This window comes from Aureibaculum koreense, from assembly GCF_034296135.1.
GTDB lineage: Bacteria > Bacteroidota > Bacteroidia > Flavobacteriales > Flavobacteriaceae > Aureibaculum.
Window position 1 is genome coordinate 1 of the sequence record NZ_JAXKVV010000020.1, and the last position, 57671, is coordinate 57671.

Here is a 57671-nt window from a genome sequence, read left to right on the forward strand (position 1 = left end):
TTTATCGGTTTGGTTGTTATTTACAATTATTGAGGGTTCTCCCGTATAGAAGCTAACTCATCGAAATAGGGTTAACTAATGATATAAAAAACCTCTATGTAAATGACTTTGCGAATCTAAGGGAGAAGCAAGTTGAAAAGATAAGCAAAAGGCGGAAGTCTTGGTCAATCTATTGAATGCCCACTTTGAAGCTGAACTCAAGAACAGCAAAAAAAATATTGAACTGTGCCATTCATATAGGGTAATCCCAGAAGCTAAACCCAACACTAATGAAGAGGTGGTAGACATTGAACCGTCCTTATTGCAGAAGATTAAGGAATTGAGCGAGGAAGGTTTTGAATTATTAAGACCTATAGACGGTGTCATAAAAGGCTATTATCTGAAATACGTGTTTGTATACGACTATTTCAATTTTTTCCGTACGTTGAAATCTACAATGGACGTATGTATTCTCCCTTTAAAGGGAAGAATAGATATGACCTTAGATTTTAGGAACAAAGAATCTAATGTAATCAATGTTTTGGAATTTGCTAAAGACCTAATCCCATCAGAGGAAGCCACTTATTTAGATGAAATGCGAAAACTTATGTCGACCAAAAAAAAGGGTTCAATCTGCAATGAATAGAAGGATAATCTCTTATAACAATACAATAAAAATAATGATGAAATCAATATATAAGTTTTTAGGGAAAACATCCGATAAAAAAAAGGGCGTTTTCTCAAATAATTTATGCCTTTTTTATATCTTTAACACGTCATTATATTTCATAAAATACAGGTAAATTTTATGATTTTTTTGTTCAAAAAAAATTAATTGTCGCTAAATTTAACAAACTCCAATATGTTTTTCTTTTTAATATTCTTGTTAAAGTTGTAATTTTTAATTGTCATGAAAAATTCAATAAAAGATAAATCCTCTAAAAATTCGCATAGGCTATTAATAGTTGAGGATAATCTATTTTTAGCAGATGCTATTAAAATGATTATCAAAATACTATCTCAAAAAGAGTCATCTCTAAGATTTATTGTTGAACAAGCTTCGGATTATGAAAGTGCCGTTACTAAAATCAAAGAAGCCAGAGATATTGACGTCTTTGATCTCATCATTTTAGACATTAATCTTGGAAAATCAGGAGGTGGTGAACGAAAGTCTGGAGAAGAAGTAGGTGTCTTAATAAGAAATTACAATTCAAAAGCCAAAATTATTGTGTTTACATCTTATAGCGATGGTCTTAGAATAGATTCTATAATTAAAAATATTAATCCTGAAGGGTTTTTGATAAAAGATGGCACGACTGATCATAATATGTTCCAAGAAGTAATACTAAAAATTATTAAAGGAGAAACTTACTATTGTAATACTGTTGCAGAAATACTTAGAAAAACAAGAAAAATAACGCACAAACTTGATGCTATTGATATAAAATTATTGTATCAATTGTCCATTGCTACTAGAATGAAAGATATTCCTAAATATATCCCGTTAAAACTTAGTGGTGTTGAAAAAAGACGACGGCGTTTAAAAGAAACTTTTAATGTTGAAAGTGACAGGGATTTAGTCCTTAAGGCAAAGGAAATAGGATTCTTGTGATTAACATTAATAATGTCCAAAAAGTAAGGGAAAACCGTACTGTTTGGGTGGGAAAATCTTCATGTTTTTAATTTATTCTACATAATTTTATAATCGATCTTAATATAAAAAATTGTCAATTTTATAAAACTAAAAGGTTCAAATATTATTTATAATTTATTTGCAATTGTTCTAATAAAATGGGCGATTTCTAAAAATTCCTAAGATTTTATAATTGACTTGAATTATTAAGTAAGAATTATTGAATGAGAATTAGTTAGTTCAAATAGATGAGAAAATAGATTAAACTTTTATCTCACTTAAAAATAGACTTTCTTAGGTTTTCATTCAATCTCTAAGAATAATTAATTATAATCTAAAACATTGCAACATGAAAGCCAAAATTACACTTCTAGTTAGTTTTTTAGCATTTACAAGTATTTTTTCTCAGGTAAAAGAAAAAGAAATCTTTTCTAGAGATAAAAATGGAAAACCAAACTTTGTTAAATTAAATGAAACAACTATTTCAGATGAAGTTCAAACCGTTGAATCATTTTTAAAAACCGTATATGAAGCGGACAATAGTATTGATTTTAAATACATTGAAAATTCGACAATCAATGATTCTGGATTGAAAAGTGAAAAATTACAACAATTCTATAAAGGATTAAAAGTACAGTTTGGTATTATAAACACCGTCTTTAATAACGGTAGGTTGAAAGTATTTAACGGTCAATATCTTCCGATTAAAGATCTAAATGTTAATCCTAAAATTTCAGAAAAATCAGCTCTCAATTTTGCTTTAAACCATGTTGGTGCTGATAAATATATTTGGGAAGACCCTGCCTACGAAGAAATGATAAAAATGAAGGAAAAAAATTCGGATGCTACTAATTACCCAAAAGGTGAATTGGTAGTCATAGATAAGGACTATTCTTTCGAAGAATCTAACCCAACACTTGCTTACAAATTCGATATTTATGCAATAAATCCAATTAGTAGAAATCACTATTATGTAGATGCTTCTTCAGGTGAAATTATTCTCGTTGACGCGTTGTTAAAACATGTTGGAGGTCCTGCGGACACAAGGTATAGTGGACAAAGAACAATCGAAACAGAACAAGTAGGCTCTGAATATATATTAAATGATGTAACACGAGGAAATGGAATTCATACGCTCGATATGAATAATGGAAGTAACTATACTAACGCCTCAGATTTATCCGATAATAATAATAATTGGACAAATTCTGAATATAACAATACAAATAACAAAAATGCACTACTAGATGCACATTGGGGAGCGATAAAAACATATGATTATTTTTATAATAAGCATAATAGAAATAGTATTAATAATAATGGGTATGAATTAGAAAATTATGTTAACGCTGATTTAACGGGCTTAGGATATATTAATAGCGATAATGCATTTTGGGATGGAAGTAAAATGACTTATGGAATTGGAACAACACTTAACCCACTAGTATCAATAGATATAATAGGTCATGAAATAGGTCATGGCCTAGATCAATTCACATCTAATTTGACGTATAACAGAGAGTCTGGGGCTATTGATGAGGGACTTAGCGATGTTTGGGGAGCAATGGTGGAATTTTACGCAGAACCCAGTAAGTCAACTTATTCACTAGGAGAGGATATAGGTTTTACTATTAGATCCATGTCTAACCCAAAATCTCATAGTCAACCTGATACATATGGAGGAACTTATTGGAGTAACCCGAATTGTGGAACCCCAAGCAATGCTAATGATTATTGTGGTGTTCATACAAATAGTGGCGTTTTTAATCATTGGTTTTATCTCTTAGCAGAAGGAAGCTCTTCGACAGACGAAATTAATGATAATAATGATACTTTTAGTATTCAAGGAATTGGAAAAGAAAAAGCAGCCAAAATTGTTTATAGGGTACAAACTACCTATTTTACTTCTTCAACTAATTTTCAACAAGCGAGAGCCTTTACAATCCAAGCAGCTGAAGATTTATATGGAGCGAATTCAACTGAATCCGTCACGGTTTGTGGATCTTGGTATGCAGTTGGGGTAGGTAATAACAATTGTCAAACTAATGCAGAAATATCTGGAGATGATACCATATGTTACAACGTATCAAAAACTTACAATTTATCAAATGCTAATGCTGTTTCTTGGCAAACATCATGGAACCTCCAACTTATATCGTCTACTAGTTCTAGTATTACTGTAAAACCATTCAATGATCCTGCTATTAGCGGAGCTGGTTATGTTGAGGCCAATTTGGGGGTTGGAAGTATAAGAAAAGATATTTGGGTGGGTAAGCCATCTGTTGATTATATTGATTTTGCAAATGGAATTGGAGGTTCATATTTTTGGTGTTCTAGCCATACCGGAAATACTTATGAAATTTCTCCCAAACTATCTGGATCAACGTATCAAATGAGATTACGTAAATATCCAAGTTTACAAATTGTTTACAGCCCATCAACAAACTATTCGGGAAATACGGGAACATTCAATTACACGCCTACTCCTGGATGGTATGTTTTTGAAGTTAGAAGAACTAATTCTTGTGGTACTTCAGATTGGTTCGGTTTTGAAGTTGAATTTGTTGATTGTACAACTGGCGGTGGTGGCGAAGGTGAATATTTTGTTTCACCAAACCCAACTTCGAATATTCTAAATATAAAAAAATTAAATAAAAATAGTAATGCTGAAAAACAAAATATTAATAACCAAAACTCTTTTTACAAGCTATATAGTTTTAATTCAAATCTTGTGCTTGAAGGAAAAATAGATGATAAATCTATAAATATTGATATTTCCTCATTCAAAAAAGGAAGATATATATTGAGAATAATTTCTGGCGAAAAATCGGAAGTACATCATCTAATTTTTGAATAAGAGTAAAGAACTTTAACATAGGAATTCTTAATTTCTATGTTAAAGTTTTAAATAAATTCTTAATTAATGTAATTTTATGCAACCTTTCGCTCAAAAATGAATCATAAATAAAACTAATTAATACTATGAAAATAATCAAACTGTATCTTTTTTTATTAGCTCTTATTTGTAGCTGTTCAAGTGATGACTCTAATAGTAGTGAGAAATGGATTGAAGTTAATAGTAATACGTTCAACGATCTGGTAGATGTTGAATTTTTGAATGAAAATTTTGGTGTTATTGGTGGGGGTATAGGAACTCTTTTGAAAACTGAAGATGGTGGAAAAAATTGGCAACCATTGAATGTTGGATTAAATGATTCATTTTTTAAAGTTTTTATTCTAAGCGAAAATGATTTTTTTACCTCAAGAATTGGAATTTATAGAACTAAGGATGGTGGTGAAACCTTTGTTGAATTAGGCAATTCGAGTGGTTTTGGAAGTTCCATTTTTGACATTCATTTTTTTGACTCAAGTAATGGTATTATTTGTAAATCAGGCACATTGTATAAAACAAGTGATGGTGGAAATTCTTGGAATAACGTTTATAATGAGTTTGGATTTGCTAATAAGTTAATGTTTCCATCCAATAAAGTAGGTTATTTGGGTGGTGGAAACAATTTTGATAATGTTAATTTTGGAGAATTACATAAAACTATCGATGGAGGAGAAAACTGGAGTGAAATTACATTACCATCAGAAATGGAAAATTCAAATATTACATCAATATATTTCTTGACTGAAAATATAGGATATTTATCAAATGTAAACAATAATTTATATACAACAAAAAATGGTGGATTACATTGGAATAAAATATCAAGCAATCATAATTTTAGGGATATGGTATTTATCGATGAACTTACAGGATATGCGATTGGGGGGAGTTCAATTTTTAAAACAGAAAATGGAGGTTTAGATTGGGCGAAAGATTACAATGATAATCAGATTATATTATCATCAATTACAAAAACGCCAAATAATAGAATTTTTGCAGTAGGTAATAATGGTAAAATTTTATCAATGAAATAGAAAGTTATCTACGAAGGAATACAAAGTTAAACATAACGAAAGTTGTAATAAAAGTATAAATTCCATTGGACTAAACTTTGGACAAAACGTAGCATTCCTAAGATGATGTATTACAGTCATTTAAATCAGAACTGAGCTAACATAAATTATTGAATCTAGTAGAGCAATATTATTAAAAGCCGTTAGAATACTTCCACGCACTATGAGCTTTTTGAAACGAAAAAGCAACAATCTCCAACCCAAACCCAAAAAACATTTTTTTAGCCAAAAATAGGATTCCCTTTCAATGTGCTTCTCACAGAATATCGGAAGCATATTGAAAGGGAATTTTAGTGTTAAATATCTCTATCAAAATAGAGTAAGGTAATTATCTTGGAAGCTTAGTGTCACAAAATATTTCTTTAAATATTTCGCAAGGATCCGTATCAATAGCCAAAGAAATCAAATATAATTCCTCTGCTCTCAATTTTGTCTTTTTGTTAGAGCTTAATTGACTAATTCTAGATTTACTGATTCCCGTTCTCCTTGAAACTTCTGCTTTATTAATTGATTTCTTAGCTAAGTACAGCCCTAATTCTGTCATTTGAATGTTTGCGTTTTATATACATAAATATAGATATTATAAACAAACGTTTGTTAAAATTATCTATTTGTATAGAAAATAGATATATTTTTTATACATTAGTATCGAATTTCTAAACAATTGTATGTAAATATTAAACAAAATAATTACAGATGGAAGCAAAAATCATCAATTTAAACAGGATAGAATCCCCAGAAACGATTAAAGAGGTCGTTTCAAAAATAGTTAATAGCGTTAATGTAAACCATGTTTACTTAACTATAAAAGAAAATAAATCTCCAATCAACTACTATTTTACCATTATCATCGAAGAAATGGCAAAACGGTTTAAAGAACGTATCAAAGGTGTGTTAGATGACTGTGTTAAAATGTATCCGGACTGTTATCTAAGGTTCTTTACGCTACATAATATCCAAAATGAAACGAATAATGGAAATACATTCTTTTTAAACCATTGTACAGAAGATAGGCTTATCTATTGTTATACTATTTATAATAGCAATTGGTTATTTAAAAAAATAGATTTTTCTCTGTTAATAAAAACAGCCAATGAAAATTACATAAAACGTAGGGAGAAGATATTGGCCTTTAAAAAAGGAGCGGACTTGTTTTTAAAAGAACAGGATTATGGACAAGCAGCTTTTATGTTACATCAGACTATAGAGCAGAGTTTTATAACGGCAGAGTATTTTTTAATGGGGACAAACTTTACAGGACATTTGATAAGCGACCATCAGACATTTATGGGAAACGTAAATACAACATTTGGAAATATATTCCCTCGTAAAACCAAAAAACAGACAAAGCTATTGAACAAATTAAATCAAGCGTATGTCAAACCTAGATATGCCCTGAATTACAACATAAACAAGAAACAAGTTGAAAAGATAAGCAAAAAGGCAGAAGTCTTGATAAAGCTGTTGGATACCCACTTTGAAGCAGAACTCAAGACCTGCAAAAAAAATATTGAACTTTACCATTCAATTACAGTAATCCCAGAAGCTAAGCCTGATATTAAGGAGGAAACGGCAAGTGGTGAACAGTCCTTATTGCAAAAAGTTAAGGAATTGAGCGAAGATGGTTTTGAATTGTTAAAACCCATAGGTGGTGTTAGAAAAGGTTACTATCTGAAATACGCATATGTCTATGACTATTTCAACTTGTTCCGCACGTTGAAATCTACAATAAACGTATGTATTCTCGCTTTAGAGGGACGAATAGATATGACCCTTGATATTAGGAACAAAGAATCCGATGTAATAAGTGTTTTGGAATTTGCTAAAAACCTAATTCCAATGGAAGAAGCTACTTATTTAGATGAAATGAGAAAACTTATGGCCGAGGTTAAGAAAAATAATGATAAGGTATAAAAGTCATAGAGCTGGTCATCCAACTCCTACCCTATTATCGTAAGTACAAATTAGACTACATTAATGAAATTTTACAAAATAACTTACAAAGATGAAAAACAAAAAAAAGAATAAACAATCGAATAAGGAAAAACTGGAAGCTATCAAAGGGCTTTTAAATCCAAGAAAGCGGAAGACATATTATAAAAACAATCGTAAACCTTCGCAGGAAGTAACTTTTATGGTCAATAACAATAGTGAACTTCGCTTTGTAATTTCCTGTCTTTTAAGGGCAAGTATAGCGGCATTGGAGACGGAAGGAACGTCAAACTCGCCCAGATTGCCTTACTATACAAACGAAATGGCTGTTGTGACCTTACTTGAATTAATTGACAATATTCTGCCCGACGACCAATTGGAAGCTTATGATTCAATAGAAAAGTTATTGCTATCGGAAGAAAAGGGTTAAAAATTCTAAGCACAGAAGCCGTGAAATTGATGAAATTTTCAATAAAAAATAAGAACCTAGTGTAATAAGGTAAAATCATTTTAGCGATTTGGCTTTTGGGAAGGCGTAAGTGCAAGATGTGCTTTTGTTGCCACAAAAACAACCTTGTCTGCTCGCGATGGTCGCAGGGCTAAAAAGTCTTTTAAGCCGGAAAAAATAAACGTTTTTAAACTTGTGGATTTAGAGGCTGGTTTATGCGGATGAGAATCCACCAGTTTAAAAATGAACCAAATCCGCCCAAGTGGATACGGTAGTTTTTACTCATTCCAAATTGATACAAAAAGCAATAAATTTAATGAATTGTTACAGTTTTGCTGTAAATAATTGCCTGTTTATAAGGCTTTCAGAGTTTTTTACAGTAAATACTTTATTTGAACTCGACTTTAAAATGATTGCAACTCTTTAATTTACAAGGGTTTGCGAAGCAAAATATACTAGTAGCGCTGCTTTAGCACGCTACCCTCTTGCTTCTCCCCGTTTGCAAAAGCAAACCGCAAATGAAAGCAAATAGCAAACTATTTGCCTTAAATATTTCCTGCAAAAAATAAAAAATCCACTAGATTTGTAATATTTAATAATAGATTTATCTAATATGATACGTTTACTCATCATTTAAAAAAATTTAGCGAAATATGAAAATTAAAGAAGGAGAAGAAATTATTAAGGAATATTATTTCAGCAAAACAAAAGACGATTTCCATAAAGGAATTCTAACAAATTATCGCTTAATTTTTACAACAAAAAGTAGTGAAGAAAATTATCCTTTATCCAAACTAACTTCTGTAAGAACGGAAAAAGAGAAAAGTGGGTTTCGTTCTAAAGTGCTAGGATTTTCAGTTCTTGCGATGCTTACCCTTCTAATTGTTACTGGAATTATGATTTTTGGAGAAAGTAATCCAAATTGGGAGGAAATAAGTTATTTAATCCCAATTTATTTAATTTTGATTTGGCTTATCAGGTTTGGTCTAAAACCAGACAAGATAACGACTAATCTTGTCATTACTCAAATGGGAGGTACCAAAAGATATACAGGTATAAATAACAGAAATTTACAAGATTTTATCGACAAAATAAATGAACAGCTTATTTAAACACAATAGAATATTATTAAATGCTTCTACCAATTAATTCACTAATTAGAAATCCACCAATGCTACTTGAACCTAATCAAGTAGTTACCTTTAATGGACTTAGATATTGTGTTGATATTTGTGATATATCTAGTCAACGTCTTTATGAAAATCTATCTGATTTAACCGACAGAAATGAAATTGAACCGCTGGATTTTCCAAGAATTTTTCTTGATGTGTGGTCAATAGTTAATAATTCCCAAATGTTTGCCAAACTAATTTGCAAAGAATTCCCAATTGATAAAAACGAACCAAAATTGCAAGAATTCCACAAAGCAAAAAACCTAAGGGATTCAAATCAACATATGGAAGAAAGAATTTCTAATGATCGTTCCCTATCTGAATTGCCCGTATTTGGCTTCCTTAGTTGGCGAAAGGTTTATTCGGATTCTGAAAAATTTACACTATCGACAATATATTCTGGTTCATTCACGAATAAAACGGGAGTAAGTATGCCAATTTCAAATAAAAAAGAATTTGAATTAAACGAAAAAATTCAAAAAATTGAATTTACCAATGTCATTCGAGAAAAAGATGAGAATGGGAGTTGGATTTTTAAAGAAGAAACAATAAGTCTTAGTAAATTACTTGCCGACTTGAAAGGTTGGATTAAGCATTTTGACAAATCAATTAATGAACAATTCGAGAAATATGATGTCAGCGAAAAACATGTATCAGATTTAATAATAAAAATGGAGGCAAAGTACGTGGTAAGAAGCAAGGGATAAAAAAACTAACAAGTAGGGCATAACTTTTGTTAAACAAAGGTTTGGGCATGTTTGCAAAGTACTATATCTGTTGCTTATAATAGCAAAAAACTATGAAACATGAATACTATTATTTAACAGAGTTTGGGGAATTTAAATATTTTGATAAAAAAAATCCAGACTTAAAAAAAAGTACTTTTTTAGTACTAGACAGTTCTGTGTGCTTGGATATTGTTAATGTAGTAAATAAAAAAGCTAACAATAAATTATCTAGACGTAAGGCATTTGAAGTTTTAAAATATTCTAAGAAAAAGTCTATGCCTCCTTTCATAGTTTTTGGATTACTTGAATTATCACTTGATAAATTGACATTTAGAATAGATGGAGAAAAGTTCATTGATATGTCAAATAAAATAAATTTTGCATTCAATTTTCCATTAGAAAGACTAAAAAAAAATGATTTTGACTTTTCAAAAAACTTTTACTCTCCTTCAAATTCTAATATAAATGAAAATGCAACTCCAATCATGGAACAGTTATTTATACACTATTCTGCTTTACTAAAAATAAGAGAAATTGCATCGAAGGATTTAAGCAAAGAAAAATCAAAAGAAAACATTGTTTATTTTATTGAATGGATGAACTCTGAATTAGAAATGATATTAGGTATAGAATACCAATTGGCATTTCAAATTTTTGGCGGAAATACAAGTTTTAGATCTATGATCAAAGAAAACTCAGGTAAAGAAAAAACTTTAAAAGCACTATGGGGTACAGCGTGGGACTTATTTCACGCAAGAGTTAGTAGAAATTCAAGTCAATTATCAACAATAATTGGTGAAGATATAAATTCAATTTTTGTCACAAACGACAAAAAATTGTTTCAATTATTAGCTCCTCAAATAGAAATTATGTCTAAAGTTGGTAAAACAAAGATATATATGACTGACGGAAATGCAGAGAATCCACCTCATTTTGATGATTTATTTATAGAGAAACTTAATGATAAAGTTAAATGCATTTTCAACAAACGTGATTTGTCTGATGTGAACTACCCAAATACTGAAATGATAAAAACAATAATTTCAAAATTAGAAGAAAACGTAAACTAATTTGTATAATTAATTGCTTGGTTAACGCCTCCTTGGAAAATCCGAAGGATTCTCCAATAGTTTGTTCCGATTTTCCTAAATTAGTCGATTAAACCAAATAATATGAGAGAATTGGAGATTAAAGATAAACAAAGGTATTTGACTGAAAGCTATCCTTTTGCGGAGGTCCCAGAATTGGCTGATAGAAAAAAATGTATCCACTGTGATTCTAGTATAATTGTTGGCAATTACAAAGTTTTCACAAACGAATTAGGGGAAGAATTAATTTATTGTCCTAATGCACCCGAATGTGATGGAACTGTTATTGACTGGATAGATATTTAAAAAAGTAACATAACTATGGATAAAATATTTGATTCAAAACCTGCAAGGTTTCCAAATAATAATACAGAAGAATACAATTCTGTAATAAAACTATTGGATATTCTAGATAAGAATCAAATAAAACCAGACCCAAAACTAATTGATAAATTCCCAAATACAGATGGTGAATGTTCTATTACGGATAAAGAACAATATCCCGTTGGGAAAATTGAAATACAAATAAAGACCTTACCAGATTCCGAATTAAAATCACCAAAATACCAATGTGATTTACCTTTTCTCAGTCATTGCGAAACAAGTTTGTTGCCCGTAATTCTAATCCCTGTTAATGCAAAAAATGAATTAGCGTACTGGCTCCATCTTGATAGAGAAACTTTGGAAGATTTAGGAAAGAGAATCAAAGGAGAATCCATTGTAGTTCACATTCCAAAACAAAATATAATTACAAGAGATAATACTGAATATATTGAAAAGTGGACAAGAATAGTGGAAACCTATATTCGGAAAAAGATCGATTCTGATACCCAGGAGAACTATAAAAAGAAGTATGAAGAATTATATAAGATACTTGAAATTTTCCCAAAACCAATTCACTCAATCGGGGAAGACAATTTAAAAAGCATCAATATCTTTATTGATACCTTAAATAATTCATTAGATAATGATTTTAGGTCAGTTAAAGAAGTCGTATTCTCAGGCTTTTGGAAAATCAGTATCACCTATACTGATTTTAACGACGATAGAATTTCATATGCAATCATTCCCATAAAATACGGAGATAATAACTTGTTAATTAGGGAAGTTAGTTCAATGCCCCCCTTGGTTCGTGATAGAATGGCAAGAACAGTTACTTCCCATTATAAAGAGAATCCTATAAAAGATAAACCAGTTGATTATGCATATAGTTTAATTAAGAATGAAACTTTGGAGGTCATTAAAAATCAAAGTTTAAAATTAGTTTGTAATCAACTTGTATTTGAATATTTAACAGATTTCTTTGACTATGCTAAAAGGATATTACCAATATCCGATAAAGAAAATTTTTCGGTTAATGAATTCAGGAAAATAATAACTGAGTATTTGCCGATTTGGATTGAAGAATACAATAACTTTCAGAATAAACCATTAATTGATTCCTCAATATATTTCGATATTGAAGAAGTCTTCTGGCATACTTTTGATAAGGACAAAGATAGCATTACTGAGAAGGCAAAGGTTCGTTTTAAAAACATGGACTTTTGCAATTTAAAAATAGTAGATACAAGCAAGATTTTCTCGTTTAAGTATATTATAGATTCTTTGACTTTATTACAAAATCTTAAAATCAATAATATTGGTAGACCATATCCGAAGAAAATCTACTCAAACGATTCAGGTTTTGTATGGAGTTGGTACACACCTGAAACTGCATTTGAAAAATTATCATTTGTATTTGAAGAACTTCCAAAAGTTTACGATATGTTTATTGAATCGTTTTTTCCAAAACTTAAACAGGAACTCAAATATTATTCGGAATTCAAACTTTTAATAATTAACTTAAAATATGGTTCTGAATTTAAAACATTTCAAGACTCACCAAGCATCGAAATGTTTTATTTAGATACGGTGGAAGAAATATTACCTAAGACAAAAATATTTCTTAATTCGATTGACTGTCCAATAAAATGGCAAAATCAATATGAGAATTTTGAAAATGATATAGAAATTGAAGAAGTAAAATATCAACTTAAATCAAGTTCTGGTGGAGTGTTAGACTATTTATATGATAAATTTACACTTCGAGAATATTTATATAAAACATTACAAGAACGATTTGAGAAATATTTTAAAACTAAAACAAGTGAATAAAATCTATGGCTAACATTTTGTATAAGTAATGACAGACGAAGTGCTAAACATCAAGCATTGTAGCCCGCTTAAACTGCGTAGTAGTTTGACAGGAAACTATCAGGCAATCGCCACTACTCTTACAATTTACCGTTATGTACAATTTGAATGAATGAATTATTAAAGAAATTATCGAAAGAGATTTTAAGCGGAACAGAAGTTGGTGAAATAATAGGAAATCCAAAAGACTTTCCAATTAGATTAATTGAGAAATTATCAATTGAGACAGCTCTGAATTATTGGAATGGAAAAATCGATTTTGAAGAAGGGGATTGTATAATGAATAATCTTCAAGGGTTTTGGGTAACAAATGACCACTATTGCCAAAATTTCGCTTTTGGAAAAATACCTTGGGCTTGTTATGAGGCTTTTGATGCAGGGGAATATTTAGGGACTACCGACAATTCGGATATTGACCCAGTGGAAGTCTATACAAAGCCAATGATTTATAAATTATTAAGAGAGATTAAACTAATAAACTAAATGTAAAAGACAGGACGAATAGTGCTTAAACAAAGGCTTGGGGTGTTTATGAGGTCACCAAATCTTTTGATCCGCTTAAGAAAAGAAGATTAAACAAAATACAAAATATTTTGCTCGGAAAGGGCGATACTTATCACCTCCTTATTACATTAGCAAATTTGTAATGTTCAAAAAAAGTAAATAAATAAATCCAATGTTACCAAACAAAATAAGAAATGAAATAGTATATAAGAATAGGCAATGTGATTTGTTTTTTAAAAGCGATTCTTTTTCAAATGATGAATTGCATTCTGAAATTGAAGTCGCATCATTTCTTGATGATGACTACGAAGTATTTAGAAATTCCGATTTAGAATATCCAGATTTTCAAATTTATAAGGTATTAAGATTAGATAATGAATTTGTAACAAAAGGTCAACCGTTAGTCGTTATTCAAAAAGGTAAACCAAAACTTTATCAAACAGTTTTTAAAAAGATTCCTATTGGCTCTCCTGTGTGTGCACCTGAAAATGGTATTTTTAAAAGTTTTATAAAAAAAGGTGATTCCATTAAAGATGGTGAAAAACTATTTTCTATCATGCCACTTTCAAAAGACGACTCTAATAATTATTGCGAAAACCCAATCTTTAAATATTACTTTAATGAATATGATGTTCCAGCAGAAATAAGAAAAAATATTGACAAAATATGGCACCCCTTAGACAAACCTATATATATTAATTCTTGGCTAGTTAAAAATGGGGAATATGTTACAAAAAATACACCGATTCTAGAAATCAATTGTGGTAATATTGTCAAAACATATTATACATATATTCTTAATAGCATTTCCGATGGTTATATTGAACATATTAAAAAAGTTGATAATGAATTTAAACATTCGTCTGGGATTATTGAACAAAACGAACATATTTACACCTTATATAAGACCAAAACTGAAAAATACTATAATAAATCAATCATCGAAAAAGATGATTTCACAAACACAAAAACTATAAAATGGGAAGTCATTGGTGGATTGGAAAGACCATTTAATGTAAAAGATTATAATCCAATTGCAGGAATCCAGTCTATCTCGATTACCGGTGAAAGTTTATTTTTTGCTTTTCAAAATATAAATGGTAAAGATTTCATTGTTTTTAACTACTTCTCCCATGAGTTCAAATTATTTAAAGGTGATAAAATTTCTTTTTTATTTGACAATGAAATAATTATCAATTTTCTCATTAAAGAACGAACCAAAAAGTTAAAATCAAATTGGAAACTATTAAATGAGATTAAAATCCCAATTAGTATCGAGGAATTAGAAACATTTTCAAATTTCAAATTAAAAAAATGGAAAATAGAACTTAAAAAAACAAATTCGATTATAACGGGTGATGATGGGAATTTTTGGTATAAGAAAGTAGATTTTCAAGAATTGATTCAAAATCTATCTTCTGAATACAAAAAAATTGTCAAAATTGAAGTTGACAATTATCAACCAATTCAGTCATTTAATAAAGAAATTATGCAGATTAATCAGATTGATGAAAAATGTTTTGTTTACTTAATGGTAGATACAACGAACAATTATCATAAAATTGGAATTTCAAATAAACCCGAATACCGCGAAAAAACTCTCCAAAGTGAAAAACCAACAATTGTATTGCTGGCAACAAAGGAATTTCCAATCAGACAAATTGCCGAAGCTTTCGAAAAAGCACTACATGATACATTTGCAAATAAAAGAATAAGAGGCGAATGGTTTGAATTGACTGATAATGATATTAAAAATTTAATGATTACGTTAGAAAACTAATTTAAGCAGTAGAAATCTGAGACTGATAGGCAAGTGTCGGTTTTTATTTCTATCAGTAAAAAGAACTAGCTGATAAATAATGAATCAAATTAAAATTCAATAAATTTAATTAGAATACTAAAATGTTTATATTTGTATCCAACGAAAGAATTTTTGACATAATTAATTATAATAGGTTCACAAATCGTCAACATAGATAGTGAACTTTAGCAAGATAGTGATTCTGGTTGGCTTGAGCATACTAGGTTCAGAACCCAGCCCGGTCACAAAATTTGTAAAAAAAAGTTAAGCTATTTTAGCTTAACTTTTTTAGTTTTACATAGTTTTAATGCACATGTGGCGGAATTGGTAGACGCGTTAGCTTGAGGGGCTAATATCCATTAGGATGTGCAGGTTCAAGTCCTGTCATGTGTACAGTTTTTTAAATTCCAATATTTTAAATAGCGAATTACAAATATTATTGAAATCATTTGTAATTTGCTATTTGTTTTTTGGAGCTTTTTTAATTTGGTATCTTTTTTGTAAACAATTAACAAAATTTTTTACTTAATTATTAGTATTATTGCCTTATGCAAAAAATAATACCCACTTTTCTTAGTCTTTTTTTGTGTATCAGCACTTTGGTTGCTCAAAATGAAGATTTTAACCCTCAAGATTCAATTAAAATCTTAAAAGGTAGAATTATCGATGTAAACGATAAAACGCCTTTGCAAAGTGCCCACATCGTTAATTTAAACTCTGCAGAAGGCACAATAACCAATACTAATGGTCATTTTGAAATCCCCGCACAAGCCAACGACACACTCCATATTTCCTACATTGGTTACCAATCCATTAAATTAAAAATTACCAATGACCTCTTACGGGGCAATGAACTTGAAATAGCCATTCACGAGAAAACATTGGATATTGATGAGGTTACCGTAAAAGTCCATAACTTGATAGGTGTATTGGAAATAGATGCCAAGAATGTACCTAAAGATAGCTATTCAAGGATTCATATTGAAGGTTTGCCACAAACTTATGAAATAGGCAGACCAAAAGAAAGAGATTATTCAGGGGTTGGTGCGGCACTATTTAATCCTGTCGATTTTTGGTATAACAAATTTGGAAAAAAGCCCAAAGAATTAAAAAAATTGAAAAAACTCAAAGAGCAAGATAACTCTCGCGATATGATGGAAGAAAAATTCAGTAGGGAAATTTTGATGGATTATATGGATATGAGCAGAAAAGAGCTAGATGATTTGCTTAAAGAGTGTAATTATTCAAACAGTTTTGTAAAAAAAGCAAGTGATCTTCAAATAATAGAGGCCGTTTTGGAATGCTACGAAAACTACCGTGCCATTAAAAAAGGTACTGTAACCAAGGATAAAATTAGGGTCAACGATCAGGAAAAAAACTAACAAAAAAAGAGGTCAATTGACCTCTTTTTTTGTTGTTGAACATATATTCGTTTAGTTATTTCCTAAAATCAAAGGTAATCCATCTTTACTGCTTCCAACAATTACCACTTTAGAATTAGGCGATTTAGACAATTCTAACGTTGCTTCAATACCTTTGTCCTGTAATATCTTATCGGTTAAAGATGCACTCAATATTTTATTGGCATCAGCTTTACCTTGTGCTTCAATACGTTGTTTTTGAGCTTCTTTATCGGCCGTTACCAATCTAAATTCATATTCTAAAGATTCTTGTTCCTGTTTTAATTTTCGCTCAATAGCTTCTTTAATAGTTGGTGGTAAGGTTACATCTCTAATTAAAATTTGGTTTAATTGTATATATTGGTCGTCAACTATTTTACTTGTCTCTTCATAAATTTCAACTTGAATGGCATCTCTTTTACTTGAATATAACTGTTCGGGTGTGTAACGTCCAACTACACTTCTTGCCGCTGAACGAATTGCCGGCAATAATATGCGTTCAATATATTGTTCACTTTTTTCTTGATGCAATTTACCTAAAGATTCATATTTAGGCTGAAACCAGGCCGAAGCATCCAATTTTATATCAAGTCCATTAGAAGATAGCACATCCATTTTTTCAAATACTTCTTGCTGTCTTACTTCATATATATATACCTTGTTCCATGGTGCTACAATATGAAAACCCTCTCCCATGGGAGGCTGATCCGTTACTACACCTTCACCGAATCGTTTCCATAATACCCCGGCCTGACCGGCTTCTATGGTAACAAACGCTTTAGAAAATAAAATAATAGCGATAATTACCAAAAATATAATTGGTAAAATTGCTTTAGGGAAGTTTAATTGATTACTGCTCATTGTATTTAGTTATTAGTTAATAGTTATTGATTATTCGTGTTTTGTGCCAAATTTACGATTAATAAACCATTTTAGTAGTCTCTTTAGCATCCATCTTTATATTCACAATCTTCGTTGGAGGATTCCAATTCGAGCGTAACGTGTTCAATTTCAAAATCATCATGTAACAATTTTCTGATTTTTTGCTTAATACTTTGCGTATCGTTGATGGAGACAGAACTATCGTTTAAACTCACATGCAATGAGCACAAATTATATTCACCATCTAAACTCCACACATGGCAATCGTGTATTTCATTGATTTCAGGCATATTTTTTAATTGATTGCGTATAGCTTCAACCGAGATTTGCTTGGGTGTGCCCTGTAAAATTATTCTTAGCGTTTCTTTAATATTTTTAAAAACATTGAATAAAATAAACGCCGCAATCAATAGTGAAAGAATGGGATCTAAAATTGGGATATCCCAAAATTGCATAACAATACTGGCAATCAGCACCGCGGCCCAGCCAAGCACATCTTCCAATAAATGTAGCGATACCACACGCTCGTTCATTGAAGTGCCTTGTTTCAATTTAAAAACCGCAGCTCCGTTAACCAGTATACCCAAGATCGCCAACCACATCATTCCTTTTGCATTTACTTGTTGCGGATTTACCAGCCCCGGAATGGCTTCTTTTATAATAAAAACAGAACCTACAACCAAAACAATGGAGTTAATTATAGCTCCTAATAACGAGAACCTTTTGTAACCGTAAGAAAATTTTTTAGTAGCTCCTTTATTTGAAAGTTTTTGAAAATACCATGACAAACCTAAGCTCAAACTATCGCCTAAATCATGTAAGGCATCTGACATTATCGCTAAACTGTTGGTATATATACCACCGATAAACTCAATAATGGTAAATACCAAATTTAAGAAAAAGGCAACTTTTATATTGCCAGTGTTATGATGGTGACCATGTTGATGTGCCATATTCTATATTTTAAATATATGACGTTCGTTTTTGCATAAAGATGCAATGACTATTACTGAATTGCCATGTAATATTCCGCGTTTTCTAAAAATTCTTTGAATGAAAGTTCTTCTTTATCGTTTTTTATTTGATCCTTAATAAAAAACCTACCCTCCTCACGATTCCAACCTAAAACGATACTCTTATAATTTATTGCGAAATATAATTTATAAACTTTATTTAGATGTACCATCAGCTTACTCAAATCTTCCATAGTATTGAATTGACCATCTTCGGCAATAAATTGGTCGACAACTTCTTTATCTTTTTCTGAAATGGTATCAAATTGCCTATCTTTTAAATAAGTTAAGGTCTGCTCATCATTTAATTTGTCAATTACCTCATGCTTAAAGCCATACAGAAATATATTATTTTCATTATTATATTCTTTGATCTTATAAGTAAGCAAATTGCCTTTGTGAAACATCCCAAAAGGAATTAATTTAATAGTTACCTGTGTATCCGTACCAGTTCTAGGGATATCCGCTACTATATAAAATACACTATAAAATGAGGGTTCAACGTGGGTAGTATCCGAAATAAAATCTGTAATTCCGAAATTTTTGGGTAGCACACCTACCAGATTTTTGTTTGAAGAGATACCCCTATTAAAATGCCTAAATTTTGTGTTTTGTAAAATGGTATGATTGCCATTTTTCTCTTTGTAAGCCCCTGCTGTGGTTTGTTGGTAAAATCTGTTAATTTGCAAATAACCTTTTTCCGTGTCATCAATTACAACATTAGAATTCATCGTATCTACCCATTCCTCCCATTCTTGCCAACCTTTATTGTCTAAAAAATCTTGGACGTCATTACCTTTAAGGTCATCTTCACTTAAAACTCTTTGCCATAATCGGACACGTAAAGATTCTTTTTGCTGTGCATAAACAAAACCGCCTAAAAAAAATATGAACAAAACTGTAGTTGCTACCTCTCTATTCTTAAATTTTTCCATAATATTTTCTTATAAACCACTCTAAAGTTAAGGATAACAATGTTAGTGCCAACAACCATTTCCAATCTATTAAAGATTGTATTTGTTGTTTACTTTTTTGGATGGTTTTATATCGATTTTCTTGTAGCAGCTTTTCTATTAAAAGCTCCGTTTTATAAATATGTGCAGAATATCCATCAGAGGATGCTGCCAAAAGTTTTAAATCTGTTGCATTGGCAGTGGTTAATTGTTGTTCTATGTCATATGACAGCACGCTAAAACTACCATACTTAGTAGTTGTTCTATCTTCTGTTTGAACAGAAAAACTATAATCCCCTGGCTTTAAATCTTTAAAAACCACTTCATAATGATTATTCTTCAGGGTAAATGGAATTTTAGTGTTCTCATTAGTAGATTTATTAGTCAACGATAATACCAAACTTGCACTATTGTCAAATACATATGTTGCGTCAAAAAACTGTGCTTTTATTACAATATCTTGATTTGCATAATTAAATGGCTGATATTCTATTTCTAAACGGTCATATTTTCTGGTTGAAGATAAATATTGAATTAATTTGTTGAAGAAATTGTCAAACTGCTGAAATGAATTTTGTTGTAAATGGCTTTGCATTCTCCATTTCCAAATATCGCTACCTAACAATATGGCCCCTCGCCTACCATCCACAGAAAAAGTTGCCAATAATGGATTTTCTGTTTCAAAATTTAAAATACTTTGATAGAGTATTGTTTTATGTGGCACATTGAATTTTACTTCTCCAAAAAATCCTTTTAATGGTGTAAACTCCGAAAATTGAATATCTTCAGTTATAAATTCGTCATATTCTGTATTAAAAATTGGCACATAATTTTCTTTTTTGGATACATAGTTTTTAGTAAAAAAAGGCTGGACATTATTTAAGAAATTCCAGTCCGTATCTGGCCCCGTAATAATAAACATATGAGCTTTAGCCGTCTCTATATCTTTAAATATTTTATTAAACTTATTATTTGGTTGATATAGTATAACTAATTGATATTCTTTATATTTATAATCTTTATTTAAATTATTTTCAATAACAATTTTATGTTGCTTATTTGAAGAAATCGATCTTTTCAACATACCAATATCGGGATGATTAACAGTACTTAAAACCAATATTTCAGCTTGTTCATTAACAACCTCAACACTAAAGTTTTTTCGGTTGTTGACTGTATTTTTTTCATTAGCTAACGTGGTAACACTACAACTATAATTTTGAACACCAACGGCATTAGCGTTTAAGTTGAACTGAATTTTCTGCGACGATTTGCTATCGCTGAAAGTCAATAATTTTTTAAATACCACATTACCGTTTTGAGATACCGTAAAGTTCTGATTTATGGTTTTGTCCCCATTATATTGTACAAAAACCTCAACAGGAAAATTATTATTTAGATTGGCATAAGAGTTTACGTTTATTTGACTAATTTTTAAATCGTCGTATTGTAAAGTGTCTCCTACCACCACCGTATAAATTGGGTTTTTTGATTTATAATAGGCGTAATTAGCTCCTTGTGTTTGGTTACCATCGGTAATTAAAATAGTAGGGGCAATATTGTCCTTGTGCAAAGCCTGAAGCTTTTGAAGTGGATTTACAATATTGGTTTGCGAATCGTTAAACCAAAAGGTGTCTTGTGTGTATAAATCATCAGAAAAAGCATAATAATTTATGTCAAACTTTTTATTAAGATCTGAATCTCCCTTTATTTGCTTGACGAATGTATTTATTTTGTCTTGTTCGTTAGCATAAGTAATGGATTTTGAATTGTCAACCAAGACGTTTAGTATAGGCTCAATATTTTCTATTGTGTTCGATTTAATCTTTGGATTTACCAATAAGACAAATAAAGAGAAAATAGATAAAAACCGCAAAAAAGTTAATAGTAAATTGGTTTTACTACGGTTTTTATTTTTATAGTAATACTGAAAAAAAGCCATCATTAATGCAATGATGGCAGCAAGTATTATTAGTAAAATTGTATTTTGAGTCATTAAATAAACTATCTGAATATTTTAAGTTAACATTCCCCCATCAACATTTAAAGTTTGACCCGTAACATAAGCTGACATATCAGAAGCTAAAAACACACAGGCATTGGCAATATCTTCTGGAGTTCCACCACGCTTTAAAGGAATACCATCACGCCAACTTTGCACGGTTTCTTCGGGCAGTGCTCCTGTCATTTCAGTTTCTATAAATCCTGGTGCAATGGCATTACAACGAATATTTCTTGAACCTAGTTCAAGAGCTACGGACTTTGTAAATCCTAAAATTCCAGCTTTTGATGCGGCATAGTTAGATTGCCCTGCGTTACCTTTTACACCCACTACCGAACTCATATTGATAATGGAACCTGAACGTTGCTTCATCATTGGTTTTATAACTGCTTTTGTAAGGTTAAAAACCGATTTTAAGTTTACCTCTATTACTTTGTCAAAATCCTCTTCAGATATACGTAACAATAAGTTGTCCTTTGTAATTCCCGCATTATTTATTAAAATATCAATATTTCCAAACTCGTTAATAACATCAGTTGCCAATTGTTGTGCGGCTTCAAAATTTGCGGCATTGGATTGAAAACCCTTGGCTTTAATTCCATAGGATTGTAGTTCTTTTTCTAATGCTTGAGCCGCTTCTGCCGAAGCATTAAAAGTAAAAGCAATATTAGAGCCATGCTTTGCAAAAACTTCGGCTATGCCTTTACCAATTCCTCTTGACGCTCCCGTTATTAATGTGGTTTTATTTTCTAATAGTTTCATTTAAAATATTTTTAATATTCAAATATAAGGAAATAGTTTAGCTTGAAATAAAAAAACCATCACCTAAATATATCTAGATGATGGTTTATCCCATAAACTGGAATTACTATTGCTTAATCTCAGTTATTTTATAATTAAATAAATAATCTACATCTAGCTCTTTAATTTTACCTAATTTTTTAAGTGCGTTAACCTTTAGGTCTTTTTTGTTTCCAATTACTACGGAAGTATACTTGTTACCTTTAATATTCTCATTAAAAAATTCGGAAAGATCTTCTAAAGTCATTTTTTTCACCTCATTGTAAATCTCTTCTCTATTATCATAATCTATACCTCTGTTCTTTAAGCCTTCATAGCTCCAAAAAATGTTTGATTTGGTAATACGTTCTGCAGCTATTTGTTTTAAGACAGATTCTTTTGCTGCTTGAAATTGCTTATCTGCCTTAGGCATATCGTTCATTAGCTCTAACATAGCATCAACAGCCTGTGTTAATTTATTGGCTTGTGTACCCACATAGGCATAAATATAATTAGAATCGTCTTTTTTGCCGGCATCAGCATATGCCGCAAAAGCTGAGTATGCCAATGATTTTGACTCCCTGATTTCTTGAAATACAATTGATGAAAGCCCGCTACCAAAATAAGCGTTAAAAACCCTTGAAGCTGCTAATTCTTTTGGATCAAATTGTTTTCCTTTTGAAACAAACACCAATTCCGATTGCACCATGTCATAATCGGTAAAATAAACTTGATCACCTGTTTCCTTTTCCTCATATTTTATAGGATCTGGGTAGTCTTTTAAATTCTCGGGTAATTTATGATAATCATTCATAGCTGCCACCGCTGCTTCTACATCTTTACCATAATAAAACACGCGTTGCTTATAATTTTTCAAATCTTTTACCAAGGCTACCAATTCTGTTGGATTAATTGCACGTAATTCTTCAGCTGTGTAAATATTTCTTAAGCGAGAATTTTCGCCATACTTTGCGTAATTAAATAATCCGTTCCACAGAATATTGCTTTTTTGGGTTTTATTGTCTTCCCTATCTTTTAATATTTTGGCAACATATTTATTGTACGATTCTTGATCGGCTTCTGCATTATCCCATAAATCTTCTAATAATTTTAGCCCTTTAGCCAAATTTTCCTTTAACCCAGAGATATATACATAAGATTTATCTCCTTGTGCCTGAACCCCATAAGAAATACCTAACTTATAAAATTCTTTTTTTACATCTTCAGGGGACAAACTTGCAGTACCTAAAAAATCTAGATAACCTACCGCTAATGATAGTTGTTTGTTGTTATCACTACCCATATCAAAAATAATATTCAAATCAAATAAATCATTATTTTTGTTTTCTACATAAGCAACTTCTAGTCCATTATCTAATGCCGTGTTTTTAATTTCATTCTTATAATCTACAAAACGTGGCTTAAGATCTTCAGAAGTTTGGGCGTTGAAGTTTTTAACGAAATCTGATTGCATATCCCTATTTACTTCAATTGGTGTAATACCAGGATTTTCAACTTTTACAATGTTTTTATCTTCACCTTGTTTTTTATATACTACAACATAATTGTTCTTATAAAATTTATTGGCAAAATCAACCACTTCTTGTTTAGTTATTTTCTTTAAATCATCTAAAAACTGAATTCTGTCTTTCCAGTCTTGACGGTGAATAAATGCATTGAAATATGCACTAGCCAAAGCTGTATTGCTTTCATACTGTCTGGTCTGTGATAATTTCAAATCATTTACAACTGCATCTAACATCCAATCTTCAAATTCGCCTTTCTTAATCTTTTCAATTTGTTCCAACATTAAATCTTTTACTTCTTCTAATGACTGACCTGCTTTTGGGGTACCATCCATATTATGCAGACCATAATCGTTGAAAAATATTGTGAAAGAACCTGCTCTTTGAACTTTTTGTTGTTGATTTAGGTTTAAATCGAATAATCCAGCTTGACTATTTGCCAATAACATATCAACCAAAGTAACCAATTTTTCTTCTTGGCTACCTATTTTATCTGTTCTAAATGTAAGTGACATACTTTCAGCCGTTGGGCCAAACACTTCTTTAATAATAGGTTCGGTAATTGGAGACTCTTTTGGTAAATCAGGATGTACCACTTCCTTCTTTTTTAACTTACCAAAACTACTATCAACCATTTTTATGGTTTTATCAAAGTCTAGATCGCCCACTAAAACCAATGCCATATTGTTAGGCACATAATACTTTTCAAAATAGTTATTTATAGCAACCATTGAAGGGTTTTTTAAATGCTCAGAAGTGCCAATTGTAGTCTGTTGGCCATAAGGATGATTTGGGAAAAGCCCTGCTAACATGGCAGAGAATTTTTTACGAAAATCATTGTCTTGCCCTCTGTTGAACTCTTCATAAACAGCTTCTAATTCCGTATGGAACAATCGTAAAACAAGTTTACTAAAACGTTCACTTTCTAAATTTAGCCACTTTTCCAGCTCATTGGCGGGTATTTTATTTTGATATACCGTTTCTTCAACCCAAGTATGAGCGTTAGTACCTTGTGCACCTAATGAAGCTGTCATTTTATCATATTCATTTGCAATAGCAAATTTTGAAGCCTCTAAGGATACACTATCTATCTGTCGATAAATTGCTTTTTTCTTTTCAATATCATTTTCCGCTTTATGCTGTTCATATAAATCAGAAATTTTAGCTAAGTACTTTTTTTCATTTTCCCAATCTGCCGTACCAAACTTATCCGTACCTTTAAATAGCATATGCTCTAAATAGTGGGCCAAGCCCGTTGTTTCTTTTGGATCATAATTAGACCCAGCTCTAACGGCAATAAACGTTTGAATTTTAGGTTCGTCTGTATTTTTACTCAAATATACTTTCAGCCCATTGTCCAAAGTATATAAACGCAAACCAGTAGGGTCGTTTTTTACGGTTTTATAAGTGTAACTGTTGGCATCTGCATGTGTTTCTGATACATAATTAGAGTTTTTTTCTGGATTTATTTTACAGCTGGTTAAAACAGCTAAAAAAGCCAAAACAAAAAGAAGTTGAATTTTTTTCATAAAGTATTAATTTGGTGATTGTTAAAATTTTAGCAAATATATTTAACCTAGATTATAAAATTTTAAAACTCTGCTTATATTAATATAACTTTAACATAAAAAACAGATTTTTAATCACTTAAATAATATAATTAAATAACAAGATGGATTCTATAAAAGCAAAAAACCTGTTTGAAAGTTCCAAACAGGTTTATTTATATTTATTTTAAGATTATCCTAAAACTTCGGCAACTTTTAATCCAATTTCCGCAGGAGAATCCACAACATGAATTCCGTTTTCAGCTAAAATTTTCATCTTTGCCTGTGCAGTATCATCACTACCGCCAACTATTGCTCCGGCATGCCCCATTGTTCTTCCTTTTGGTGCGGTTTGCCCTGCTATAAAACCGATTACTGGTTTTCTATTTCCGTCAGCTTTGATCCATCTCGCAGCATCCGCTTCCAATTGTCCACCAATCTCGCCAATCATTACAATAGCTTCGGTTTCATCATCGTTCATCAATAATTCAACTGCTTCTTTAGTAGTAGTACCAATTATAGGATCACCACCAATTCCAATGGCAGTAGTAATTCCCAAACCTTGTTTTACAACTTGGTCAGCAGCTTCATAAGTTAATGTACCAGATTTAGAAATAATGCCTACTTTACCTTTCTTAAATACAAAACCCGGCATAATACCTACTTTGGCTTCCCCTGGTGTAATAACACCTGGACAGTTTGGACCGATTAATCTACAATCTCTATCATCAATATAAGCCTTAACTTTTACCATATCTGCAACAGGAATACCTTCGGTAATACAAATAATTACTTTTATTCCCGCCTCAGCAGCCTCCATTATTGCATCGGCAGCAAATGCTGGTGGCACAAAAATGATACTGGTGTCGGCTTTTGCTTTTTCAACAGCTTCCGCAACCGTATTAAAAACAGGTTTGTCTAAATGTTTTTGCCCGCCTTTACCTGGCGTTACACCGCCAACTACATTGGTGCCATATTCAATCATTTGTGTAGCGTGAAAAGTACCTTCACTACCAGTAAAACCTTGAACAATTATTTTTGAATTTTTGTTTACTAAAACGCTCATAGTTGGTTATTAGTTATTTGAGATTAAGTTAATTGTTTTACATTATTACAGCAAAAGTAATTCTTACAACTAACTTTAAAAAATTATTGGTATTAAATCTTATTTACTTTATTAATTATTTCAGGTAAAACTCTAATCCCAGCTAATTCCCTGTATTTTTTTCTAGCTTCGTCACAAGGTGATCCAAAATAAGTTTTGCCTCCTTCTAAATCTCCACCAACACCGGATTGGGCATAAACAACGGCCTTTCTACCAATAGTGACCCCACTGATAACACCTACTTGACCCCACAACGTAACTTCATCTTCTAAAACGGTACAGCCTGCAATACCTACATGTGATGCTATCAAACATTTTTTACCGATAATTGTATCATGTGCAATTTGAACTTGATTATCGATTTTTGTACCTTCCCCAATGATTGTATTTCCAGTAACGCCCCTGTCAATAGTACAAGAAGCTCCAATATCGACATTGTTTTCAATAATAATGTTTCCGCAGGATACTAATTTATCAAAACCGGTTTCTCTATTTTTATAGTAAAAAGCATCAGAACCTAAAACAGTTCCTGCATGTATAGTTACATTGTCCCCAATGGTACAGCCATCATAAATGGTTACATTGGGATGAATTAAACAGTTTTTACCTATTTTAACATTATTGCCCAAAAAAACATTAGGCTGAATAATACTTCCCTCGCCTATAATTGCTGTTTCGGCGATTGCTTTATCTGCTTTTTTAAATGGATTAAAATGTTTTGCCAGCTTACTAAAATCCCTGAAAGGATCATCTGAAATCAAAAGAGCTTTACCTTCGGGACAACTTACTTTTTTATTGATTAAAACGACGGATGCAGCAGAATTTAATGCCTTATCATAGTATTTAGGATGATCTACAAATACAATATCCCCTTCTTCAACCACATGGATTTCGTTCATTCCATAAACAGAAAAATTTTCATCACCAATAAACTCACTGTTAATAAGTTGGGCAATTTCTTTTAAAGTGTGTGTTTTAGGGAATTTCATAATTGTTTACTCAGTGACTCTTTCCTGATAAGTCCCTTTATCGGTTTCAATCTTTATCTTATCTCCTTCATTAATAAACAAAGGAACATTTACACTGGCCCCAGTTTCAACTGTTGCTGGTTTTGTAGCATTGGTAGCCGTGTTTCCTTTTACACCCGGTTCGGTCTGTGTAATTTCCAGTACAACACTTGCGGGCATTTCTACAGAAAGCGGCAACTCGTCTTCCGCCCTAACTACTATGGTAACGGTTTCTCCTTCTTTCATTAGATCAGGACTATCCAAAATATCTTTTTGAAGTGCAATTTGTGAATAATCATCATTGTTCATAAAATGATAAGTTGAATCTCCTTCTTTATACAAATACTGATATTTACGTGTTTCAACACGCACTTCTTCTATTTTGTGTCCCGCAGAAAAAGTATTGTCCAGCACTTTTCCATTGGTCAAACTTTTTAATTTGGTACGTACAAATGCTGGCCCCTTGCCCGGTTTTACATGTTGAAATTCCACGATTTTATACGTATCGTTATTGTAAACTATGCACAAACCTTTTTTAATATCTGATGTAGTTGCCATATAATCTTTTAATTATTACTAAAATATCCTTTCATAATTCCACGTTGAGAATCTCTAATAAATTGAAGAATCTCATCCCTCTCTGGTGTTGCCTCCATTTCTGCTTCAATGATTTGAGCAGCTTGCGAGTTGTTATAATTCTTTTGATAAAGTATTCTATAAATATTTTGGATTTCCCTAATTTTTTCTGAGGAAAAACCTCTACGGCGTAAACCAACGGAATTAATCCCTACATAAGAAAGTGGTTCTCTTGCCGCCTTAACAAAAGGTGGAACATCTTTACGAACCAATGAACCTCCCGTTACAAAAGCATGTTGACCAATGGACACAAACTGGTGAACTGCAACCAATCCTGCCAATATCACATTATCGCCAACCGTAACATGGCCAGCTAATGTAGAATTATTAGAAAATATACAATTGTCACCAATAAAGCAATCATGAGCAACATGGCAATACGCCATAATTAAACAATTATTGCCGATTATGGTTTTCATTCTGTCCGAAGTACCTTTGTTAATAGTAGCACATTCTCTAATTGTTGTATTGTCCCCTATTTCAACTGTGGTGTCTTCTCCTTGATATTTTAAATCTTGTGGAATTGCTGAAATTACAGCTCCAGGAAAAATATTACAATTTTTACCAATTCTGGCACCTTCCATTATTGTAACATTTGAGCCGATCCAAGTACCCGAACCGATGGTTACATTGTTGTGAATTGTGGTAAAAGGCTCTACAACTACATTTTTAGCAATTTTGGCTCCAGGATGAATATAAGCTAATGGTTGATTCATAATTAATCTGTTCGTTTAACGATTTGTGCCATTAACTGTGCTTCAACAACTAATTTATTATTAGCATATCCATAAGCTTGCATGTGGCAAATTCCTCTTCTTATAGGCTCAATTAATTCTGCTTTAAAAATAATGGTATCTCCAGGTAAAACTTTTCTTTTGAATTTAACATTATCCATTTTCATAAAATAAGTCAAATAATTTTCTGGGTCTGGTACTGTGCTCAAAACCAAAATCCCGCCCGTTTGTGCCATAGCCTCTACTTGCAAGACACCTGGCATTACGGGTGCCCCAGGAAAATGACCTACAAAAAAATGTTCGTTCATGGTCACATTTTTTACACCCACTACGGTTTTATCAGTCAATTCTAAAATTCTATCGATCAATAAAAACGGAGGTCTGTGCGGTAAGATATCCATAATTTGGTGAATATCCATTAATGGTGGTTCATTCAAATCAAATTGAGGAACATTATTGCGTTTTTCAATTTTTATCAATTTTGCCAACTTCTTGGCAAATTGAGTATTTACACCATGTCCAGGTTTGTTTGCAATAACTTTACCCTTAATTTTTACTCCGACCAAAGCTAAATCTCCAATAACATCCAACAATTTATGCCTTGCAGCTTCATTTGGATAATGTAAGGTTAAATTATCGAGTATTCCGTTAGGTTTTACGGCAATTTCTTCTTTATTAAACGCCTTTCTCAATTTCTCCATTGTTGCTGGAGAGATTTCATTATCAACATAAACAATTGCATTGTTTAGGTCGCCGCCTTTGATTAAATTGTTATCCAGTAACATTTCAATTTCGTGCAAGAAACTAAAAGTTCTGGCAGAAGCAATTTCTTCTTTAAAATCGGACATTTGTTTTAAAGTCGCATTTTGGGTACCTAACACTTTCGTACCAAAATCGACCATCGTAGTTACCTCATAATGATCTGAAGGCATTAAAATGATTTCACTTCCGCTAACCTCATCCTTATAAGATATAATTTCCTTAACCACATATTCCTCAACTTCGGCTTCTTGTTCTTGCAATCCGGCTTTTTCTAAAGCTTCTACAAAATATCTTGAAGAGCCATCCATAATAGGTGGTTCAGGGGCATCTAATTCAATACTGATATTATCTATGCCCAATCCCACAATAGCAGCTAGGACATGCTCGCTGGTTTGAATTTTTACTCCATTTTTTTCTATATTGGTACCACGTTGTGTGTCAACAACATAGTCTGCCCGTGCCTCAATAACAGGGCTTCCTTCCAAATCTACCCTTGTGAAAGCAAAACCGTAATTTTCAGGTGCAGGCTTAAAAGTTAAATTGACCTGTTTACCCGTGTGAAGACCTACGCCCGAAAGCGAAATTTCTTTTTTAATTGTTTTCTGTTTATTGCTCATTAACTTCTTTTTGTGCATTTAACATTTTTTCTAACTCATCAATTTTATCCACTAATTTGGAGAAATTTTTAAAATGTACATATGATTTGTTATAGTCTGAATAAGGCAATGCAGGGCTACCTTGTACCACTTCATTATCTTTTAAGTTTCTGCCTATGCCCGACTGAGCCTGAATGCTTACATTATCACCAATTTTAAGATGCCCAACGATACCAACCTGCCCACCGATCTTACAATTTTTACCGATTTTTGTAGAACCCGCTATTCCAGTTTGAGCGGCAATTATTGTGTTTTCGCCAATTTCAACATTATGGGCAATCTGAATTTGATTGTCGATTTTCACTCCATTTCTTATAATTGTAGAGCCTAAAGTAGCTCTATCAATAGTACTTCCAGAACCTACGTCAACATTATCTTCTAAAATTACATTTCCCGTTTGCGGTATTTTACTATAAATACCTTTCTCATCGGGTGCAAATCCGAATCCATCACAACCAATAATAACCCCAGAATGTATGACACAATATTTGCCTACTATTGATTCAGAATTTATTTTTGATCCTGCAAAAAGCATACTTCCTTCTCCAATGGTAACATTATCGCCTATGTACACATTAGGATAAATCTTGACATGGTCACCAATTACAACATTGTTACCTATATAAGCAAAAGCTCCAATATAAACTTCTTTGCCCAGTTTAGCGGAATCGCTTATAAAATTAGGTCTTTCAATTCCGGTTTTATTCAATTTTACTTGATTGTAAAACTCTAATAATTTAGAAAAAGCTTTATATGAATCTTCAACCTTAATTAAAGTTGCACTAATATTTTTTTCTGGAACAAAGCTTTTATTTACTATTGCTATAGACGCATTTGTGGAATATAAAAAAGAAGTGTATTTAGGATTTGATAAAAAAGTCAAGGACCCTTTCTCCCCCTCTTCTATTTTTGAAAGCTTATAAACTTCAACTAAAGGATTACCCTCTATCTCCCCTTGAAGTATTTCTGAGATTTGCTGTGCTGTAAATTTCATTTCTGCAAAAATATAAAAAAAGATTAACGATTTGCGAAATATAATTTATGATTTTAGTTTCAAGTAAGACTATGATTTAGGGTAATACACAAAATGTTTTATTACTGGTTCAGTTAGAGCCAGCAAATTCATGTGGTCAGAGGCTTTCGTCAAATCTTTGATCTGACCATTTTTATATAAAATACTTATAGAATTATGATGCAAATCATAAGCTTGATTTTTGATAATTCCCGTATTGATAAAATAATCGATTTCGCCCTCCTCAAGTGTAAAATTCAATGCTAATTTATTTCTAATGGAGTGAAGTTGTTCTACTGAAAATTCATCATCTTGAATAATGATTTTTGGTAATTTTCTATCTAAAATGGAAGTACATAATGATGACAAAATAGTATCGTCATAACCTTTCCATTGTTTTAATGCCATTATAATATCATAATCATCAATCTGCGAAAAAGTATCAAGTTGGGTTTTATTAAATTCCAATTTTTTATCAGCTTTCAAAAAGACTTTTAAGCTGGTACTACATGGCAAATTATAATGGTTTGAAATTAAATATTTTGCTCTTTTTAGTATTTTAACCAAAAGATAGTCAGCAACTAAACTTGTTTTATGTAAATAAACCATCCAATACATAAGACGTCTGGCAACAATAAACTTTTCTACCGAATATATACCCTTTTCTTCAACGACTAAATTATCGTCAACTACGGTAAGCATAGAAATTATACGTTCAGAATTAATATTACCTTCGGTAACTCCTGTATAAAAACTATCACGTTTCAAATAATCTAACCTATCCATATCCAATTGACTGGAAATTAATTGGTTTAAAAATTTTCTATGGGTTTTACCTTTAAAAATTTCTATAGCTAAACTTAATTTTCCATTGAATTCTTTGTTGAGCTCTTCCATAAAAATAATAGAAATATCTTCATGTTTAATATTGGTCACCAAACTATGCTCTAAGGTATGTGAAAAAGGTCCATGACCAATGTCGTGCAATAAAATGGCAATTAAAAGTGCTTCCTCCTCCTCTTTTGATATTTCTATAGATTTACTTTTTAATACAGTTATTGTCTTTTGCATCAAGTGCATGGCACCGATGGCATGTTCAAATCTAGTATGATGTGCTCCAGGGTAAACAAAAGACGACAAACCCATTTGAGATATTCGTCTTAACCGCTGAAAATAAGGGTGTTCGATAATATCGAAAATTAATTCGCTCGGAATGTTTATAAATCCGTAAATTGGGTCGTTAAAAATTTTAAATTTGTTCAATCGAATTTTATTAAAATTACAATACAAAAATAGACCATTAATTTTTAAATAGTAAACAAAAGGAATGAATGCAATCAAAATACTTTGGGTGGACGATGAAATTGAATTATTAAAACCTCACTTATTATTTTTAGAAAAGAAAAATTATGATGTAAGTACCTGTAACAATGGTGCCGAAGCTATTGAACGTGTTGATGATGGCAATTTTGATGTAGTTTTTTTAGATGAAAATATGCCTGGACTATCGGGTATTGAAACCTTATCTAAGATAAAAGCAAAACTACCTAACCTTCCTATTGTTATGATTACAAAAAGCGAAGAGGAGTATATTATGGAAGAAGCCATCGGTTCTAAAATTGCCGATTATCTAATAAAGCCCGTAAATCCGAATCAGATTTTATTGAGTTTAAAGAAAAACTTGGATCATTCGAGATTAGTTTCAGAAAAGACTACTTCCACGTACCAACAAGAATTTAGAAAAATATCGCTAGATCTTGCTATGGTAAATACTTTTGAAGAATGGATAGATCTTTATAAAAAATTAGTGCATTGGGAAATAGAATTGGAGTCAATTGATGACCCGGGAATGATGGAAATTCTTGAAAGCCAAAAAGAAGAAGCCAATTCTCAATTTTTCAAATTTATTCAAAAAAATTACCAAGGGTGGTTTGAAGGCGAAGAAAAACCTTTGCTTTCGCAAGATTTGTTTAAACAAATTATTGCCCCTCAGGTTAAAAAAGAAAAAACGCTTCTTATTGTTATTGATAATTTACGTTTCGATCAATTAAGGGTATTAGAACCCATCATTAATAATTACTATAAAAAGGAGGAAGAAATTTCTTTCTTCAGTATTTTACCAACTGCAACCCAATATGCCAGAAATGCTATTTTTTCAGGGCTAACTCCTTTAGAAATGTCAAAACAACATCCTGACTACTGGAAAAACGATACAGATGAAGGTGGTAAAAATTTATATGAAAAGGAATTTTTAGAGGCTCAGTTAAAACGACTTAATTTAGACATAAAACATGACTATTTTAAAATAACAAGTTTGCCGAAAGGTAGAGATTTAGCAGCTAATTTTAAATCGGTAAAAGACAATGACTTAACCGTAATTGTTTACAATTTTGTGGATATGCTTTCGCATTCACGTACAGAAATGGAAATGATTAAGGAATTAGCTAGCGATGATAAGGCCTATCGTTCTTTAACTTTAAGTTGGTTTAAAAATTCTCCATTATTAGAAATCATACAAAAGGCCCAAGAATACGGACTTAAACTAATCATAACCACAGATCACGGAACGATAAACACAAAAAAGCCGACAAAAATTGTTGGTGAAAAAAGTATAAGTGCCAACTTACGCTACAAAACAGGTAGAAGCTTAACTTATACCGATAAGGAAGTTTTTGCCGTTAAAAACCCTGAGGACATTCAATTACCATCTATACATATGAGCAGTTCGTTTGTTTTTGCTAAGGAAGATTATTTCTTCGCCTACCCTAACAATTATAACCATTACGTAAAATACTATAAAAACACCTACCAGCACGGTGGTGTTTCTTTAGAAGAAATGATTATACCTTGTATTATTATGGAACCAAAATAAAAAGCCTCCCCTAACCCCTCCGAAGTAGGGGAACTAGCAATGAGCAAATTGCTTATGTTAAATTATTTTAGCGTGAAATTAGGAATATTTTAATTCTGAACTCTGAAACTCTAAACTCTGAATTGTAACATTATTAACAAATTCTTCAATTTTGTTATGAAATTTTGAATAATTCTTAACAGTTATTTACTATAAAATGCTCAAATTTGTGCTTCAAAATTAAATCATGAAAAAGCATAATTTTAGTGCAGGTCCCTGCATTTTACCTCAGCAAGTATTACAACAAGCTTCTGAAGCCATTTTAAATTTTAACAATGATAATTTATCTTTAATAGAAATATCACACAGAAGCTCTCCTTTTGTGGCAGTAATGGATAAAGCAAGAAGCTTAGTTTTAGAATTGTTAAATCTTGAAAATAAAGGGTATTCAGTACTATTTTTACAAGGCGGTGCCAGTTTGGAATTTTTAATGACCCCTTATAATCTAATGAAAGAAGGTGGAAAAGCAGCGTACTTAGATACAGGTGCTTGGAGTTCAAAAGCCGTTAAGGAAGCAAAGATGTTTGGCGAAATAGAAGTAGTGGCATCTTCAAAAGATAAAAACTACAGCTATATACCTAAAAATTATTCAATACCGTACGATGCAGACTATTTTCACTGTACTAGCAACAACACAATTTTTGGAACACAACTAAAATCTTTTCCAAAAACAAATAGCTTATTGGTTTGTGACATGAGTTCTGACATATTTTCAAGACAGTTAGATTTTTCACAATTCGATTTGATTTATGCAGGTGCTCAAAAAAATATGGGACCGGCGGGAGCAACTTTGGTAGTGTTAAAAAATGAGGTTTTAGGTAAAACCGGTCGTAAAATTCCTTCAATGTTAGACTATCAAGTCCATGTTTCTAAAGACAGTATGTTTAACACACCGCCAGTTTTTGCCGTTTATGTATCCATGTTAACACTGCAATGGTTAAAGGATTTGGGAGGAATTCCTGCTATAGAAAAAATAAATAACGCCAAAGCGGAATTATTGTATAACGAGATAGATAACAATCCTCTTTTCGAAGGTGTTGCCGAAAAAGAAGATAGATCTAATATGAACGTGACTTTTGTGCTTACCGATGATAGCATAAAAGAGAAATTTGATGCAATGTGGAAAGAAGCTGGTATTAGTGGTATCAATGGACACAGATCGGTTGGCGGATATAGGGCAAGTATCTATAACGCTATGCCATTGGAAAGTGTGCAAGTATTGGTGGATGTGATGAGAAGATTGAAGTAAAGAAGACTAAGATTAAATAAAAATATTAGGCAAGGAACATTAATAAGATTCCTGCTTTCACAGGAATGGCAGGTTCAATTGCAATTAATGAATATTAATAGAAAATAAGTAATAAACAGATGATAGTATTAGCTAACGACGGAATTGCACAAAGTGGAGTAACAGCATTGGAAAATGCGGGTTACACGGTAGATTTAACCACCGTGGCACAAGATCAGTTAATAGATTATATAAATGAGCATAAAGTTTCGGTTTTATTGGTAAGAAGTGCTACCACAGTTCGCAAAAACCTAATAGATGCTTGTCCATCTTTAAAAATTATAGGACGTGGCGGTGTTGGTATGGATAATATCGATGTGGAATATGCCAGAGAAAAAGGACTAAAAGTAATTAATACCCCAGCTGCATCTTCTCATTCTGTGGCAGAGTTGGTTTTTGCACACCTTTTTGGGATGGTTAGGTTTTTGCATAACTCCAATAGAGATATGCCTTTAGAAGGTGATTCCAAATTTAAAGATTTAAAGAAAGCCTATGCAAAAGGTGTAGAATTAAAAGGGAAAACTTTAGGTGTCTTAGGTTTTGGGCGTATTGGTCAAGCTACCGCAAAAGTTGCCTTGGGTGTTGGAATGAAAGTTGTTGCCTTTGATCCATTTTTGGATTCTGCTACTCTAAAATTAGATTTCTATGACGGACAAAGCATTGACTTTAAAATCGATACCATTTCCAAAGAAGAAGTTTTAAAACAATCAGATTTTATTACATTACACGTTCCCGCTCAAAAAGATTACGTCATTTCTACTAAAGAATTTGAACTGATGAAAGACAAAGCGTGTATTGTTAATGCCGCCCGTGGTGGTGTAATTGATGAAGTAGCTTTGGTTACCGCCATTGACAATGGTAAAATTTCACATGCTGCTTTAGATGTTTTTGAAAAAGAACCCACTCCGGAAGTACAATTATTGATGAATCCAAATATTTCTTTAACACCACATATTGGTGCCGCCACCAGCGAAGCTCAAGAAAGAATTGGTAGTGAACTTGCAGAGCAAATTGTTGAAATATTGGGATAGGTGAAATGGCAGTCGTTAAACCTTTTTGTGCAGTAAGAGCTACGAGAGACAAGGTAGCGTTGGTTTCATCTCGATCTTATGATGCTTACTCTCCTGCTGAATTAGGTGCACAATTAGATTTCAATCCGTTTTCTTTTTTACATATTATTCTCCCAGGTTATGGTAATCATGAAAATGTAACTACTCAAGAACGATTTGAAATGATTCATCATAAATATGAAGAATTCAAATCACTACATTATTTTACAAAAGATCAAGTCCCAACTTTTTACATATATAAAAAAGTTACTCTTGATTATACATTTGTTGGTATAATCGGTGCCACTGCTACTGGAGACTATCAAAAAAATATTATAAAAAAACATGAAGACACGCTAGATAGGCGAGAACAATTGTTTAAAAAATTTTTAAAAACTACTGGCTTCAATGCAGAACCTGTTTTGCTTACCTATCCAGATAACGATATAATTGCTAATATTTTAAGCCTTTATCAAAATAACCGAGCCGAATATGAATTTACTACAGAAAATCATATCACTCATTATTTATGGGTTGTTGACGATGACAACCATATTAATACATTACGAGAAGAATTTGATAAAATGAGTGCTCTATATATAGCAGATGGCCATCATCGTACTTCATCTTCATTTTTATTAGCTCAGGAATTAAAAAAAGAAAATAAAAATCATACCGGTAAAGAAGATTATAATTATTTTATGAGTTATTTAATTCCTGAAACAGATTTAAAAATACTTGAATTTAACAGGTTTGTAAAGGATTTAAATGGTAATTCGAAAACTGATTTTTTGGAAAAGCTATCAAATCTATATCGTATTGACAATAAGGGATTACAACCGTATTATCCTTCAAAGAAACATCATTTCAGTATGTATTTAGATGGGGAATATTACTCGTTATATCTGAAAAAAGAGGAATTTGAAATTAATGACCCATTGAGTGATTTAGATACGCAATTGTTATATAAAACTATTTTAAAACCCATTTTAGGGATTATTGATATGCGTAACGATAAACGCTTACATTATTTTTATAGTAAAAATGGGGCGGTAAACCTCAAAAAACGAGTAGATTCTGACAAATACAAAGTGGCATTTGGACTATTTCCAGTATCCATAGAACAATTAAAAGCCGTAGCAGATACTGGACTGAAAATGCCTCCAAAAAGCACCTATATTTTACCAAAACTCAGAAGTGGATTAACTATTTATGAGTTTTAATAATAATAACATGGACATTTCTGAAAATCTAAAAAAAATTAAAGCTAGTTTACCAGCACAAGTTGATTTGGTCGCGGTTTCTAAAACCAAACCAAATTCAGCTATTTTAGAAGCTTACAATGCAGGGCAATGCGTTTTTGGAGAAAATAGAATTCAAGAAATGGTTGACAAATATGAAGCATTACCTAAAGATATTGAATGGCACATGATAGGCCATTTACAGCGTAACAAGGTAAAATATATGGCTCATTTTGTAAGTCTAATTCATGGTGTTGATAGTTTTAAAACCTTAAAAGAAATTAACAAACAAGCAAAAAAGCACAATAGAATAATTAATTGTTTGTTACAAGCCAAAATTGCCGAAGAAGACACCAAGTTTGGACTATCATTTTCGGAAATTGAAGAAATTTTGGCTTCTGAAAAGCTAAAAGAACTTAAATATGTTTCTGTAGTTGGTTTAATGGGTATGGCAACCTTTACCGATAATGCCAATCAGATCAAGTCAGAGTTTAAAAGAATAAACACACTTTTTGATAAACTAAGAGAGAATCACAAAGGCTTAACAACTTTGTCCATTGGTATGAGCGGTGATTATCAAATTGCCATTGAGTGTGGAAGCACAATGGTTAGGATTGGTAGTGCTATTTTTGGAAGTAGATAAGTTGAAGGTCTGATATAAATTCTATATCTTCACGCTTCATTTTTTATATTTTAATGAATAAGAAGCGACAAAAACAAGCCAAAATTTTACGGATTTTTAGAAAAATACACAGGACGACTGGTGCATTGTTGTTTATCTTTTTCTTTATCGTTTCAATTACTGGTTTTTTATTAGGTTGGAAAAAAAATAGTAATGAACTGCTTCTCCCAAATACTTATAAAGGAACTTCAAATAACCTGGCTGATTGGATTTCTATTGAAGAACTTCACAACATAGCAAACGGTACTTTGCACGATTCAATATCAAACAACTTATCTTTAGAAGTTGACAGGATCGATATCAGAAAAGAAAAGGGCATTGTCAAATTCGTTTATAAAAACCACGTTAACGAAGTTCAATTAGACGGAGCTACAGGACGGGTTTTAAATATTGGGAAAAGACACTCGGATACTGTCGAAAATATCCATGATGGTTCTATTTTAGATAGTTATTTCAACACTTCTAACGGTCAAATAAAAGTCATCTATACTACCGTTATGAGTTTAGCATTATTAACCTTCACAATTACTGGATTTTGGCTTTGGTACGGCCCAAAAAGGATGCGTAATTCTAGGTAAACTTATTTTCAAAATTGTTAATAAAAATCAAGCCACATCTTTATAACTTTGTGAATAACTGCAATGTTCACATTTCTAAAACTTAAAATTTATATTTACTAAATATTTATATAACTATATTTATATCAAATAGTTAAATGTATTTATCTTAACTTGTAATTGTTAATTTTTAATTTTTTAAGGCTCACAGCATACTAAAATCAAAAGTTATGAGTTATTAACAAAAACAAACACCAATTATTATATGTAGCATAAATTACTTCTAACAACCCTAATTGTTTTATTTCAAAATGAAGAAGTTTAATTTATGTATTTTAAGTTGTGTATTTGCGTTACAACTTATCTATTCTCAAATAGCTACGGATAACTCTCAAATTATTTCAGCAATATTGGCTCCAGATGGTGAAGCTGCTCATACAAATTGTAATCAACAAGGTTTCGGCGGGCATTATAATGAAATAGTTGATGAAGACTTAAACGTTACCGTAAGTCAATTTCAAATCCATAAAACTGAAGATGTTGAAGCTTGTAAAAATTTCGGCACAAGGTTCAACGAAATAAAAACTATAGCTGATGCCCCTAAAAACTTATTGGGTACCGAAGGAGAAACCATAACATATTCTTGGAAATTTAAGTTCTCGGACAACTTTACTGTTAGAGAAAACAACTTAGATATTCATCAGCTTAAAGCAGTTGGTGGAGACGAGGCCCATGTACCACTTTTTACGTTAACAACCACTAGAAAAGGAAGATTTGAAAGTTTGGAATTACGTTATTCCGAAGATAATGAACAGGTTATTTTGGAGACTATTGACATCACTAATTTAAAAGGGCAATGGATAGAAGTTTCCGAAACCATAACCTACAATGAAATTGGTGCTTATGACATAAGTATTAAAACGGTAAAAGGTGACGAAACAATATTGGAACACAGCGATGATGCCATTAGAACATGGAGAACGGATGCTGGTTTTATTCGTCCCAAGTGGGGAATTTACAAGGAATCTAATGAGATAAGCACAACTTTAGGAAAAAGCATACTATTTACCGATTTTAAAATTGAAGAAAATGCTAACATATCCGCGTTTCAATCTTCTTTAGATAGTGCTGCAATTTCGGTTTTTCCTAATCCCGCATCTTCAAAAGTAACTATGAAAGGTGCCAATTTGGAAAATTACGATGCCATAGTGTTACATGACAGCTTTGGTAGAGAAGTACCATTAAAAAATCCAATAGTGAAAAACTCGTTTAATATTTCCAATCTAAAAAATGGGATTTATTTTGTAGTATTTAAAAAGGATAATGAAGTTAGTGTGGTTAAAAAATTGCTGAAATTTTAATGAAGACCCCTACTCAATTCGTTAGTGCATCATTTTAAACAACAACTCCTTTAAAATATCTTTATTTGGTAAGGAGTTTGCTCCCACACCTTTACTTTTTACATCGGCTTCTCGCAAGTATGCTATAATTTGAGATACTTTTCGCATTGGGTAATTTCTAGCTGCATTTACATAATCACTTACAAAATAAGGATTTACACGTAATGCTTTTGATACGTTTCCTTTAGATTTATCCGTCAATCCATGATAGATCAGCAATTGAGTAAAAAAACTGTTCAACAAAGAAATAGTAACTACTAACGGGTTGCTTTTCGGATTTTCAGCAAAATAATTAATGATCTGATTCGCTTTAACCAATTGTTTTTCTCCAACGGCTTTACGCAATTCAAAGTTATTAAAGTCTTTACTAATTCCGATATTTTCCTCAATATGTATGGGTCGTATCATACTTTCTTTTGGTAAAATAACCATCAATTTTTCCAGTTCATTGGCAATTTTGGAAAGATCGGTTCCTAAAAATTCCACCAACATTAAAGATGCTTTTGGCTCAATTTGATATCCTTTACCAGCCAAAACCCTACGGATCCACTCTCCTACTTGGTTTTCATATAATTTTTTACTTTCAAATAAAAGTCCATTTTTAACTATAACTTTGCTTAACTTTTTGCGTTTATCAAGCGTTTTATATTTGTAACAAATTACCAAAACCGTTGTTGGTTGCGGATTTTCAACATATCCTACTAAATTCTCGATAGTACGCGATAAATCCTGAGCTTCTTTAACAATAACTACCTGCCTTTCGGCCATCATCGGATAACGTTTGGCATTCGATACAATATCATCAATACTGACATCTCGTCCATACAATACCATTTGATTGAATCCTTTTTCTTCTTCGGTAAGTACTTTACGTTCAATATAATCCGAAATTTTATCAATATAATATGGCTCATCTCCCATCAAGAAATAAATGGGTTTTATATTTCCGTTTTTAATGTCAGAAACTATTTGATTGATGCGTTCCATTTCTAAGAAAAAATATTCATTTTTGTAGTATGGTTGTTTTGAATTTGCCCAAAGCCGAACTCAATGTCAAAAGTAAAGAAAATAAGCAGTTTATTTTTGATATTATCAGAAAAAAACATATGGTGCTAACGCCCGAAGAATGGGTACGGCAACATGTGGTTCATTATTTAATCAATCAATTGAAATACCCAAAATCAATTATTGCAGTTGAAAAACAACTGACTATCTATACGTTAAAAAAACGTTTTGATGTGTTAGTCTTCAATACAAAAGGAAACCCCGAAATTATTGTAGAATGCAAAGCACCAAACGTAAAAATTACCCAAGATACTTTTGACCAAATTGCACGTTATAACTTAAAATTAAATGCCAACTATTTAATGGTAACCAATGGGTTACAACATTATTTTTGTAAAATGGATGCAAAGAATGAAGAATATGTGTTTTTGGAAGAGTTACCTAGTTATATTCGGTTGTGAGTAATTTGTTAAAAGACTATCATATGGAGAAAATAATGTCGTTTGGATGGTCTGTACGCCAGAAATAATGAGTATAGAAACGGAATTGCAAAGCTTTAGCTTTAAGCATGGAGTTTCGAGAGCAAATGGTGCAAAGCAATTTCCTTGTACAGACTAGATTTTTTTGTTTCGTTTTTTCATCAATGGAAAAAATGAAAAAATAGATGTATTTATAGAGGAATAAATAATTAGTTTTGCTAACTAAAACCAACAATTGAAAATAGCCGTAGTTATATTAAATTGGAATGGAAAACAACTGTTAGAGCAGTTTTTACCAGCAATGCTAAAATATAGTTCTGAAGATGCGGAAATTTATGTAGCAGATAACAACTCTCCCGATGATTCTGTGGAATATATAGAGGCACACTTTCCTAGCGTTAAAATTATCCAGAACAAAGAAAATGGTGGTTATGCCAAAGGTTATAATGATGCTTTACAACATGTTGATGCCGATATTTTTGCATTGGTCAATTCTGATATTGAAGTTACTGAAAACTGGTTAAAACCCATTGTTTCTGAATTTGAATCTTCCAAAGATATTGCCGCTATTCAACCAAAAATATTAGATTTTAAGGACAAAACCAAATTCGAATATGCGGGAGCCGGTGGAGGATTTATTGATTTTTTTGGATATCCCTATTGCAGAGGAAGAATATTTTCTGATTTGGAGGATGATAGTAATCAATATGATGATACTACAAATATATTCTGGGCTTCTGGTGCTTGTTTTTTTATTCGTAAAGAAGTTTATCATCAATTAAATGGTTTTGATGAAGATTTTTTTGCTCATTATGAAGAAATTGATTTGTGTTGGAAAATAAAAAACGAGGGATATGTAATAAAATATGTAGGCACATCAACTGTTTATCATGTAGGTGGTGCTACCTTAGATCAAGCAAACCAAAAAAAAACTTATCTAAATTTCAGAAATAGTCTATTTTCTATCCTAAAAAATGTGCCTAAACGTTATTTGCTTTTGGTAATTCTATTACGGTTGAAATTAGATGCTTGGGCAGGAATCAAATTTTTGATTGAACTAAAACCCAAACATACTTTGGCGATTATCAAGGCTCATCTCAATTTTTATTGGAGCTTTCCGAAGTTCCTTAAAAAACGTAAAAAGATTGCTCATAAAAAATCCGATTATTACCATTGCTTTAGTGTTGTTTGGCAACATTTTATTTTGAGGAGAAAGACTTTTGAAGAAATAAAAAAGTTACAAGATTAGAGATACGAGAGACAAAAAATTGTTTACTGCCAATTAACAATTAATAGACTTTTAAGGTTTAAAAAAGATATCATTAAAATAGTATTTGTGAAAATATTATCGCTTAGGTGGTCTGTACGTCAGAAATAATGAGTGTAAAAACAGAATTGCAAAGCGACAGCTTTAAGCATGGAGTTTCGAGAACGAATGTTGCATTAAAAATTTCAAAAATCAAAACTCGTTAATCGTTGTTCGTTAATCAAATAAGTCCTTTTGCTTTAAATTCTAAATACTTGTTGATCACGTTTACTGTTAAGTTCTGAGGTTTGGTAAGAATAGCGTGGACTCCCCTATTTTCTAATTCTTTAACTATCAATCGTTTTTCGTAAGCAAACTTTTCGGCAATGGTTTTGTGGTAAATACTTTGTAAATCTTCAACGTTTTCAGTAATTAACTCATCCAATTCCGTGTTTTCAAAAAATACAGTTACCAACAAATGTTGTCTCGAAATGGCTTTTAAATAAGGTAATTGCCGTTGCAAAGCCGAAATATGCTCAAAATTGGTATATAAAATCAATAAACTGCGTTGATTTACTTTTCTTTTGATGGTGGCATATAAATAACCAAAATCGGAATCCGTAAATTGAGTGTCAATATTGTACAGAGCTTCGTTTATGGTATTTATATGGGTTCGTTTGTTACTGGCTGCAACAATCTTCTCCACCTTTTTAGAAAAAGTAAGCATACCAGCTTTATCATTTTTTAACAGAGCTATATTTGAAAATGCCAAGGTGGAATTAATGGCATAATCCAGTAATTTCAGTTCCTCAAAAGGCATTTTCATAACCCTGCCCGTATCAATGATGGAATAAATTGGTTGCGACTTTTCATCTTGATATTGATTGACCATCAGTTGAGCTCGCTTGGCGGTCGCTTTCCAATTGATGGTTCTAACATCGTCGCCGGGAACATAGTTTTTAATCTGCTCAAACTCCATGGTGTGTCCAATTCTCCGTACTTTTTTAAGTCCAAATTCTGTTAAGCGGTTGCTCAATGCCAAAAATTCATATTTACGCATTTGAATGTAGGAAGGATATACCGCCACCATCTGTTCCGCATCAAATCGATATCTTCTAGCAACCATTTGTAAAGAAGAAGACACAAACAAATTCAAGTTCCCGAAATGATATTCACCACGTTCTACGGGTCGTATCTGATAGTCAAAATTATGCGATTGGTTTGTTGCTATTTCCGTATTGTATTCAAAATCCCTTTTCTGCAGTTGTTTGGGCAATTCGTCAATTACTTTTAAGAATATCTTAATGGGATATTTGTTCTCGATAGTAATGGGAACAGGATTTTCATCAGAATTCGAAAATTTTTCAGGTAAAATCCGTCTAGCCTTTAATCCGTTTTTAAAACGAAATAGAATAAAGGCATCAAATAAAAACAGTACCGCCAACGCCAAAAACAGTAACCAAGCCATTTGATATAACACATCTACCCAAAAAGACACTAAAAATGTAGCTGCAATACTACTGATGTATACAAAAAAGCGTTGATGAATGTAGAGATTTTTGAAGAGGTTAATCATTTTAAGCCTTTGTTTGTTGATTTTTGTGCTAAAATAGGGGATTTTGTGTTTTCTTTAAAGCTTACTATATAAAAACGCGATTATTTTAATTTCTTTTTCTCTTGTAAATAATTTTTAGCAGACAACTTATTCACTACTTTTTTGCCTGTTTTTTCTTCAATTTCTTTTCGGGTGTTTCCCGCAATAGTAACTCCTTGTTTGGCTATTTTCTTATTCTGGCTAAAAGTCTTTGGTTTCTTTTCTTTACTGATTTCTGTAGTTGTTGCCTCTGCAAGCATATTTAAGACCAGTTCTAAATTCCTCATATTATCTCGCAAATTTTCCTTTTTTAACCCTTTTAGCTTTTTGTAGTTCTTTACATCAAAACCGCTCCATGCTTTGGTAATTTCATTGGTTAATATGGCATATTCTTGTCCTTTTTTTACACCTCTTCCATCCCATTCATCGGTCAATTCTTTACGGACTTCAATACTTTTTAAGCGTTGGTTTATCCATTGTTTGCTATACCCTTTTTTAAGATAGGTTTCCATAAGACGTTCAATTCCTAATTCCGGATCTTCTATTTCGTCGACGCGTTCTGCCCCTACTTTGGCAAACCATTTCTTGAAAGATTCAGCTTTCGGAGAAGGAATTGATTGTATAATCCTTCTGTATCGGAGGCTTGTATTTTTCTCGTTTTGCCATCTAACGCTTTCATGGCAACAGGGGTACAGATTGTACCCCTGTTGTTTTGTAACTCGCTATCACGAGTACGCATTTTTTTGATGTATTGTTTTACATCTTTACTCTCTGAAAGTATTTGCACGACATCTTGAACCGAAAAATACCATTTTTCTTTATCTTCTTCCCAATGGGTGCGGACTTGTTGTTGTTCAAAAAGTTTTATGGCTGTTTCTTTGGACATTTTGTTGCTTGTGGATTTGTAGAAATTCTGATGCCAGAATTCACTTTAAATATAAGGAAATATCACATATTAACTCCATGAATACAAAAAATATCCACCACCAATAATTAGAAAAGGAGAGGCAATGGACAACAATATGATTGTCCACCTGTACAATCCCCAAAAAGAGACTATCTTTCTGTCTTCACCATCTTTCGAATAAATAATATCTACCTTTTCACCCACTTTATAGGGAGCGGGACTCGAACCAATTTCACTTTGAAAAGTGCGTTTGGTATTTGATCCGTCGGTATATTCAAAAACAGGTTTATACGTATAACCGTCATTGCTACTGATTTGTATTAGGTCAATGACTTCTGCCTTTGTTTTAATACCGCTGTTTGTTAAGTTTTTTGTATTCGAATAAAACTTAAAAGCAAAATAAATGAGTACTAATGCTAATACAAGGAATGTTAGATATAGGTATTCGATTGGTTTCATAATTGTTTATGCTCATGTTAACAAATACAATTAAAGTCGAGTTTCTGTTGTTTTAAAATTCAATTTTTGCTTTTAATCGCATCTATTTTTCAACTTGGTCTTCCATGTTTTCCCCTTTCATCTTTTCATCTACAAAGTCCGCATTACTTTCGTCAAACACCTCAAGAAGTTCCGGTATAAAATCCTTCCATTTTGGGTATTTTTCTCGATCGTTTTCAAATTCGATTATCTTTTTTTCCAACTGCGGTATGAAAATAAAATGCTCCTGCTGTATGTGATAGTTACGTAAAAAGTCCGCTCGTTTCGGGTCGTTCTGTATTTCAGCAATTCTGATTTCGCCTAATCTAACGAAGCTCTCAATAACATATACGTTCCAAGTCTGAATTCCTTTGGATTCCATTTTTTCCTTCAAACTGTCCGTAAAGAGATGTGAATAGCTTTCGATTTGTTTTTTATAAGGTTCCAATTCTGAATTGACAAATGAATGTCCGAATTCGTGGACTGTTAGTGTTCTTGCTCTCGGCTCATAGTCAAATCCGAACTGTTCATATTCATTGTTTTCAGATTTTACAGGGACTTGAACGTAGGGACTCATTATTTCATAAACTATTTTTCCATTTTCCTTTTCGACTGTTGCACCAATTCCGCGACCCTCATTATCTTCAATCGGCCAAATCATCATTGGACTTACCAATGCGATATATTTTTCTCGGTTATCGCCATAATAAAATTCCATAGCGTCGGTAAATCCTTTTGGGATGTGGGTCCGAACTTCATTAATTGCACCCTGGTAGAACTTGTTATTTTTGAGATAGAAATCGCCTATGCTTTCGGATTGATAGAACTCGTAAAGTATTGTTAAATAGTCCGAAATAATTTTTTCCAATTGGACTTTTTGTAAGTTTTCAAGATTTGTACTTGAAAATGTAAATTTATTTGGTTTTTCAGTAAGTTTAAATTCGGGTTGCTCCAATAAAATTCCCATCATCAAATCGTTACCATATCCGAAACTGCCCAAAGTGTCGTTTAGTTGGGCTGTTTCAATAGCAATTGAATGATTTGAAAGATTTCCATAATCTTGCAAGGCTTTGGCAACTATTGGTTGATATTCTTTGCAAGTTTTGAGTTTATACTCTTCCCATTGCTTGTTTTTCTTTCTGTGGTTAATCGAAAGAATCTCGGCGAGAAAATATGTTTCAACGTTTTCATTAAAATCCACGTCGAATTTATCAATCGATTGTTCTTTGGTTTTGCAAGTAAGGAATGTGGCTATTATTCCTAAAATCAATAATTTTCGCATTAATTTTGTTTTCTCGTTCTATTATTATAGACGTGAATATTTCTCCAATGGTTGCCCGAAGTTGATTTTTTGTCAAAATATGGCATCCCATTATCAGATAATTTAGCAAGTTAAAATTATAAATTAAATTATCCTAAATAAAATATACAGTAGGTTAAACCACCTCCAAAAAATTCCTCAACAGTACTTCCCCTGCACTACTACTCTTTTCTGGATGAAATTGAACTCCATAAAAATTATCTTTTTGTAAGGCAGATGAATATTTCATTTCATAATCGGTGGTAGCAATAGTTTCATCACAAATAGTAGCATAATAACTATGCACTAAATACATAAATTCTTCTTCCTTAATGCCCTTAAATAACTTTGATTTTAGATTTGAAAGTGTATTCCAACCAATTTGTGGGACTTTTACCCTGTTACTAAATCTCACCACATCAACATCAAAAATACCCAACCCTTTGGTATTGCCTTCTTCACTATAGTTGCACATCAATTGCATACCCAAGCAAATACCCAAAACGGGTTGCTTTAACTGCGGAATAATAGCATCCAAACCTGTTGACCTTAATTTTTTCATGGCACTACTCGCCTCGCCTACACCTGGGAAAATAACCTTATCTGCTTTTTTTATGGTTTCAGCATCATGACTTAACACAGCCTCATACCCCAATCTTTGAATAGCAAATTTGATACTTTGTATGTTTCCAGCTCCGTAGTCTATGATGACAATAGATAAGCCCCCTCCAACTCCCCCTAGGGGGGAGAGTTTTGATGAGTTAATAGAATTATCCTTTGTCATTGACTATTATATCTTATCGAAATTTCAAACATTTTTTCATAGCAGTTGGTAAGCCTCCCCTTCGAGATCCCGAGGCTTCGGGAGGAGGGCTTCTTTATAACACCCCCTTAGTGCTTGGTAAAATCATTTTATCAACATCACGTTTTACGGCCGCTTTTATGGCTTTGGCAAAAGCCTTGAAAATGGCTTCTATTTTATGGTGTTCGTTTTCGCCTTCTACTTTTACATTTAAATTGGCTTTTGCACCATCCGTAAAAGATTTAAAAAAATGATAAAACATTTCTGTTGGCATTTTACCGATCATTTCTCGTTTAAAGTCCGCTTCCCAAACCAACCAATTTCTTCCACCAAAATCAATACTGACCTGTGCTAAGCAATCGTCCATCGGTAAGGAGAACCCGTAGCGTTCTATGCCCAATTTACTCCCTAATGCTTTGCTGAAAACTTCACCTAATGCAATAGCGGTATCTTCAATGGTATGGTGTTCATCTACTTCTAAATCGCCTTTGACATTGATTTCTAAGTCCATTTGTCCATGACGGGCAATTTGATCCAGCATGTGGTCGAAAAAGGCAATTCCCGTATCAATTTGACTTTTCCCTGTGCCGTCGAGGTTTAATTTGATTGAAATATCGGTTTCATTGGTTTTTCTTTTGATTTCCGCTGTACGACTTTCCAATTTTAGAAACTCATAAATTTTTTGCCAATCATTGGTTTCTAAGGCAATAAAAGTATCTAATTCCTCACGTTTAACCGTAATTTCGTCAGTACCTAAATGAGTGTTATCATTGATATAAATACCCTTAGAACCTAGATTTTTTGCCAATTCAATATCGGTTAATCTGTCTCCAATAACATAGGAATTTTCTAAATCATATTCCTTGGAAAAATACTTGGTGACTAAACCTGTATTGGGTTTACGTGTGGGTGCATTGTCTTTTGCATAGGTTTTATCAATTACGATTTCATCAAAAACCACCCCTTCATTTTTAAAAACATCGACAATAAAATTATGCACTGGCCAAAAGGTATCTTCAGGAAAATTTTCTGTCCCCAAGCCATCTTGATTGGTAATCATCACCAATTCATAGTCTAGTTCTTCGGCTATTTTTGGCAAATATGCCAATGCTTTTGGGTAGAATTTCAGTTTTTCAAAACTGTCAATTTGTTCGTCTGTGGTTTCACGGATTATGGTGCCGTCTCTATCAATAAATAATATTTTTTTCATGCTGAACTTGTTTCTGTATCTCTTAATTAAACTTTATATTTAAAAATAACATTTCCGACCCCTCCGTTCTTTATAATTCTATTAAATTTAAAATTTCTAGTTGGACACCTCCCCTTTAAATAAGGGGAGAAATCTTCGCTTACAGTTATATTTCGTTTAAGGCTTTTATCAATCTCTTATTTTCATTATTTGCTCCAATTGTGAATCTGAGGCAGTTTTCACATAAAGGTTGGTTGGTTCTATTTCTGACCACAATCCCCTTTTCCAATAATTGATTATATCTCTTATCGGCATCATCTACTTTTACCAGAATAAAATTTCCGTCTGTAGGGTATATTTCTTCGATGAATTCTATTTCAGGTAACAGTTTAAGTAACTTATGCTTTTGACTTAATATGGTGTTGATTTCATTTTGAACTATACCTATGTTTATTAAGCGTTTTAAAGCTCTTTGTTGGGTGAGTTCATTGACGTTGTAGGGTGGTTTTATTTTGTTCAGTACAGCAATTATTTCTGTAGAAGCATAACAAATTCCCAACCGTATTCCAGCCAAACCGAATGCTTTAGAAAGGGTTTGGGTAACGATTAAATTAGGATAATTTTCGAGTTTGTTCAACCAACTTTCTTTGGAAGAAAAATCAATATAGGCCTCGTCGATAATTACCAATCCTTTAAAATTTACTAGAATTTCTTCAATCAATGTCGCATTAAAAGCATTTCCCGTGGGATTATTAGGTGAACAGATAAACAACAGTTTTGTATGTTTATCTATCTGTTCTAAAATAGCATCCACATCAGGCTGAAAAAACTTAGTTAACAGCACTTCCCTATTTTCAACATTATTAATTCCAGCCAACACACTGTACATGCCATAAGTTGGTGGCATTGTAATTACATTATCCACATTAGGTTCACAAAAGGCCCGGTAAATTAAGTCTAAAACTTCATCGCTTCCGTTTCCCAATAGAATATTTTCTATGGCAACATCTTTTTGTTCTGACAATACTCGTTTAACACTTGTTTGTTGGGGATCGGGGTAACGGTTTACTCCATTAAATATGGGATTTTCATTAGCATCTAAAAAAACCATGTCTTGTTTAAAACCTTTAAATTCATCACGTGCGGACGAATACGGTTTTAACGCTTTTACGTTTTCGCGAATTAAGCTATTGAGGTTGAAATCAATCATTTTCTAAACTATTTAACCGCAAGGTTACGGCATTTTTATGAGCTTGCAAACCTTCGGCTTCCGCCATAATTTCAATGGACCTGCCTATATTTTGAATTCCAGTTTTACTCACTTTTTGAAACGTCATGTTTTTTAAAAAACTATCTAGGTTTACACCGCTATATTGTTTGGCATAACCGTTTGTCGGCAAGGTATGATTCGTTCCAGAAGCGTAATCACCTGAACTTTCAGGCGTGTAATTGCCTATAAATACCGAACCTGCATTTTGAATTCCGTTGATATAAAAATCCTCATTTTTGGTACAGATAATAAAGTGTTCTGGACCATATTCATTGATTAAGTCTAATGCAATATTGTCATTCTCCACATAAATCATTTTAGAATTGGCAATCGCTTTTTCGGCAATCACTTTTCTGGGTAACTCATTGAGTTGTTCTGCAATTTCTTTTTCTACATTATCAATCAATGTTTTAGAAGTTGAGACCAAAATTACCTGACTGTCCGTACCATGTTCTGCTTGGCTCAACAAATCGGATGCAATAAAACTTGTATTGGCAGAATCATCGGCAACCACCAATAATTCAGATGGACCCGCTGGCATATCAATGGCAACACCATATTTGGTTGCCAATTGTTTTGCAACAGTTACAAACTGATTTCCTGGTCCAAAAATTTTGTACACTTGTGGAATGGTTTCTGTGCCAAAGGTCATTCCGGCTATGGCCTGAATTCCACCAACTTTATAGATTTTTGTAACACCGCAAAGTTTTGCAGTGTATAAAATAGCGGGATTAATAGTCCCTTCCTTATTTGGTGGCGAACATAACACAATTTCAGAACAACCCGCCAGTTTAGCAGGAATAGCCAACATCAACACTGTAGAAAACAATGGGGCAGTGCCGCCTGGAATATAAATACCCACTTTTTGAATGGGCCGTTTTTCTTGCCAACATTGTACGCCCTCCATTGTTTCAACTTCAATTTTTAATGTTTTTTGAGCTTTATGAAATTTTTCTATATTACTTTTTGCTAATTGTATGGCTTGTTTTAAATCATCACTGATTTTATCCTGATTTTCAAAAATTTCTTTTTCAGAAACTTGCATATTCTTAACAGCTACACCGTCAAAAATATCGGTGTATTTTTCAATAGCACCATCTCCCTTTTGTTTTACTTCATTAAAAATTTCCAATACCGTAGCTTCAATGTCCTCAACAGTTTGTGTAGGTCTTGCTAAAATAGCTGACCAATTTTCTTTAAGTGGATTGTATATTTTATTCATATGTCTTTCTATAATGAAATCCTAATTTTTGGCAACCATAATTTTCCCAAAATTTATTCCCTTTATCATTGGTAATATAACTATTCAGTTCCGTAGCAACACAACCAATGGATTTACCATAATCATTGACCCAATCCAATAACATTGGACCAATTCCCTTGTTACGATAATCTGGATGAATCATTACATTATCTACCTCTAAATGCTTGCCAATATAATATTTGTACAACACCCATACACCGCAAATACCAATCAACTTATCTCCATCATAAACTCCTGCACATTTGTAATTATGCTCTAGCATTTTGGGTAGCCGTTCTTTTAAAACTTCAATAGGAATCCTATCGTCCAATAGTTGTAAATAAGGAATGATGTTAAAAATCTCCTCGTCAGGAATAAATTTTATGTTGCAATTTTTATTCATAATTTAAAAAATCTTAATACAACCTAAACAAAGTATAACACATTCCAAGTTCCTTCCCTTCGGGAAGGTTAGGATGGGCTTTTATTACAACACCATTTTTTCAATAGGACAAACCAGGATGCCCTCGGCACCATTTAATTTTAATTCATCTATAACTTCCCAAAATTTATCTTTGTTAATTACGGTGTGTACAGAACTCCAACCTTCTTCCGCCAAAGGCAAGACCGTGGGGCTCTTCATTCCCGGCAATATTTTTATAATGTCTTTTACTTTATTATTTGGGGCATTTAACAATACATATTTACTATTTCTTGCTTTTAAAACAGATTGGATTCTAAATTTTAATTTATTTAAAATTTCTTGTTTTTCGTTCGATAATGATGGGGATACTGTCAATACCGCTTCGCTTTTCAACAATACTTCAACTTCCTTTAAATTGTTTTTAAACAAAGTACTTCCACTGGAAACAATATCAACAATGGCATCTGCCAAACCAATATTCGGAGCAATTTCCACAGAACCATTAATGACATGCAATTCTGCTTTTACTCCTTTTTTATCTAAAAATTGGTTTACGGTATTAGGGTAGGAAGTGGCAATTCGCTTGCCTTGTAAATCGTTGATTGATGAATATTGAATTTCTTTTGGTACGGCTATAGAAACTTTACATTTAGAGAAACCTAATTTTTCTACAATTGATAAATCCCCTCCCTTTTCAATCAATGTGTTTTCGCCCAAAATAGCAATATCAACAATGCCATCACGTAAGTATTGTGGAATGTCTCCATTTCTTAAGTATAAAACTTCCAACGGAAAATTCCTTGCAAAAGCCTTTAACTGATCTTTTCCATTATCTATAGAAATACCGCAATTTTTAAGCAATTCTAACGACTCTTGATTTAATCTGCCAGATTTTTGAACGGCAATTTTTAATTTATACATTACTTATCATTATTTCGTTATTGAGACATGAGATCCCGCTATTCAGCGGGATTAATAAAATTAATGACATTATGTGCGACCTGCGGTCTTCATAATGGCATGTTTTAATAAAAAAACCCGCTTGAACTATTCAAACGGGTTTATATGATTTTAGATTTAAAACACAACAACTCACCTCGCTTGAAAGCCAGTATGAAAATGATGATGTGTGCGGTTTAAATTCATTTTTGATGTAATTGAAGGACAAATTTAATGGATAAATTTTTGAAAACACAAATTTTTCGCAATCTTTTTGTCAAGATTCTAGATTCTAGCTGTCTAGATTCAATTTTAATCTATTTATCCTTTAGCTTATTCATTTCTAACAGATGTTGCTTTTTAGCATATCTAAATCCATATTGCCACCATTTTGCCATTAACTTCTTGTTAAATACCAGCGAATTTGTGGTCAACACAGTCGGCGTATAATATAAATTCAATTTTACATTATCATGTATAGCTTGTAATTTACCGATGGTAACATTATGCCGTTCAACTTGATCCATCATAAACTCAACCATATTTGTAATTAGCGAAAACGGATTTTTTGAAGGCATCCTATTCAATTGATTTATCTCAGTTTCTAAAATAATTACATCCACTTCTGTTGCTCCTCTTAAAATGGCCTCTCTTATTGGAACCAATGCCCCAAAACCACCATCGGCATATTCACAACCGTCTTTACGAAGCAAGCTCATAAATGGCACATAATTGCAAGATGCCCATACCCAATCGCAAAAATCGTTGTACGTACAATCTTGTATAGATTTATACTCAACAACATTGTTCGTTAAATTAGAAACGGTAACCACTACATTCTTTTCAGATAACTTTATACGATTAAAATAATCTTTGGTAATATATTTTCTTATTAATTTTCTTAGATTTTTACTTTCACCAAATGTTCTACGTCCGTTAAATAAATTCCAAACTGTATTTAAATGATTTATGGAGACCACTTTTTCTCCATGTACCGTTTTGATTACAAACGGGTTATTACTAAAAATTTTTCGTTGATTGATGGTAGTATAAATAGCCTTTAGTTCATATAATTTTCCCAGAGCTAAATGCGAAACCATTAAACTACCTGTTGATGTACCCAAAAACAGGTCATATTTATTATCTTTTTCATCAATGAGATATTCGGCAACACCGCCCGCAAATGCTCCTTTACTACCACCGCCCGAAATTACCAATGCTCTCATAAAAATTACTATAAATATTAGCTATTTGTATTTAAAATTTTACTTTTGATAAATCTAACACAATTTAAACAAAATTGAAAAAAATAATTTTTCTATTTGCACTAGCTTCTCTTGTTTTTTCCTGCAATAAAAAAACAACACCTCGTTCCATAGAAAAGATAAATATCGAAGAAATAGCCATTGACAGTTCGAGTATCAGAGCCATTTATGCCATGAAAGATTCGAGTTTATTTTATGCCACTTCTGATGGTTATTTGGGATTAATATTGCCAACAAATCAAAACATAAAGGATAAACGCGTTTTTTATGATACAATTGTTCCACATTTTAGGGCTATTGCTTCCAACACCGAAAACATTTTTATGTTAAGTATAGGTAATCCTGCATTGTTATATGAATATAACGAAGGCAATTTAGAGATAGTTTATAAAGAAAAACATCCCAAGGTGTTTTATGATGCCATGGCGTTTTTTGATGATAGGAACGGTATTGCCATGGGCGATCCAACTGATGATTGCCTATCCGTTATTTTAACCAATAATGGTGGGAAATCTTGGACAAAATTACCATGTGATAAACTACCAAAAATAAATGAAGGTGAAGCTGCTTTCGCCGCAAGCAATAGCAATATTGCCATACATGGAGAAAATGCATGGTTGGTTACTGGAGGAAAATCTGCCAGGGTTTTTCACTCACCCGATATGGGCAACACCTGGAAAGTTTACGACACACCGATTGTTCAAGGCGATCAGATGACCGGAATTTATAGCGTCGATTTTTATGACGTTAAAAACGGAGTCATATTTGGAGGTGATTGGAACAATAAAGATAATAATACCAGCAATAAAGCCGTTACAACAGATGGCGGTAAAACTTGGCAATTAGTGGCTGATGGTAACGAACCAGGTTATAAAAGTTGTGTACAGTATGTTCCTGATACAGATGGCCAAGAACTATTTGCCGTTGGCACAACTGGCGTTTCTTATTCTAAGGATGGCGGACATACTTGGAAAAAAGTAAGCGATGACGCTTATTATACCATCAGATTTGTAAATAAGAATTTTGCTTGGCTGGCGGGGAATAAGAAAATTGGAAAACTAATTCTAAAATAACTAATCAACTCAAACTTTAAAATGAAAAAAGCAATAATTATTATCTTAGCAATTGTTTTCATCAGTTGCCAAAGCAATTCATTAAAAGAGCAATTTAATTGTGAAATCGATGTTGAATTCTCTGAGCTAAAAGAATACCGAGATTTTTTAAAGAATTTTAGAATACAAGTTCCTAAAAATTGGAAAACCACACTTTACTATGATGAGTATTCTTCAGAAATTTATTCGGCTGACACTACCAAACAATTAACGGACACTTATGTGTTGGAAATGTCATGGAAACAAGGAGAACTTGAAATTAATGACGATTTTGCGAAAAAAATTAATGATACACTACAACTCAAAGAGCAGTTAAAAATGACCAAATCTGGTTTTGGAAAATTCAAAAAAAAACCAATGTATTTTAATCTTTCCGAAGGAACACGTTCGGGAATCAATTACAAGTATTTACAAGTATATTTAAAAACAAATATTGATGAATATATTACCTTGACATCGAAGGTTTTTGGTGATAAATTGGTTGATGAGCGTTTATGCGAATCGGTTGAACTGTTCGAATCACTACAATTAATTGAATAATTACGTCATGCAACACATCATAAACAGATTTATAAAATACGTTACCATAGATACCCAATCTGATTCTGAAAACAAAGCTTTTCCGAGTACGGAAAAACAATGGGATCTTGCTAAAATTTTGGTAGAGGATTTAAAGTCCATTGGAATGGAAGATGTAACATTAGATGATAATTGTTATATCATGGCCACCTTACCAAGTAATGTGAATCATAAAGTGCCAACCATTGGTTTTATAGCACATATAGATACGAGCCCTGATTATAGTGGAAGGAACATAAAGCCACAAATCCATAAAAATTATGACGGTAAGGATATTGTCTTGAACAAAGGTGAAAATATTGTATTATCACCCGATTATTTTGAGGATTTATTACTTTATAAAGGACAAACCTTAATCACTACTGATGGCACTACCCTACTCGGTACTGATGACAAAGCGGGCGTTACTGAAATTGTTACAGCAATGGAATATTTGATTCAACATCCTGAAATTAAACATGGTGAAATTAAAATTGGATTTACACCAGACGAAGAAGTTGGAAAAGGAGCTCACCTGTTTAATGTTGAGAAATTTGGTGCCGAATGGGCATATACAATGGATGGCAGCCAAATTGGTGAACTGGAATATGAAAATTTTAACGCAGCTGGAGCAAAAGTTACTATTAATGGAAAAATAGTGCATCCCGGTTATGCCAAAGGCAAAATGATCAATTCTATGCTCATTGCCAATGATTTTATTGCCGCTTTACCAAAAAATGAAATACCTGAAAAAACAGAAGGTTATGAAGGATTTTATCACTTATATAGCATAAAGGGTGAAGTTGAAAAGACAGAATTAGGGTATATTATTCGCGATCACGATAAGAGTATATTTGAAAAACGAAAAGCAGATTTTCAAAAAGTGGCTAATGATTTGAATAAAGAAATAGGTAAAGATTTAGTTAAAGTTGAAATTATGGATCAGTACTTTAATATGAAAGAGAAAATTGAACCCGTAATGCACATTGTCGAAATTGCCGAAGAAGCCATGAAATCTGTTGGTGTTACACCAATTATAAAAGCAATACGTGGTGGTACAGATGGTTCTCAATTATCCTATAAAGGATTACCCTGCCCAAATATTTTTGCAGGCGGACATAACTTTCATGGACGGTATGAATATGTTCCAGTGGAGTCTATGCAGAAAGCGGTCGAGGTAATTGTTAAAATTGCAGAGATTACCGAGATTAAATATAGGTAACCGCCTGTCCAATAAAATATTAACCACTAAGATCACAAAGTTTAGCACTAAG

Annotated in this window: 53 protein-coding genes and 1 tRNA gene; 27 read left to right on the forward strand and 27 right to left on the reverse strand. The window is 32.3% G+C overall.

Features of this window, described 5'->3' with window-relative positions; all coding sequences use genetic code 11:
* The first annotated feature begins 160 nt into the window (after positions 1 to 160).
* From UMM65_RS13850 to UMM65_RS13865, 4 genes are all read left to right on the forward strand, one after another.
* Positions 161 to 625 (forward strand): hypothetical protein, encoded by a 465-nt coding sequence (locus tag UMM65_RS13850; RefSeq protein ID WP_321977342.1) that lies wholly within the window; start codon positions 161 to 163, stop codon positions 623 to 625.
* A gap of 264 nt (positions 626 to 889) precedes the next feature.
* On the forward strand, positions 890 to 1591 hold the full coding sequence (locus UMM65_RS13855; protein ID WP_321977343.1) for a response regulator: 702 nt from the start codon (positions 890 to 892) through the stop codon (positions 1589 to 1591).
* 370 nt (positions 1592 to 1961) lie between these two features.
* Complete coding sequence (locus tag UMM65_RS13860; RefSeq protein ID WP_321977344.1) at positions 1962 to 4469, forward strand: M4 family metallopeptidase; 2508 nt, start codon at positions 1962 to 1964, stop codon at positions 4467 to 4469.
* Between the two features lie 125 nt (positions 4470 to 4594).
* Positions 4595 to 5539, forward strand: coding sequence for a WD40/YVTN/BNR-like repeat-containing protein (locus UMM65_RS13865; protein WP_321977346.1), 945 nt, complete (start codon positions 4595 to 4597; stop codon positions 5537 to 5539).
* A gap of 367 nt (positions 5540 to 5906) precedes the next feature.
* On the opposite strand, the gene UMM65_RS13870 is transcribed toward UMM65_RS13865, so the two are convergent.
* Positions 5907 to 6122, reverse strand: coding sequence for a helix-turn-helix domain-containing protein (locus UMM65_RS13870; protein WP_321977348.1), 216 nt, complete (start codon positions 6120 to 6122; stop codon positions 5907 to 5909).
* A gap of 152 nt (positions 6123 to 6274) precedes the next feature.
* On the opposite strand from UMM65_RS13870, the gene UMM65_RS13875 reads away from it, so the two are divergent.
* The 11 genes from UMM65_RS13875 to UMM65_RS13925 all read left to right on the forward strand — a co-directional run bounded on the left by UMM65_RS13875 (position 6275) and on the right by UMM65_RS13925 (position 16826).
* Entirely contained in the window at positions 6275 to 7492 is a 1218-nt protein-coding gene (locus tag UMM65_RS13875; RefSeq protein ID WP_321977349.1) for a HEPN domain-containing protein, read from the forward strand.
* 91 nt (positions 7493 to 7583) lie between these two features.
* Positions 7584 to 7940, forward strand: a complete 357-nt coding sequence (locus UMM65_RS13880) for a hypothetical protein (protein WP_321977350.1) — start codon at positions 7584 to 7586, stop codon at positions 7938 to 7940.
* Positions 7941 to 8611: 671 nt separating this feature from the next.
* Entirely contained in the window at positions 8612 to 9070 is a 459-nt protein-coding gene (locus tag UMM65_RS13885) for a hypothetical protein (protein WP_321977352.1), read from the forward strand.
* Positions 9071 to 9129: 59 nt separating this feature from the next.
* A complete protein-coding gene (locus UMM65_RS13890) occupies positions 9130 to 9837 on the forward strand; it encodes a hypothetical protein (protein WP_321977354.1) in 708 nt (235 codons plus the stop codon).
* Positions 9838 to 9929: 92 nt separating this feature from the next.
* Complete coding sequence (locus UMM65_RS13895) at positions 9930 to 10928, forward strand: hypothetical protein (RefSeq protein WP_321977355.1); 999 nt, start codon at positions 9930 to 9932, stop codon at positions 10926 to 10928.
* A gap of 102 nt (positions 10929 to 11030) precedes the next feature.
* Positions 11031 to 11252, forward strand: a complete 222-nt coding sequence (locus UMM65_RS13900) for a hypothetical protein (RefSeq protein ID WP_321977356.1) — start codon at positions 11031 to 11033, stop codon at positions 11250 to 11252.
* A gap of 15 nt (positions 11253 to 11267) precedes the next feature.
* A complete protein-coding gene (locus tag UMM65_RS13905; protein ID WP_321977358.1) occupies positions 11268 to 13100 on the forward strand; it encodes a DUF4365 domain-containing protein in 1833 nt (610 codons plus the stop codon).
* A gap of 147 nt (positions 13101 to 13247) precedes the next feature.
* Complete coding sequence (locus tag UMM65_RS13910; RefSeq protein WP_321977360.1) at positions 13248 to 13622, forward strand: hypothetical protein; 375 nt, start codon at positions 13248 to 13250, stop codon at positions 13620 to 13622.
* Positions 13623 to 13815: 193 nt separating this feature from the next.
* The gene (locus UMM65_RS13915; RefSeq protein ID WP_321977362.1) at positions 13816 to 15423 is read left to right on the forward strand and encodes a GIY-YIG nuclease family protein; all 1608 of its coding nucleotides are present in this window, start codon (positions 13816 to 13818) and stop codon (positions 15421 to 15423) included.
* Positions 15424 to 15753: 330 nt separating this feature from the next.
* A tRNA-Leu gene (locus tag UMM65_RS13920) sits at positions 15754 to 15837 on the forward strand.
* 155 nt (positions 15838 to 15992) lie between these two features.
* Positions 15993 to 16826 (forward strand): carboxypeptidase-like regulatory domain-containing protein, encoded by an 834-nt coding sequence (locus tag UMM65_RS13925; protein WP_321977364.1) that lies wholly within the window; start codon positions 15993 to 15995, stop codon positions 16824 to 16826.
* A gap of 51 nt (positions 16827 to 16877) precedes the next feature.
* On the opposite strand, the gene UMM65_RS13930 is transcribed toward UMM65_RS13925, so the two are convergent.
* The 13 genes from UMM65_RS13930 to UMM65_RS13990 all read right to left on the reverse strand — a co-directional run bounded on the left by UMM65_RS13930 (position 16878) and on the right by UMM65_RS13990 (position 32722).
* Positions 16878 to 17705: a prohibitin family protein gene (locus UMM65_RS13930; RefSeq protein ID WP_321977365.1), complete on the reverse strand. Its 828-nt coding sequence runs from the start codon at positions 17703 to 17705 to the stop codon at positions 16878 to 16880.
* An 83-nt stretch (positions 17706 to 17788) separates the two neighbouring features.
* Entirely contained in the window at positions 17789 to 18679 is an 891-nt protein-coding gene (locus tag UMM65_RS13935; protein WP_321977366.1) for a cation diffusion facilitator family transporter, read from the reverse strand.
* A 53-nt stretch (positions 18680 to 18732) separates the two neighbouring features.
* Entirely contained in the window at positions 18733 to 19674 is a 942-nt protein-coding gene (locus UMM65_RS13940; protein WP_321977367.1) for a hypothetical protein, read from the reverse strand.
* Positions 19661 to 21688: a VWA domain-containing protein gene (locus UMM65_RS13945; protein WP_321977369.1), complete on the reverse strand. Its 2028-nt coding sequence runs from the start codon at positions 21686 to 21688 to the stop codon at positions 19661 to 19663. Before UMM65_RS13945 ends, UMM65_RS13940 begins: the two co-directional genes overlap by 14 nt.
* Before the next feature lie 21 nt (positions 21689 to 21709).
* Positions 21710 to 22456: a 3-oxoacyl-[acyl-carrier-protein] reductase gene (fabG, locus tag UMM65_RS13950; protein ID WP_321977370.1), complete on the reverse strand. Its 747-nt coding sequence runs from the start codon at positions 22454 to 22456 to the stop codon at positions 21710 to 21712.
* A 106-nt stretch (positions 22457 to 22562) separates the two neighbouring features.
* Positions 22563 to 25529 (reverse strand): M16 family metallopeptidase, encoded by a 2967-nt coding sequence (locus tag UMM65_RS13955; RefSeq protein ID WP_321977371.1) that lies wholly within the window; start codon positions 25527 to 25529, stop codon positions 22563 to 22565.
* A gap of 211 nt (positions 25530 to 25740) precedes the next feature.
* Positions 25741 to 26613, reverse strand: a complete 873-nt coding sequence (gene sucD, locus UMM65_RS13960) for a succinate--CoA ligase subunit alpha (protein WP_321977372.1) — start codon at positions 26611 to 26613, stop codon at positions 25741 to 25743.
* 92 nt (positions 26614 to 26705) lie between these two features.
* Entirely contained in the window at positions 26706 to 27641 is a 936-nt protein-coding gene (locus tag UMM65_RS13965; RefSeq protein ID WP_321977373.1) for a UDP-3-O-(3-hydroxymyristoyl)glucosamine N-acyltransferase, read from the reverse strand.
* Positions 27642 to 27647: 6 nt separating this feature from the next.
* Positions 27648 to 28217: an elongation factor P gene (gene efp / locus UMM65_RS13970; protein ID WP_321977374.1), complete on the reverse strand. Its 570-nt coding sequence runs from the start codon at positions 28215 to 28217 to the stop codon at positions 27648 to 27650.
* Between the two features lie 8 nt (positions 28218 to 28225).
* Positions 28226 to 29011 carry an acyl-ACP--UDP-N-acetylglucosamine O-acyltransferase gene (gene lpxA / locus UMM65_RS13975; RefSeq protein ID WP_321977375.1) on the reverse strand — a complete coding sequence of 262 codons (786 nt, stop codon included), beginning with the start codon at positions 29009 to 29011 and terminating at the stop codon, positions 28226 to 28228.
* A 2-nt stretch (positions 29012 to 29013) separates the two neighbouring features.
* On the reverse strand, positions 29014 to 30408 hold the full coding sequence (locus UMM65_RS13980) for a bifunctional UDP-3-O-[3-hydroxymyristoyl] N-acetylglucosamine deacetylase/3-hydroxyacyl-ACP dehydratase (protein WP_321977376.1): 1395 nt from the start codon (positions 30406 to 30408) through the stop codon (positions 29014 to 29016).
* A complete protein-coding gene (lpxD, locus tag UMM65_RS13985) occupies positions 30398 to 31441 on the reverse strand; it encodes a UDP-3-O-(3-hydroxymyristoyl)glucosamine N-acyltransferase (protein ID WP_321977377.1) in 1044 nt (347 codons plus the stop codon). The genes UMM65_RS13980 and lpxD overlap by 11 nt, the downstream gene beginning before the upstream one ends.
* A 69-nt stretch (positions 31442 to 31510) precedes the next feature.
* A complete protein-coding gene (locus tag UMM65_RS13990; protein ID WP_321977378.1) occupies positions 31511 to 32722 on the reverse strand; it encodes an HD domain-containing protein in 1212 nt (403 codons plus the stop codon).
* A gap of 64 nt (positions 32723 to 32786) precedes the next feature.
* Between UMM65_RS13990 and porX the strand changes: the two genes are divergently transcribed.
* The 7 genes from porX (at position 32787) to UMM65_RS14025 (ending at position 40548) form a co-directional block, all read left to right on the forward strand.
* Positions 32787 to 34331 carry a T9SS response regulator signal transducer PorX gene (gene porX, locus UMM65_RS13995; protein ID WP_321977379.1) on the forward strand — a complete coding sequence of 515 codons (1545 nt, stop codon included), beginning with the start codon at positions 32787 to 32789 and terminating at the stop codon, positions 34329 to 34331.
* Positions 34332 to 34557: 226 nt separating this feature from the next.
* Entirely contained in the window at positions 34558 to 35619 is a 1062-nt protein-coding gene (gene serC, locus UMM65_RS14000) for a 3-phosphoserine/phosphohydroxythreonine transaminase (RefSeq protein WP_321977380.1), read from the forward strand.
* 119 nt (positions 35620 to 35738) lie between these two features.
* Entirely contained in the window at positions 35739 to 36689 is a 951-nt protein-coding gene (locus tag UMM65_RS14005) for a D-2-hydroxyacid dehydrogenase (protein WP_321977382.1), read from the forward strand.
* Positions 36690 to 36694: 5 nt separating this feature from the next.
* Positions 36695 to 37930, forward strand: a complete 1236-nt coding sequence (locus UMM65_RS14010) for a DUF1015 domain-containing protein (RefSeq protein WP_321977384.1) — start codon at positions 36695 to 36697, stop codon at positions 37928 to 37930.
* Positions 37931 to 37940: 10 nt separating this feature from the next.
* Positions 37941 to 38591 carry a YggS family pyridoxal phosphate-dependent enzyme gene (locus UMM65_RS14015; protein WP_321977424.1) on the forward strand — a complete coding sequence of 217 codons (651 nt, stop codon included), beginning with the start codon at positions 37941 to 37943 and terminating at the stop codon, positions 38589 to 38591.
* A gap of 47 nt (positions 38592 to 38638) precedes the next feature.
* The gene (locus UMM65_RS14020; RefSeq protein WP_321977425.1) at positions 38639 to 39208 is read left to right on the forward strand and encodes a PepSY domain-containing protein; all 570 of its coding nucleotides are present in this window, start codon (positions 38639 to 38641) and stop codon (positions 39206 to 39208) included.
* A gap of 290 nt (positions 39209 to 39498) precedes the next feature.
* Positions 39499 to 40548, forward strand: a complete 1050-nt coding sequence (locus UMM65_RS14025; RefSeq protein WP_321977386.1) for a T9SS type A sorting domain-containing protein — start codon at positions 39499 to 39501, stop codon at positions 40546 to 40548.
* Positions 40549 to 40569: 21 nt separating this feature from the next.
* Here UMM65_RS14025 and holA read toward each other — a convergent pair whose 3' ends face one another.
* Entirely contained in the window at positions 40570 to 41574 is a 1005-nt protein-coding gene (gene holA / locus UMM65_RS14030; protein ID WP_321977388.1) for a DNA polymerase III subunit delta, read from the reverse strand.
* A 29-nt stretch (positions 41575 to 41603) separates the two neighbouring features.
* Between holA and UMM65_RS14035 the strand changes: the two genes are divergently transcribed.
* Positions 41604 to 42053 (forward strand): type I restriction enzyme HsdR N-terminal domain-containing protein, encoded by a 450-nt coding sequence (locus UMM65_RS14035; RefSeq protein ID WP_321977390.1) that lies wholly within the window; start codon positions 41604 to 41606, stop codon positions 42051 to 42053.
* A 253-nt stretch (positions 42054 to 42306) separates the two neighbouring features.
* On the forward strand, positions 42307 to 43320 hold the full coding sequence (locus UMM65_RS14040) for a glycosyltransferase family 2 protein (protein ID WP_321977392.1): 1014 nt from the start codon (positions 42307 to 42309) through the stop codon (positions 43318 to 43320).
* A gap of 238 nt (positions 43321 to 43558) precedes the next feature.
* On the opposite strand, the gene UMM65_RS14045 is transcribed toward UMM65_RS14040, so the two are convergent.
* From UMM65_RS14045 to UMM65_RS14100, 12 genes are all read right to left on the reverse strand, one after another.
* A complete protein-coding gene (locus UMM65_RS14045) occupies positions 43559 to 44890 on the reverse strand; it encodes a DUF58 domain-containing protein (protein WP_321977426.1) in 1332 nt (443 codons plus the stop codon).
* A gap of 83 nt (positions 44891 to 44973) precedes the next feature.
* Positions 44974 to 45423 carry a hypothetical protein gene (locus UMM65_RS14050; protein ID WP_321977394.1) on the reverse strand — a complete coding sequence of 150 codons (450 nt, stop codon included), beginning with the start codon at positions 45421 to 45423 and terminating at the stop codon, positions 44974 to 44976.
* A 53-nt stretch (positions 45424 to 45476) separates the two neighbouring features.
* Positions 45477 to 45797, reverse strand: coding sequence for a BRO-N domain-containing protein (locus UMM65_RS14055; RefSeq protein ID WP_321977396.1), 321 nt, complete (start codon positions 45795 to 45797; stop codon positions 45477 to 45479).
* A 69-nt stretch (positions 45798 to 45866) separates the two neighbouring features.
* Positions 45867 to 46277: a DUF3592 domain-containing protein gene (locus UMM65_RS14060; protein WP_321977398.1), complete on the reverse strand. Its 411-nt coding sequence runs from the start codon at positions 46275 to 46277 to the stop codon at positions 45867 to 45869.
* A gap of 82 nt (positions 46278 to 46359) precedes the next feature.
* A complete protein-coding gene (locus UMM65_RS14065) occupies positions 46360 to 47577 on the reverse strand; it encodes a DUF4932 domain-containing protein (protein ID WP_321977400.1) in 1218 nt (405 codons plus the stop codon).
* A gap of 154 nt (positions 47578 to 47731) precedes the next feature.
* Positions 47732 to 48379: an imidazole glycerol phosphate synthase subunit HisH gene (hisH, locus tag UMM65_RS14070; RefSeq protein WP_321977402.1), complete on the reverse strand. Its 648-nt coding sequence runs from the start codon at positions 48377 to 48379 to the stop codon at positions 47732 to 47734.
* A 94-nt stretch (positions 48380 to 48473) separates the two neighbouring features.
* Complete coding sequence (gene hisB / locus UMM65_RS14075; RefSeq protein ID WP_321977409.1) at positions 48474 to 49607, reverse strand: bifunctional histidinol-phosphatase/imidazoleglycerol-phosphate dehydratase HisB; 1134 nt, start codon at positions 49605 to 49607, stop codon at positions 48474 to 48476.
* Between the two features lie 145 nt (positions 49608 to 49752).
* Positions 49753 to 50796 carry a histidinol-phosphate transaminase gene (gene hisC / locus UMM65_RS14080; RefSeq protein ID WP_321977410.1) on the reverse strand — a complete coding sequence of 348 codons (1044 nt, stop codon included), beginning with the start codon at positions 50794 to 50796 and terminating at the stop codon, positions 49753 to 49755.
* The gene (gene hisD / locus UMM65_RS14085; protein WP_321977411.1) at positions 50789 to 52078 is read right to left on the reverse strand and encodes a histidinol dehydrogenase; all 1290 of its coding nucleotides are present in this window, start codon (positions 52076 to 52078) and stop codon (positions 50789 to 50791) included. Before hisD ends, hisC begins: the two co-directional genes overlap by 8 nt.
* Entirely contained in the window at positions 52071 to 52502 is a 432-nt protein-coding gene (locus UMM65_RS14090; protein ID WP_321977412.1) for a GNAT family N-acetyltransferase, read from the reverse strand. Before UMM65_RS14090 ends, hisD begins: the two co-directional genes overlap by 8 nt.
* Before the next feature lie 84 nt (positions 52503 to 52586).
* Complete coding sequence (hisG, locus tag UMM65_RS14095; RefSeq protein WP_321977413.1) at positions 52587 to 53444, reverse strand: ATP phosphoribosyltransferase; 858 nt, start codon at positions 53442 to 53444, stop codon at positions 52587 to 52589.
* A gap of 335 nt (positions 53445 to 53779) precedes the next feature.
* Positions 53780 to 54688, reverse strand: a complete 909-nt coding sequence (locus tag UMM65_RS14100) for a patatin-like phospholipase family protein (protein WP_321977415.1) — start codon at positions 54686 to 54688, stop codon at positions 53780 to 53782.
* Between the two features lie 74 nt (positions 54689 to 54762).
* Here UMM65_RS14100 and UMM65_RS14105 point away from each other — a divergent pair, with 74 nt between their 5' ends.
* Genes UMM65_RS14105 through pepT form a run of 3 tightly spaced genes read left to right on the forward strand, consistent with a single transcriptional unit; the run spans position 54763 to position 57619 of the window.
* Positions 54763 to 55800, forward strand: coding sequence for a sialidase family protein (locus tag UMM65_RS14105; protein WP_321977417.1), 1038 nt, complete (start codon positions 54763 to 54765; stop codon positions 55798 to 55800).
* A 21-nt stretch (positions 55801 to 55821) separates the two neighbouring features.
* Positions 55822 to 56379 carry a hypothetical protein gene (locus UMM65_RS14110; protein ID WP_321977419.1) on the forward strand — a complete coding sequence of 186 codons (558 nt, stop codon included), beginning with the start codon at positions 55822 to 55824 and terminating at the stop codon, positions 56377 to 56379.
* A gap of 7 nt (positions 56380 to 56386) precedes the next feature.
* Positions 56387 to 57619 (forward strand): peptidase T, encoded by a 1233-nt coding sequence (gene pepT / locus UMM65_RS14115; protein ID WP_321977421.1) that lies wholly within the window; start codon positions 56387 to 56389, stop codon positions 57617 to 57619.
* Positions 57620 to 57671: the final 52 nt, after the last annotated feature.

Excerpts from the sequence above, each read along its gene's own strand:
- UMM65_RS13865 (WP_321977346.1), top strand. The coding sequence starts at position 4,595 with ATGAAAATAATCAAACTGTATCTTTTTTTATTAGCTCTTATTTGTAGC.
- UMM65_RS13915 (WP_321977362.1), top strand. The coding sequence starts at position 13,816 with ATGTTACCAAACAAAATAAGAAATGAAATAGTATATAAGAATAGGCAA.
- hisC (WP_321977410.1), bottom strand. The coding sequence starts at position 50,796 with ATGATTGATTTCAACCTCAATAGCTTAATTCGCGAAAACGTAAAAGCG.
- UMM65_RS14050 (WP_321977394.1), bottom strand. The coding sequence starts at position 45,423 with ATGGAAACCTATCTTAAAAAAGGGTATAGCAAACAATGGATAAACCAA.
- UMM65_RS14110 (WP_321977419.1), top strand. The coding sequence starts at position 55,822 with ATGAAAAAAGCAATAATTATTATCTTAGCAATTGTTTTCATCAGTTGC.
- UMM65_RS13880 (WP_321977350.1), top strand. The coding sequence starts at position 7,584 with ATGAAAAACAAAAAAAAGAATAAACAATCGAATAAGGAAAAACTGGAA.
- UMM65_RS14090 (WP_321977412.1), bottom strand. The coding sequence starts at position 52,502 with ATGAATAAAAATTGCAACATAAAATTTATTCCTGACGAGGAGATTTTT.
- serC (WP_321977380.1), top strand. The coding sequence starts at position 34,558 with ATGAAAAAGCATAATTTTAGTGCAGGTCCCTGCATTTTACCTCAGCAA.
- UMM65_RS13935 (WP_321977366.1), bottom strand. The coding sequence starts at position 18,679 with ATGGCACATCAACATGGTCACCATCATAACACTGGCAATATAAAAGTT.
- pepT (WP_321977421.1), top strand. The coding sequence starts at position 56,387 with ATGCAACACATCATAAACAGATTTATAAAATACGTTACCATAGATACC.
- UMM65_RS13855 (WP_321977343.1), top strand. The coding sequence starts at position 890 with ATGAAAAATTCAATAAAAGATAAATCCTCTAAAAATTCGCATAGGCTA.
- lpxD (WP_321977377.1), bottom strand. The coding sequence starts at position 31,441 with ATGAAATTTACAGCACAGCAAATCTCAGAAATACTTCAAGGGGAGATA.
- hisG (WP_321977413.1), bottom strand. The coding sequence starts at position 53,444 with ATGTATAAATTAAAAATTGCCGTTCAAAAATCTGGCAGATTAAATCAA.
- efp (WP_321977374.1), bottom strand. The coding sequence starts at position 28,217 with ATGGCAACTACATCAGATATTAAAAAAGGTTTGTGCATAGTTTACAAT.
- UMM65_RS14060 (WP_321977398.1), bottom strand. The coding sequence starts at position 46,277 with ATGAAACCAATCGAATACCTATATCTAACATTCCTTGTATTAGCATTA.
- hisD (WP_321977411.1), bottom strand. The coding sequence starts at position 52,078 with ATGAATAAAATATACAATCCACTTAAAGAAAATTGGTCAGCTATTTTA.
- UMM65_RS13955 (WP_321977371.1), bottom strand. The coding sequence starts at position 25,529 with ATGAAAAAAATTCAACTTCTTTTTGTTTTGGCTTTTTTAGCTGTTTTA.
- UMM65_RS13870 (WP_321977348.1), bottom strand. The coding sequence starts at position 6,122 with ATGACAGAATTAGGGCTGTACTTAGCTAAGAAATCAATTAATAAAGCA.
- UMM65_RS13965 (WP_321977373.1), bottom strand. The coding sequence starts at position 27,641 with ATGAAATTCCCTAAAACACACACTTTAAAAGAAATTGCCCAACTTATT.
- UMM65_RS14025 (WP_321977386.1), top strand. The coding sequence starts at position 39,499 with ATGAAGAAGTTTAATTTATGTATTTTAAGTTGTGTATTTGCGTTACAA.
- hisH (WP_321977402.1), bottom strand. The coding sequence starts at position 48,379 with ATGACAAAGGATAATTCTATTAACTCATCAAAACTCTCCCCCCTAGGG.
- UMM65_RS14010 (WP_321977384.1), top strand. The coding sequence starts at position 36,695 with ATGGCAGTCGTTAAACCTTTTTGTGCAGTAAGAGCTACGAGAGACAAG.
- UMM65_RS13890 (WP_321977354.1), top strand. The coding sequence starts at position 9,130 with ATGCTACTTGAACCTAATCAAGTAGTTACCTTTAATGGACTTAGATAT.
- UMM65_RS14065 (WP_321977400.1), bottom strand. The coding sequence starts at position 47,577 with ATGCGAAAATTATTGATTTTAGGAATAATAGCCACATTCCTTACTTGC.
- UMM65_RS13940 (WP_321977367.1), bottom strand. The coding sequence starts at position 19,674 with ATGGAAAAATTTAAGAATAGAGAGGTAGCAACTACAGTTTTGTTCATA.
- UMM65_RS13895 (WP_321977355.1), top strand. The coding sequence starts at position 9,930 with ATGAAACATGAATACTATTATTTAACAGAGTTTGGGGAATTTAAATAT.
- UMM65_RS13980 (WP_321977376.1), bottom strand. The coding sequence starts at position 30,408 with ATGAGCAATAAACAGAAAACAATTAAAAAAGAAATTTCGCTTTCGGGC.
- UMM65_RS14035 (WP_321977390.1), top strand. The coding sequence starts at position 41,604 with ATGGTTGTTTTGAATTTGCCCAAAGCCGAACTCAATGTCAAAAGTAAA.
- sucD (WP_321977372.1), bottom strand. The coding sequence starts at position 26,613 with ATGAGCGTTTTAGTAAACAAAAATTCAAAAATAATTGTTCAAGGTTTT.
- UMM65_RS14055 (WP_321977396.1), bottom strand. The coding sequence starts at position 45,797 with ATGTCCAAAGAAACAGCCATAAAACTTTTTGAACAACAACAAGTCCGC.
- lpxA (WP_321977375.1), bottom strand. The coding sequence starts at position 29,011 with ATGAATCAACCATTAGCTTATATTCATCCTGGAGCCAAAATTGCTAAA.
- UMM65_RS13900 (WP_321977356.1), top strand. The coding sequence starts at position 11,031 with ATGAGAGAATTGGAGATTAAAGATAAACAAAGGTATTTGACTGAAAGC.
- UMM65_RS14015 (WP_321977424.1), top strand. The coding sequence starts at position 37,941 with ATGGACATTTCTGAAAATCTAAAAAAAATTAAAGCTAGTTTACCAGCA.
- UMM65_RS13930 (WP_321977365.1), bottom strand. The coding sequence starts at position 17,705 with ATGAGCAGTAATCAATTAAACTTCCCTAAAGCAATTTTACCAATTATA.
- porX (WP_321977379.1), top strand. The coding sequence starts at position 32,787 with ATGAATGCAATCAAAATACTTTGGGTGGACGATGAAATTGAATTATTA.
- hisB (WP_321977409.1), bottom strand. The coding sequence starts at position 49,607 with ATGAAAAAAATATTATTTATTGATAGAGACGGCACCATAATCCGTGAA.
- UMM65_RS13910 (WP_321977360.1), top strand. The coding sequence starts at position 13,248 with ATGAATGAATTATTAAAGAAATTATCGAAAGAGATTTTAAGCGGAACA.
- UMM65_RS13945 (WP_321977369.1), bottom strand. The coding sequence starts at position 21,688 with ATGACTCAAAATACAATTTTACTAATAATACTTGCTGCCATCATTGCA.
- UMM65_RS13860 (WP_321977344.1), top strand. The coding sequence starts at position 1,962 with ATGAAAGCCAAAATTACACTTCTAGTTAGTTTTTTAGCATTTACAAGT.
- UMM65_RS14005 (WP_321977382.1), top strand. The coding sequence starts at position 35,739 with ATGATAGTATTAGCTAACGACGGAATTGCACAAAGTGGAGTAACAGCA.
- fabG (WP_321977370.1), bottom strand. The coding sequence starts at position 22,456 with ATGAAACTATTAGAAAATAAAACCACATTAATAACGGGAGCGTCAAGA.
- UMM65_RS13875 (WP_321977349.1), top strand. The coding sequence starts at position 6,275 with ATGGAAGCAAAAATCATCAATTTAAACAGGATAGAATCCCCAGAAACG.
- UMM65_RS14100 (WP_321977415.1), bottom strand. The coding sequence starts at position 54,688 with ATGAGAGCATTGGTAATTTCGGGCGGTGGTAGTAAAGGAGCATTTGCG.
- holA (WP_321977388.1), bottom strand. The coding sequence starts at position 41,574 with ATGGAACGCATCAATCAAATAGTTTCTGACATTAAAAACGGAAATATA.
- UMM65_RS13905 (WP_321977358.1), top strand. The coding sequence starts at position 11,268 with ATGGATAAAATATTTGATTCAAAACCTGCAAGGTTTCCAAATAATAAT.
- UMM65_RS13925 (WP_321977364.1), top strand. The coding sequence starts at position 15,993 with ATGCAAAAAATAATACCCACTTTTCTTAGTCTTTTTTTGTGTATCAGC.
- UMM65_RS13885 (WP_321977352.1), top strand. The coding sequence starts at position 8,612 with ATGAAAATTAAAGAAGGAGAAGAAATTATTAAGGAATATTATTTCAGC.